Annotated in this window: 36 protein-coding genes and 1 pseudogene (2 of these 37 cut by a window edge); 20 read left to right on the forward strand and 17 right to left on the reverse strand. The window is 63.4% G+C overall.

Annotated features, from left to right (window positions below; translation table 11 throughout):
• Both AC2T3R_RS10025 and AC2T3R_RS10030 read right to left on the reverse strand, forming a co-directional pair.
• Positions 1-300, reverse strand: partial view of a hypothetical protein gene (locus AC2T3R_RS10025; protein WP_023662326.1) — the 5' portion only. The gene continues 96 nt to the left of window position 1, outside the view; the window shows 300 of its 396 coding nt (coding positions 1-300); the start codon lies at positions 298-300; its stop codon lies beyond the left edge, outside the window.
• 88 nt (positions 301-388) lie between these two features.
• A complete protein-coding gene (locus AC2T3R_RS10030) occupies positions 389-1,297 on the reverse strand; it encodes a LysR family transcriptional regulator (RefSeq protein WP_013972045.1) in 909 nt (302 codons plus the stop codon).
• Between the two features lie 291 nt (positions 1,298-1,588).
• On the opposite strand from AC2T3R_RS10030, the gene AC2T3R_RS10035 reads away from it, so the two are divergent.
• From AC2T3R_RS10035 to AC2T3R_RS10045, 3 genes are read left to right on the forward strand one after another with little or no spacing between them, the layout of a single operon-like run.
• Complete coding sequence (locus AC2T3R_RS10035; protein WP_486745021.1) at positions 1,589-2,893, forward strand: MFS transporter; 1,305 nt, start codon at positions 1,589-1,591, stop codon at positions 2,891-2,893.
• Positions 2,894-2,923: 30 nt separating this feature from the next.
• Positions 2,924-4,165 (forward strand): Zn-dependent hydrolase, encoded by a 1,242-nt coding sequence (locus AC2T3R_RS10040; protein ID WP_486745022.1) that lies wholly within the window; start codon positions 2,924-2,926, stop codon positions 4,163-4,165.
• Positions 4,165-5,184 (forward strand): histone deacetylase family protein, encoded by a 1,020-nt coding sequence (locus AC2T3R_RS10045; protein ID WP_486745023.1) that lies wholly within the window; start codon positions 4,165-4,167, stop codon positions 5,182-5,184. Before AC2T3R_RS10040 ends, AC2T3R_RS10045 begins: the two co-directional genes overlap by 1 nt.
• Positions 5,185-5,288: 104 nt before the next feature.
• Here the strand turns inward: AC2T3R_RS10045 and AC2T3R_RS10050 are convergent, their stop codons facing one another.
• The 3 genes from AC2T3R_RS10050 to AC2T3R_RS10060 form a co-directional block, all read right to left on the reverse strand.
• The gene (locus tag AC2T3R_RS10050; protein WP_085619215.1) at positions 5,289-5,555 is read right to left on the reverse strand and encodes a hypothetical protein; all 267 of its coding nucleotides are present in this window, start codon (positions 5,553-5,555) and stop codon (positions 5,289-5,291) included.
• Positions 5,552-7,300, reverse strand: coding sequence for an S-type pyocin domain-containing protein (locus tag AC2T3R_RS10055; protein ID WP_486745024.1), 1,749 nt, complete (start codon positions 7,298-7,300; stop codon positions 5,552-5,554). Before AC2T3R_RS10055 ends, AC2T3R_RS10050 begins: the two co-directional genes overlap by 4 nt.
• Positions 7,301-7,828: 528 nt before the next feature.
• A complete protein-coding gene (locus AC2T3R_RS10060) occupies positions 7,829-9,253 on the reverse strand; it encodes an aminotransferase-like domain-containing protein (protein ID WP_015269943.1) in 1,425 nt (474 codons plus the stop codon).
• 197 nt (positions 9,254-9,450) lie between these two features.
• On the opposite strand from AC2T3R_RS10060, the gene AC2T3R_RS10065 reads away from it, so the two are divergent.
• The 3 genes from AC2T3R_RS10065 (at position 9,451) to tam (ending at position 11,891) form a co-directional block, all read left to right on the forward strand.
• The gene (locus AC2T3R_RS10065; protein WP_023661944.1) at positions 9,451-9,576 is read left to right on the forward strand and encodes a hypothetical protein; all 126 of its coding nucleotides are present in this window, start codon (positions 9,451-9,453) and stop codon (positions 9,574-9,576) included.
• Positions 9,576-10,985, forward strand: a complete 1,410-nt coding sequence (locus tag AC2T3R_RS10070; RefSeq protein WP_025338600.1) for an amino acid permease — start codon at positions 9,576-9,578, stop codon at positions 10,983-10,985. The genes AC2T3R_RS10065 and AC2T3R_RS10070 overlap by 1 nt, the downstream gene beginning before the upstream one ends.
• A 129-nt stretch (positions 10,986-11,114) precedes the next feature.
• Positions 11,115-11,891 (forward strand): trans-aconitate 2-methyltransferase, encoded by a 777-nt coding sequence (tam, locus tag AC2T3R_RS10075; RefSeq protein WP_085663260.1) that lies wholly within the window; start codon positions 11,115-11,117, stop codon positions 11,889-11,891.
• On the opposite strand, the gene AC2T3R_RS10080 is transcribed toward tam, so the two are convergent.
• Together AC2T3R_RS10080 and AC2T3R_RS10085 are read right to left on the reverse strand one after the other, a co-directional pair.
• Positions 11,881-12,252 carry a DUF2784 domain-containing protein gene (locus AC2T3R_RS10080; RefSeq protein WP_024086770.1) on the reverse strand — a complete coding sequence of 124 codons (372 nt, stop codon included), beginning with the start codon at positions 12,250-12,252 and terminating at the stop codon, positions 11,881-11,883. The two genes, tam and AC2T3R_RS10080, sit on opposite strands and share 11 nt — an antisense overlap.
• A 156-nt stretch (positions 12,253-12,408) precedes the next feature.
• A complete protein-coding gene (locus AC2T3R_RS10085; protein ID WP_013972053.1) occupies positions 12,409-13,278 on the reverse strand; it encodes a LysR substrate-binding domain-containing protein in 870 nt (289 codons plus the stop codon).
• Between the two features lie 243 nt (positions 13,279-13,521).
• Between AC2T3R_RS10085 and AC2T3R_RS10090 the strand changes: the two genes are divergently transcribed.
• The 5 genes from AC2T3R_RS10090 to AC2T3R_RS10110 all read left to right on the forward strand — a co-directional run bounded on the left by AC2T3R_RS10090 (position 13,522) and on the right by AC2T3R_RS10110 (position 19,864).
• Positions 13,522-14,838, forward strand: a complete 1,317-nt coding sequence (locus AC2T3R_RS10090; RefSeq protein ID WP_486745025.1) for an MFS transporter — start codon at positions 13,522-13,524, stop codon at positions 14,836-14,838.
• Between the two features lie 15 nt (positions 14,839-14,853).
• Complete coding sequence (locus AC2T3R_RS10095) at positions 14,854-16,245, forward strand: FAD-dependent oxidoreductase (RefSeq protein WP_411959470.1); 1,392 nt, start codon at positions 14,854-14,856, stop codon at positions 16,243-16,245.
• A 225-nt stretch (positions 16,246-16,470) separates the two neighbouring features.
• Positions 16,471-17,181, forward strand: coding sequence for a YebC/PmpR family DNA-binding transcriptional regulator (locus AC2T3R_RS10100; protein WP_013972055.1), 711 nt, complete (start codon positions 16,471-16,473; stop codon positions 17,179-17,181).
• A 144-nt stretch (positions 17,182-17,325) separates the two neighbouring features.
• Positions 17,326-18,270, forward strand: a complete 945-nt coding sequence (locus tag AC2T3R_RS10105) for a LysR family transcriptional regulator (RefSeq protein ID WP_085619196.1) — start codon at positions 17,326-17,328, stop codon at positions 18,268-18,270.
• Positions 18,271-18,451: 181 nt separating this feature from the next.
• The gene (locus AC2T3R_RS10110; protein ID WP_486745026.1) at positions 18,452-19,864 is read left to right on the forward strand and encodes a DOPA decarboxylase; all 1,413 of its coding nucleotides are present in this window, start codon (positions 18,452-18,454) and stop codon (positions 19,862-19,864) included.
• Positions 19,865-20,138: 274 nt separating this feature from the next.
• Here the strand turns inward: AC2T3R_RS10110 and AC2T3R_RS10115 are convergent, their stop codons facing one another.
• Positions 20,139-21,512, reverse strand: coding sequence for an MFS transporter (locus tag AC2T3R_RS10115; RefSeq protein WP_486745028.1), 1,374 nt, complete (start codon positions 21,510-21,512; stop codon positions 20,139-20,141).
• A gap of 374 nt (positions 21,513-21,886) precedes the next feature.
• Here AC2T3R_RS10115 and quiC point away from each other — a divergent pair, with 374 nt between their 5' ends.
• A complete protein-coding gene (gene quiC, locus AC2T3R_RS10120) occupies positions 21,887-23,794 on the forward strand; it encodes a 3-dehydroshikimate dehydratase QuiC (protein ID WP_038409298.1) in 1,908 nt (635 codons plus the stop codon).
• 144 nt (positions 23,795-23,938) lie between these two features.
• Here quiC and AC2T3R_RS10125 read toward each other — a convergent pair whose 3' ends face one another.
• From AC2T3R_RS10125 to AC2T3R_RS10150, 6 genes are all read right to left on the reverse strand, one after another.
• Positions 23,939-24,607: a class I SAM-dependent methyltransferase gene (locus AC2T3R_RS10125; RefSeq protein ID WP_486745029.1), complete on the reverse strand. Its 669-nt coding sequence runs from the start codon at positions 24,605-24,607 to the stop codon at positions 23,939-23,941.
• Between the two features lie 27 nt (positions 24,608-24,634).
• Complete coding sequence (gene chrA / locus AC2T3R_RS10130) at positions 24,635-25,996, reverse strand: chromate efflux transporter (protein WP_486745030.1); 1,362 nt, start codon at positions 25,994-25,996, stop codon at positions 24,635-24,637.
• Between the two features lie 17 nt (positions 25,997-26,013).
• Positions 26,014-26,877 (reverse strand): diguanylate cyclase domain-containing protein, encoded by an 864-nt coding sequence (locus tag AC2T3R_RS10135; RefSeq protein WP_367245606.1) that lies wholly within the window; start codon positions 26,875-26,877, stop codon positions 26,014-26,016.
• 166 nt (positions 26,878-27,043) lie between these two features.
• Positions 27,044-28,372: a TolC family outer membrane protein gene (locus tag AC2T3R_RS10140; RefSeq protein WP_023663258.1), complete on the reverse strand. Its 1,329-nt coding sequence runs from the start codon at positions 28,370-28,372 to the stop codon at positions 27,044-27,046.
• A 1-nt stretch (position 28,373) separates the two neighbouring features.
• Positions 28,374-29,714, reverse strand: a complete 1,341-nt coding sequence (locus tag AC2T3R_RS10145) for an HlyD family type I secretion periplasmic adaptor subunit (RefSeq protein ID WP_054572805.1) — start codon at positions 29,712-29,714, stop codon at positions 28,374-28,376.
• Positions 29,715-29,720: 6 nt separating this feature from the next.
• Positions 29,721-31,457: a type I secretion system permease/ATPase gene (locus tag AC2T3R_RS10150; protein ID WP_100413706.1), complete on the reverse strand. Its 1,737-nt coding sequence runs from the start codon at positions 31,455-31,457 to the stop codon at positions 29,721-29,723.
• Between the two features lie 547 nt (positions 31,458-32,004).
• Here AC2T3R_RS10150 and AC2T3R_RS10155 point away from each other — a divergent pair.
• The 3 genes and pseudogenes from AC2T3R_RS10155 to AC2T3R_RS10165 all read left to right on the forward strand — a co-directional run bounded on the left by AC2T3R_RS10155 (position 32,005) and on the right by AC2T3R_RS10165 (position 43,755).
• Positions 32,005-42,762, forward strand: coding sequence for a peroxidase family protein (locus AC2T3R_RS10155; RefSeq protein ID WP_486745031.1), 10,758 nt, complete (start codon positions 32,005-32,007; stop codon positions 42,760-42,762).
• Positions 42,763-42,959: 197 nt separating this feature from the next.
• A pseudogene (locus AC2T3R_RS10160) lies at positions 42,960-43,208 on the forward strand (type 2 periplasmic-binding domain-containing protein); the annotation flags it as partial.
• 61 nt (positions 43,209-43,269) lie between these two features.
• Entirely contained in the window at positions 43,270-43,755 is a 486-nt protein-coding gene (locus AC2T3R_RS10165) for a cysteine hydrolase family protein (RefSeq protein WP_085721581.1), read from the forward strand.
• Positions 43,756-44,275: 520 nt separating this feature from the next.
• On the opposite strand, the gene AC2T3R_RS10170 is transcribed toward AC2T3R_RS10165, so the two are convergent.
• Positions 44,276-44,974 carry a pirin family protein gene (locus tag AC2T3R_RS10170; RefSeq protein WP_486745032.1) on the reverse strand — a complete coding sequence of 233 codons (699 nt, stop codon included), beginning with the start codon at positions 44,972-44,974 and terminating at the stop codon, positions 44,276-44,278.
• A gap of 175 nt (positions 44,975-45,149) precedes the next feature.
• Here AC2T3R_RS10170 and AC2T3R_RS10175 point away from each other — a divergent pair, with 175 nt between their 5' ends.
• Positions 45,150-47,666 carry a UvrD-helicase domain-containing protein gene (locus AC2T3R_RS10175; RefSeq protein WP_486745033.1) on the forward strand — a complete coding sequence of 839 codons (2,517 nt, stop codon included), beginning with the start codon at positions 45,150-45,152 and terminating at the stop codon, positions 47,664-47,666.
• A 7-nt stretch (positions 47,667-47,673) separates the two neighbouring features.
• Here AC2T3R_RS10175 and AC2T3R_RS10180 read toward each other — a convergent pair whose 3' ends face one another.
• Entirely contained in the window at positions 47,674-52,545 is a 4,872-nt protein-coding gene (locus tag AC2T3R_RS10180) for an NEL-type E3 ubiquitin ligase domain-containing protein (RefSeq protein ID WP_486745034.1), read from the reverse strand.
• Positions 52,546-52,799: 254 nt separating this feature from the next.
• Between AC2T3R_RS10180 and AC2T3R_RS10185 the strand changes: the two genes are divergently transcribed.
• The 3 genes from AC2T3R_RS10185 (at position 52,800) to AC2T3R_RS10195 (ending at position 56,352) form a co-directional block, all read left to right on the forward strand.
• Positions 52,800-53,726, forward strand: coding sequence for an alpha/beta fold hydrolase (locus AC2T3R_RS10185; RefSeq protein WP_061550948.1), 927 nt, complete (start codon positions 52,800-52,802; stop codon positions 53,724-53,726).
• A gap of 310 nt (positions 53,727-54,036) precedes the next feature.
• Positions 54,037-54,462, forward strand: coding sequence for a VOC family protein (locus tag AC2T3R_RS10190; RefSeq protein WP_486745035.1), 426 nt, complete (start codon positions 54,037-54,039; stop codon positions 54,460-54,462).
• Positions 54,463-54,675: 213 nt separating this feature from the next.
• Positions 54,676-56,352, forward strand: coding sequence for an MFS transporter (locus AC2T3R_RS10195; RefSeq protein ID WP_013972077.1), 1,677 nt, complete (start codon positions 54,676-54,678; stop codon positions 56,350-56,352).
• 112 nt (positions 56,353-56,464) lie between these two features.
• On the opposite strand, the gene AC2T3R_RS10200 is transcribed toward AC2T3R_RS10195, so the two are convergent.
• Positions 56,465-57,034, reverse strand: a complete 570-nt coding sequence (locus tag AC2T3R_RS10200; RefSeq protein ID WP_013972078.1) for a hypothetical protein — start codon at positions 57,032-57,034, stop codon at positions 56,465-56,467.
• Between the two features lie 111 nt (positions 57,035-57,145).
• Between AC2T3R_RS10200 and AC2T3R_RS10205 the strand changes: the two genes are divergently transcribed.
• Positions 57,146-57,671, forward strand: the 5' portion of a protein-coding gene (locus AC2T3R_RS10205) for a thermostable hemolysin (RefSeq protein ID WP_003259304.1). The gene runs 152 nt beyond the window's last position; 526 of the gene's 678 nt are visible here — the first part of the coding sequence; the start codon lies at positions 57,146-57,148; the stop codon falls past the right edge of the window.

The following is a 57,671-nucleotide window of genomic DNA, read 5'->3' on the forward strand; positions in this document are numbered from 1 at the left end:
TCGCGTATCGATGAACAGATCCTCGCCGCGAAGGCCCTGCCATTGCGCCAGGTACTTGAACGAACCGTACTTCATCGGTTTCTTCAATGCGCGATCATGGCCACCTTTCCAACCTAGCACCGGGAGCGCGCCATCGGCGCAGTGCCGGGCAAGTTCTGGCTGGGCCAGAGCCCGCTCACGGCCAATCTCCCAGCAGCGGATCAAGCCCTCGTCGGGCCCCTTCCATGCTTCTTCCCAAGTGATCAAGGGGCGGATGGGGTGATGAATAGGGCGTCGAATGACCCCGGTAGCTCGATCCATGACTGAGATTGTCCGTAATGTTCAGTTGGTCTGGATGCTACTAATTGGCCACTATCGTGTCCAGTGCTCGTCGACCCCAGCTCTGCGTTCAGTCAAGGCTGTGCTGCAACGCCTCGATAAACACCTCTTCCGCGCGGCTGAAGCGCTGCTCCCTGTTCCACAACAGGTGGATATCCACATCGGCAATCCCTTCCTGCGGCGGCAGCTTCCACAGCAACCCGGCGTCTACATCCGGCGCTACCACATGCTCGGGCAGGCAACCTATGCCAAACCCGGCAATCACCAGCCGGCGTACCTCCTCAAGGCTTGGTGACGAGGCCACGATCCGCCCGGCAAACCCCTGCTGGTCGCGGAAAATGGTCAGTGGCGACAGCATGCCGCCAATCTGGTCACTGGTGAAACTGACGAAATTCTCCCGCTGCAGGTCGCCTTCGTCCTGGCCGAACAGGGCATGGTGCTTGCCACAGAAGAACGCATAGCGCTGGCGCAGGAACAACCGTTGCTCCAGCCGTGGCTGCGCACGCCGGTTAAGGCTGAGGCCCGCCGTGGCGGTTTTCTCCTGCAGGGCGGCAACGATGTCGGAGCTGCGCATCACGTCGATCTCCAGCTCCACCCGCGGGTGCTGGCGGTGGAAGTCGGCGAGGAAGTCGTCGAAGTGTTCGTTGACGATACGGCTGATCATCAGCAGGCGTACCTTGCCCACCAGTTCGTCCGCCGGCTGCTCCAGCAAGCCGCCGATCTGCGACATCTGCCCATAGACCTCGCCAGCCAGCTGGAACAGCTGCTCGCCCATTTCCGTCAGCACGAAGCGCGGCCCGCGGCGGGCGATGAGCTGGCGGCCAAGCTGTTCTTCAAGGCGCTTGAGCGCCTGGCTCACTGCCGGCTGGGTGAGGTGCAGGCGGGCGGCCGCACGGCTGATGGACAGCTCCTGGCCGATGACCCGGAAGGTGCGCAGCAGGTTCCAGTCGAGGCGGTCGTTGAGCAGACGGTCGGGCATGGCAGGGCTCAATAATAAGCAAGGCTAATATTTCGAATAATAAATAGAAAATTGACTAATCATAGCCCCGGGCCGATAAATCGCAGGTATCGAGGCCTGCCGAGTCGGTGTTGGATTCTTCGCGGGCTTGCCCGCTCCCACAGGGTTACCACAAGTTTCGAATGCTGCGCAGTACCTGTGGGAGCGGGCGAGCCCGCGAAGAATCCAACACCGATTCAACAGGCCAAGCGCCACAAGAGCGCCCCCGTGCCCCTGACAACTCCTGCCAGAACAACAAGCAAAGGAGCCCCCATGAAGCCCACCGCTTCCCCCCAGCCACGCCGTGCCGCCGCCGCCGCGTTCATCGGTACCATGATCGAGTGGTACGACTTCTACATCTACGCCACCGCCGCCGCCCTGGTGTTCGGCGCGCTGTTCTTCCCCTCCGACAACAGCCTGTTCAGCACCATGGCCGCGTTCGGTACCTTCGCCGTCGGCTTCTTCGCCCGGCCGCTGGGTGGCATCGTCTTCGGCCACGTGGGCGACCGAATCGGCCGCAAGAAGTCGCTGGTCATCACCTTGCTGATGATGGGCATCGTCACCGTGGGCATCGGCCTGCTGCCGACCTACGCACAAATCGGCGCCACCGCGCCGGTACTGCTGATCCTGCTGCGCATCGTCCAGGGCATTGCCGTGGGCGGCGAGTGGGGCGGGGCGGTGCTGATGGCCGGTGAGCATGCACCCAAGGGCCGGCGCAACTTCTTCGCTTCGTTCGCCCAGCTGGGCAGCCCGGCGGGCCTGATCCTGTCGCTGCTGGCCTTTGGCGCGGTCACCCGCCTGCCGGAAGAAGACCTGATGAGCTGGGGCTGGCGCGTGCCATTCCTGGCCAGCGCACTGTTGCTGCTGGTGGGCCTTGCGATTCGCCTGGGGGTGAATGAGTCGCCCGAGTTCATCGCCAGCCGCGAGCAGGCGGAAAAGGCCCGGCGCAAGGAGCAGGCCCCGGTATTCGAAGTGCTGCGCACGGCCTGGCGCCCGCTGTTGCTGTGCATCGGTGCCAATACCCTGGGCATTGCCGGGGTCTACTTCACCAACACCTTCATGATCAGCTACACCACCCAGCAGCTGCACCTGGAGCGTTCGTTGATCCTGGAGTGCCTGTTCTTTGTGGCGATCATCCAGTTCTGCGTACAGCCGTTGGCTGCCTGGCTATCGGAAAAGATCGGCGCCACCCGCTTCCTGGCCCTGGTCGCGCTGCTGGCGATGGCCTCGCCTTACCCGATGTTCGTGCTGGTCAGCTCGGGCCAGGGCCCATTGATCGTACTCGGCATCGCCCTGGCCGCAGCGTGCATGGCGTCGTTCTACGCGGTGATCGCCGGCTACGTCAGCGGCATGTTCGACACCCGCGTGCGCTACACCGCCATTTCCCTGGCCTACCAGATCTGCGGCGCCATCGCGGGCGGCCTGACTCCGCTGATCGGTACCTGGCTGGCCCACACCTTCACCGGCCAATGGTGGCCGATGGCGGTGTTCTACACCCTGATCGCAACCATTTCGCTGGTCTGCGTGCTCGCCCTGGCGCGCCAGTACGCCCGCAGCCAGCGCCTGGAACTGGCCTGATCGAACCGCTTTTTTCTGGAGTACCCGCACATGTTGAAAAGCAATGGCGAACGCCTGTGGGCGAGCCTGATGGCCATGGCCGAAATCGGTGCCACTGCCCGTGGCGGCAGCTGCCGCCTGGCCCTGAGCAACGAGGACAAGGCTGGCCGTGAACTGTTCAGCCACTGGTGCCGCGAAGCCGGCCTGACGCTGACTGTGGATGCCATCGGCAACCTGTTCGCCCGCCGCGCTGGCAGCGACCCCGATGCAGCGCCGGTGATGATGGGCAGCCACCTCGACACCCAACCTGAGGGCGGCCGTTTCGATGGCGTCTACGGTGTGCTGGCAGGCCTTGAAGTGGTGCGCCGGCTCAATGACCTGAACATCCAGACGCGCAAGCCGCTGGAAATCGCCGTATGGACCAACGAGGAGGGCGCCCGCTTCACCCCGGCCATGTTCGGTTCGGCGGTGTTCACCGGTACCCTGGCGCTGGACGAAGCGCTGGCCATTCGCGACGCCGATGGCATCAGCGTCGCCGACGAACTGCAGCGCACCGGTTACGCCGGCCGGCGCTCGCTGGGCGGCCAGGTCGATGCCTATTTCGAGGCGCATATCGAGCAAGGTCCGATCCTTGAAGACAACGCCAAGGCCATTGGCGTGGTCAGCGGTGGGCAGGCTATCCGATGGCTCGACGTCACGGTCGAAGGCATGGCCGCACATGCCGGCACCACGCCGATGCCGCTGCGCAAGGATGCCCTGTTCGGCACCGCACGGATGATCCGGGCGGTCGAGCAACTGGCTGCCGATTTTGCCCCTGAAGGCCTGACCACGGTGGGTGAACTGTCCATCGCCAAGTCCTCGCGCAACACCATTCCGGGGCTGCTGCAGTTCACCGTCGACCTGCGTCATCACCGGGATGAAGCCATCGAGGCGATGGAACGCGACCTGACGTTGAAGCTGCAAGCCATCGCCAATCAGCGCGGGTTGCAGGTGCGTATCGAGCGCCACTGGATAAGCCCGGCCACGCCATTCGATGCCGATTGCGTAGCCGCCGTGCAGCAGGCGGTGGATGGCCTCGGCTATGCCCAGCAGTCGATCGTCAGCGGCGCCGGCCACGACGCCATCCTGCTGGCCCGCTACTGCCCGACCGCCATGGTGTTCATCCCCTGTGTCGGCGGCTTGAGCCACAACGAAGCCGAAGACGTGTTGCCCGACGACGCCCGCCAGGGTGCCGATGTACTGCTCAATGCCGTGCTGGCCCGCGCGGGCCGTATCGAACAAGGAGATGCCTGATGCGTTGTTACTTCCACCCCGAACAGCTGCTGCACCACCCACGCAGCTACTACTCGCGCGGCGCCATGCGCACCCCGCAGGAAGTCCCCGAACGCGCCCAGCGCCTGCTGCAGGCGGCCAAGGATCTGGGCTTCGACATCCGCCAGCCTGAGGACGCCGGCCTCGAACCGCTCAAGGCAGTGCATGGCGAGGCCTACCTGGCCTTCCTCGAAGAGGCCCATGCGCGCTGGAAGGAAGTGCCCGAGGACTGGGGCGACGAGGTCATGTCCAACATCTTCGTGCGTGAACCCAACGCCCTGCGCGGCATCCTCGCCCAGGCCGGGCGCTATCTGGCTGACGGCAGCTGCCCTGTAGGCGAACACACCTGGCGCTCGGCCTATTGGTCTGCGCAAAGCGCAGTGGCCGGTGCCAAGGCCATTCTCGACGGCGAGCCGGCGGCCTATGCCCTGTGCCGGCCGCCAGGCCACCATGCGCGCTTCGATGCGGCCGGTGGTTTCTGCTACCTCAACAACGCCGCTGTCGCTGCCCAGGCCTTGCGCAGCCGCTACAGCCGCGTGGCCATCCTCGATACCGACATGCACCACGGGCAGGGGATTCAGGAAATCTTCTACGACCGCCGGGATGTGCTGTATGTGTCGGTGCATGGCGACCCCACCAATTTCTACCCAGGTGTGGCCGGGTTCGCGGACGAGCGTGGCAGCGGTGCGGGGGAGGGGTACAACCTCAACTTGCCGATGGCGCATGGGGCTAGCGAAGCGGACTTCATGGGCCAGCTGGAGATCGCGCTGGCGGCGGTGAAGGACTTTGGCGCCGAGGTGCTGGTGTTGTCGCTGGGGTTCGATATCTACGAACTCGACCCGCAGAGCAAGGTGGCGGTGACGACTGAAGGGTTTGCGGTATTGGGCGAGCGGATTCGGGCGATGCGCTTGCCGTGCCTGATCGTGCAGGAAGGGGGGTATCACCTGGAGAGCCTGGAGGCGAATGTGCTGGGGTTCTTTGCTGATAAAGCAGATTGGTGATAAGTGCTATATGCCGGCAGCTGTGTTGTCGCTGCCGGCGTCTGTGATGATACTCGGTCTCGGTGAACGAGGATGTACGTGCTGGGCTCTGGAATCAGTTCTGCTTATAGCTCATATCTTTTTTGGGTCAAGAATTCAGGCTCTCGCCAGTTTGGACCTTTGATATAGCCATTTCCACCACGCTGTATCAAACCTTCGTCACTCATTTTCTTAATCAGGTTAATGAGTTGTAGGCAGTCGCCAATGTTCACCCATCCATTTCGATTGTATAGATTGTCGAGTCGTGGATGAGAAATGCCATTTTGCCTGACAAGCCACAGAATTATATCGGTGGGGCTTTCGTTGGTGATTATTTCGCTAATAGTGTTCATTTGTTCTCTCGTGCGATCTGCTGGTCATCTGCTTCAATTGCTTCTGGTGTGTAAAGCAGTTCGAGCTCCGAGGTGAGTTGGTAGTCTTCCAGTGTTGCAGCGTGTGTATTGTTCCATGCTTCACCATCATCGTTCGGCCTGATTTTATCTGGTATTTCAAGGGTGCGAAAGCGCTCCAACTCCCTTATCTCATGTGTGTAAAAGCGCTTGTCGGTGTCCGTTTCTTGCAACTTGCCCTGTAGGATTTTTTCCAGCCTGTTGATCATGATGTCATTTGCATCGGACGGGCCGAAGCGGCTTGTGTATAATTTGACTAATTCGATGCCTGTCGCTGTGATTTTGACCTCGCGCCAATCCAGTCGCTCGATAGGTCCACCTGCTTTGTCTGGATTATAAGCTCGCCCGCTATAAGTGCCTATGGTTGTTGCGTCGGGATAGGGAGAATTGAAAACTACGTACAGTGGTGGCAGACCAGATTCTGGCGGGAAGCAGTAAATACAGTCTTTATAATTCGGTGGTTCATAGGCAGGGAGCGGTGTCGCTTCTATCCATGCGGGTCTGAGATTGACCCCCTCATAGGGGTCCGACAGTATCGGGTCACTGGGGGTTGTAGTTGACGACCCGTTCTCGGTATGAATGGGGAAGCTGAGCCTGATTGGAAAATCACTCGATGGAATCGATGTGTAGCTATTGCCTTCTTTATCCATTACTAAGGGGCGTACAGGCACCTTTTTTTCAGCACTTGTGGAGTTTGCGCGGTTCGTAAGTGTATACGTGTCCAGATTGGCATTTATTCGTAGCGGTGATTCAATTGTCCCGTGCTTAAGCGCAATGTCATGAATATTCGTAGGCAAATCAGGAATGAGTAGTTCAGCAGGCATGCTCAGGGCTGAGTCATGGTACAAATCAGCGTTTCCTAATTCTGATGAATAAAAAAATAAACCTATGCCCAGCCTGAAGATTGGGGTTGCAGTAATGCCCAGTGTCTTAACTTTCTCTATTCCTCTAAGGATATGGCTCTGAAGGCTGCCAAATCTGATTGGGTTAGTTGATATTGTGGTTAATGTTGAGCTTAGCACTATTCCGGAGTTGGGTTTTAAGGTGATGGAATTGCCTTGACTGTCTTTGTTGTGGTTGTTTCTTAATACTATTATGGTTTTCTGCTGGAGGTTTTTGTATTCCTTTTTTATTTTTTCAAGGCAGCGATTTAGTACTATTTCAATTTGCGCGGCAGTAATGCTGCTCATTAAAAAGTACAAATCTTCCTCGATCATATAGAAATCTTGGTCGTGCCAGCGGTTAAAGTGAACGACGTTTTCGAAATGCAGTGCTGCTTCGTCAATGCCTATTGTATATATGTGTTCTGCTAAGTATAGGTTGATATTGCGGATGGCTTGTTTGTGGGTTTTGTTATAAAGGAGCAGGAGGAATTTCTTTTGGGCGTAAAGTTGGCTTGCCTGGTCTGGGTAGGATTGTCTTATGTCTGAATAATGTTTATTCAAATAGTTCTCAAATCCAGGAGTGCTCACTGGGCAGGTAGCCTCGATTTCCTGTATCACATTTTTCGCAATGGTCGTTGCGTTGTCGCTGAGCGCATCATATGAAAGCGATGCTATGTTCGGCGGTGTTATAGGTAGTGTGAACGGGCTGTCCCAAGAAAGGATGTCCTCAAAGTCATATGTAAAAGGCGCGGCTGAGTATATTTCTTGCAGTTCCTGGCTTGTTAGTGTTCTGCGTGAGGTCACGTCTATTTCCCTTGAAGAAGCCTTGAGGTACTAAACCTTGAGGCTTTCGCAAGAAGGGCGGCAGGTGGAATAGATGCACTGCTATTGAGTAGCGAGCGCGACACCAACAGAAATCGTAGATGCCGATGGCTGGTGGGTGTAAGAAGATGGGTTAAGCTGTTGGATCAAGGGAGTTAGACATCTAGTTTTTGTTATAGGCACTCGTTGGCTGAAGTATCCCTGAGGTTTATGGAATAGGTGACGCAGACTGCGGAGGGAGTTGGCCTGCACCTGTGGCAGCGGGCATGTCCGTGAAGAAGCCAGCGTGGCTCAAGCGTGGAGTGTGCAGCTATCGGTGGCAGGCGTAGGCTGGGGGAACCAGAATCTTCGCATCAGGCGCCATCCCTTGGGCAATCCCTGCACAGACTGCAAGCACCAGAGAATCCCCCAGTTCCCCTGTTCCCCTGTTCCCCCCCCACTGCACGCCTAGGCCTAGTTGATGTGCAGAGCGGCGCTCGATCTCACAGGTGCTGAAAAGGTTGCGGCGAACTACACCCCACCCCGCCGCACATGCTTCACCAACACCTTCTCCAGCAACTCCCACATCGCCGGCTCGGTACTGAACGCCACGTTGAACCGCATCCACCCGGTCGCTTTGGCATCGACCATGAACAACTGCCCAGGCCCCAACATGATGCCTTTCTCCAACGCATCATCCAGCAACGCCGCGCTGTCTGGAATCGCCGGGTGGCGGGTCCAGATATACATCCCTTCATCCGACTCGATGAACAGCTCGAAGCCCAGCCGATGCAGATGCCGGCCAACTTCCTGGTGCGCCTCGGCCAGCCGCTGGCGCAGGCGCTTGAGGTGCTTGCGCCAACGCCCGTCGATGATCGCGGCATACACCACGCGCTCCATCACCTGCGAAGTGGTCAGGCCAGAGCGCATCTTCAGGTGCAGCAGCTTCTGCATCAGCTCGGGGTTGGCCAGCATGTAGCCGACCCGCACATTGGGCGAAATGCTCTTGGAGTAGCTGCCCACGTACACCACCTGCTGCAGGTGGTCGAGGCTGGCCAGGCACGGCTGCGGTTCGGCGACCATGTCGGCGTACAGGTTGTTCTCCACCAGGCGGAAGCCGTGCTGGCTGGCCAGTTGCAGCAGGCGGTGCAGCTGCGGTAGCGGCGTGCGCGAGCAGGTCGGGCTGTGCAGGTGCGGCTGGGTGAAGAACGCAGTGGGGCGGTGATGGGTGAGCAACTGTTCCAGCTGGTTCAGGTCGTAGCCGGCCGGTGTGCGCGGCACGCCGACCAGGGTCGCGCCCTGGGTACGCAGGATGCTCATCAGGTTGGGGTAGCCGGGGTCGTCCACCAGCACCACGTCGCCCGGGCGCACCAGGGTGCGCGCGGCCAGGTCCAGGGCCTGGCTGGCGCCATGGGTAAGCATCAGCTGCGCCGGGTTGGCAACGATCGACAGTTCCTGCTGCAGGTTCTGTGCGGTCAGTGCACGCAGCTCCATCAGGCCCATGGGGTCGCCGTAGCCCGACAGCTCCAGCGGGCTGCCGGCCACCTGGCGCAGGCCACGGCGCAGGCCGTCTTCATACATCCAGTCGTTGGGCAGCCAGCCGCACCCGGGCTTGAACGGCAATTGGCGGATTTCGAAGATCTGCTGCAGGTACCACTCGGAGTTGAACGTTGGTCGACTGGTGTCGGCCTCGGCGTTGTGCGGGTCGAGCAATTCGCCCGCCGCGCGGTTGACGAAGAACCCCGCATTGCCCCGGCTCACCAGCAGGCCCTGGGCGACCAGACGGTCGTAGGCCTCGACCACGGTGAAGGTGCTCACCGAATAGCTCGCGGCAAAGGCGCGGATCGAGGGGACCTTGGCGCCTGGCTTGAGGGTCTGGTTGTCGATCAGCTCGCGCAGCCCGTCGATGATCTGGTTCACCAGCGGGGTCGAGGAGTCTGGATGTAATTCGAACATTTGGGCCTTCAGGTTGCGTATCGCCCGGCGTTTGCAAGGTGTATTGCAAGGGCGACCTGTACAGTGCAGTGCGAGTTTCATGCCACTGTGCATGGCTCTCTGCGTCGGACATTTTTACATTAGGTGTCAGATATCGCCACCTAAAGCATGTTCAGTTCGCTCCAGGCGCCTGCCCTGGGGCGCGTCAGCAGGCCGCCATGGAAGGCCTGCGTGTGTTCGCTCACACCATCCTGCGCGCATTAGCACTGATGTACGTGAAACCGCCAGCCATCGGGGTTTCACAGTTTTCCTTGGATAAAAAGAAGCACGGGGTACACAACTGATGGACGCAACATCCACAACCACCACCGCGAAAAGCGGGCATGAGAGCAAGCTCAGTGCCTCGCTCAAGTCGCGCCACCTGACGATGATGTCGATCGCCGGGGTTATCGGCGGCGCCTTGTTCGTCGGTTCCGGCAGCGTGATTCACAGCGCCGGCCCAGCTGCTGTGCTGGCCTACCTGGCAGGCGGCATCCTGGTGGTACTGATCATGCGCATGCTGGGTGAAATGGCGACTTCCTCGCCAGACACCGGTTCGTTCTCCACCTACGCCGATCGCGCCATCGGCCGTTGGGCCGGTTTCACCATCGGCTGGCTGTACTGGTGGTACTGGGTCATCCTCATGGCCTGGGAAGCTTATGTGGCGGGCAAGATCCTGCATGGTTTCTTCCCCGACGTCAGCGTCAACGTGTTCGTGCTGGCCACGACCCTGTTGCTGATCACCGTCAACTTCTTCAACGTCAAGCACTACGGTGAGTTCGAGTTCTGGTTCGCCTTGATCAAGGTGATCGCGATTGTCTGCTTCCTGATCGTGTGTACCGCTGCCGTGCTGAACATCTGGCAGTTCGGTGAAGTGCGTGGCATCAGCCACCTCACCGCCGAAGGCTTCATGCCCAATGGCATCACTACAGTGATCGGTGCCTTGCTCGGGGTGATGTTCGCCTTCCTCGGTGCGGAAATCGTCACCATCGCCGCTTCCGAAGCCAAGGACCCGGCCGCGCAGATCGTCAAGGCGACCAACTCGGTGGTCTGGCGTGTGTGCCTGTTCTACGTGGGGTCGATCTTCCTGATCGTCTGCCTGGTACCGTGGAACGACCCGCACCTGGGCGTTTCCGGCTATGGCGCCTACCGCCGCACCCTGGAGCTGCTGGGCGTGCCGTATGCCGAGCTGCTGATGAACTTCGTGGTGCTGACCTCGGTGAGCAGCTGCCTGATCTCGGGCCACTACACCGCTTCGCGCATGCTGTTCTCCCTGGCCCAGCGTGGCGACGCGCCGTCGTTCTTCAAGATCACCCGCGCCGGCACCGGTGTACCGGTGTACGCGATCATGGGTTCGTGCGCCGTGGCCGTGGTGTGTGCGCTGATCAACTTCAGCGAGACCCTGCGCCCGAAAGACGTGCTGGAAACCCTGATGAATACCACCGGCATGATTGCCCTGCTGGTGTACCTGGTGATTGCCTTCTCGCAGCTGCGCATGCGCCGCAAGCTGATTGCCGAAGGCAAGGAAGTACGCCTGAAGATGTGGCTGTTCCCATGGCTGACCTACCTGGTGATCGCGTTCATCGTGGCCGCCCTGGTAACCATGGCCTTCATGCCTGACTACCAGATCCTGGTGATCTCCACCGGTATCGCCGCGGCAATCGTGGTGGCGATGGGTGTAGTGCACCAGATCCGTACTGGCAAGCAGCACTAAGCGTCACTCGCTTCTCGAAACGGCCGGCTCCCTGGGGGACCCGGCCGTTTTGCGTTATTGGGCCAGGGGTATATGGCCGCCTGTTACATGGCATATGCTGAACACATTGCCCGCCCAAAGGAGCTTCACATGGCCTGGTCCGCCACCCAGTATTCGCAATTCGAAGACGAGCGTACCCGCGCGGTGCGTGACCTGCTGGCCGCTGTACCGGCACGCCCGGTACGCCACGCCACCGACCTGGGCTGTGGCCCTGGCAATTCCACCGAGGTGCTGCTGCAACGTTACCCGGATGCCCAGGTGACGGCCCTGGACAGCGACCCGGACATGATCGACAAGGCCCGCGAGCGCAAACGGCTGTGCATCCCCCGCGTGCGCACAGTCATCGCTGACATTGCCGGCTGGTCCGCCCCCGAGCCGCAGGACCTGATCCTGGCCAATGCCTCGCTGCAATGGGTACCCGACCACGCCTCGCTGTACCCGCACCTGGTGCGCCAGCTGAGCGAAGGTGCCAGCCTGGCCGTGCAGACCCCGGACAACCTCGATGAGCCGGCCCACCGGCAACTGCGCGAAATCGCCAGCCAGGGACCTTGGGCGGCGAAGTTCGCTGATTTCCAGCTGCCGCCACGGCACAGCGCGGCGTTCTACTACGACCTGCTCAGCCCGCTGTGTGCACGGGTGGATGTGTGGCGCACCACTTACCACCACCCGTTGGCCGGCGGTGCCGAAGCCGTGGTGGAATGGTTCAAGGGTTCGGCCTTGCGACCGTATCTGGGGCGGTTGGATGCCCAGGAGCAGGTGGATTTCCTGCAGATGTACCTGCAAGCGATGCAGCGCGACTACCCGCCGGCCACCGATGGCAAGGTGCTGTTGCCGTTCCCGCGGCTGTTCGTGATCGCTACCCGCTAGGGCGGCGCCAGCGCCAGGCCACGTAGCTGTAGATGCCGAGGTTGAGCAGCAGCACGAAAGTGCCCAGCAGCAGCTGGATGTGCGGTGTCAGCCCGGCGGGGTAGATCAACGGCCAGATATAGTGCTCGACGAAGCCGCCCTGATAGCCCGCGTCACCAGCCGCGCTGCGCATGCGGTTTTCCCAGGTGGTCAGCGGGCAGCCCAGGTGCAGGCATTCCACCGCCAGGCCCCAGGCCATCGCCGGCAGGTGCAGCAGCAGGGCAGGGCGCCAGCGCAGTACCAGCAGGCCGCCGAACAGCACCAGCAGGATGAAGAGCAGGTGCAGCAGGACCAGGGTGTCGGCGGCAAGGCGGTAGAGCATGGGTTGTGTGCCGAGGGTTGAGGTTATCCCAGCATAGTTGGGTTGCCTGTGCTGGCCTTTTCGCGGGCTTGCCCGCTCCCACAGGATCACCACAGGTTTTGAATTCTGTGCAGTGCCTGTGGGAGCGGGCGAGCCCGCGAAGAGGCCGGCACAGGCTTACAACCCTTCCTCCACCATCTGCAGGAAGGTCGCCACCACCCGCCGCGTGCGCTGCTCGCTCAGGCACACCAGTGTCTCGGTCAGGTGCCGCTGGCAATCGACGATCGGCAACGCGCACACCCGCGCATCCGCACCAAACTCAGCCGCCGACACCACCCCCACACCAATCCCCACCACCACCGCCTCCCGCGCCGCTTCCCGGCCTTCCACCTGGATCGCCGGGCGAATCCGCAGCCCGGCCCGTTGCATTTCTTCTTCCAGCGTCTGCCGCGTCACCGACCCGGGCTCGCGCAGTACCAGCGGCGTATCGTCCAGATCCGCCAGGCTGATCGCGCCGCGGCTGGCCCAGGGGTGCTGGTGCGAGACAAACGCCACCATCGGGTCGCGGCGCAGCGGCAGGCAGTGCAGCCGCTCATCGTCGACGTCCCGCCCCAGCAGGGCCAGGTCGGCTTGGTAGCTGAACAGCCGGGCCAGCGACTCGTCGGTGTTGCCGGTCTCGATCTTTACCTGGATGCCCGGGTAGCGCTGGCAGAAGCGGGCGATCTGCGGCAGCACGTGCACCGGCGCGTCCACCGCCAGCACCAGGCTGCCGGTGTGCAGCGCACGCGAATCCTGCAGCAGTTCATGGGCCTCGGCCTCGCAGGCGAAAAGGCGCTGGCTGATGCCCAGCAGGCGTTCGCCGAGGTCGGTGAGCTGCACCGAACGCTTGTTGCGGTGGAACAGCAAGACGCCGAAGCGCTCCTCCAGTTTGCGCACCTGGTCCGACACCGCGGGCTGGGTAAGAAACAGCTTTTCGGCGGCGCGGGTAAAGCTGCCGTGCACCGCCACGGCGTGGAAGGCCTTGAGTTGTGCGTGGGAAACCGACATGACGACCTCAGTAACAAGCTGGGCTTATGTGTGAAATACGATAAATCGATTTTATTTATCTTAGCGCAACTGTTTCCATGCATGTCAGCCCGACGCTGGCACCACAAGTGCCGCCAGGGCCATGGCACCCAAACGGCGCCATCTGACCCGATGACAGCCTCGTCATCGCTGTGCGTAACACAAGAACAAGACAGGCGTTTCTTCACATTCTGCCGGCACACTCAAGCAAGAGGTCAGACTTACATGAACCAATCCCTAGCCGCGTTCAAACGCTGGCGTATCCAGATTTTCGCCATTACCTGGCTGGCCTACGCCGCCTTCTACTTCACCCGCAAGGCCTTCTCGGTGGCCAAGCTGGGCATCGGTGAAGACCCCGACTTCATGCTCGACAAGGCCGCCATGGCCAACCTCGACGCCATCTACCTGGCCGCCTACGCCGTGGGCCAGTTCACCTGGGGCATGCTTGCCGACCGCTTTGGCCCACGCGTGGTGGTGCTCGGCGGCCTGCTGATTTCTGCTGTTGCGGCGGTGGTGATGGGCAGTTACGCCACATTCCCGATCTTCGCCACCTGCATGCTGGTGCAGGGCCTGGCGCAATCCACCGGCTGGGCCGGGTTGTGCAAGAACATCGGCAGCTTCTTCCCGGCGTCGCAGCGTGGGCGGGTGCTGGGCCTGTGGAGTTCCTGCTATGCCTTCGGCGGCCTGGTGGCCTCGCCGTTCGCCGGCTGGTGGGCCTATACCCTGGTCGGTACCTGGCACGCGGCGTTCTTCTCCAGTGCCGCGGTGGTGGCACTGGTGGCCGTGCTGTTCTTCTTCCTGCAGCGCAACAAGCCTGAAGACGTCGGCCTGCCGGCGGTGGAGCCCGAGCCGCAGAGCATGGCCCCGGCCGGCAACCTGTGCAGTGTGTGGGCGCCCCTGAAGGAGATCATGCGCAACCGCACGGTGCTGACCCTGGGGCTGGCGTACTTCCTGTTGAAACCGGCGCGCTACGCCATCCTGCTGTGGGGGCCGGTGATCGTCTTCGAGCAGATGCCCTCGGTGGGCAAGGTGGGGGCAGCGATCATCCCGACAGCCTTCGAACTGGCCGGGCTGCTCGGCCCGATCATCATCGGCCTGGCCTCCGACAAGCTGTTCGGCGCCCGGCGCATGCCGGCCTGTGTCATCAGCCTGATGTTGCTGACCGTGGCGTTGGCGGCGTTCATGGCGGCCATGCACACCGGCAGCGTGATCCTGGTGGTGGCCCTGCTGTTCGTCATGGGCCTGACCCTGTACGGGCCGGATTCGATGATCAGCGGTGCCGCGGCCATCGACTTCGGCACCGCCAAGGCCGGTGCCACCGCAGCAGGCTTCGTCAACGGCTGCGGCTCGGTGGGGGCGGTGCTGGGCGGGCTGCTGCCGGGGTACTTCGATGGCGTCACGGTGTTCATCGTGTTTGCCGGCTGCGCGCTGTTCTCGGCGCTGGTGCTGCTGCCGCACTGGAACAGCCGCCCGGCCAGCGCTGCGCAAAGCACCGACGTGGCACCGAATACCAGCATGGCAATCAAGCCACTGCGTACCTGAAAGGAAAGCGAGCGAATGAGACCCTTCTGGCTGCAACAGGCCCTGGATTCGGCGCAAGAGGCGGTGTGCCCGCCGCTGCAAGGCGATGCCCGTTGCGATGTATGCATCGTCGGCGGCGGCTATACCGGCCTGTGGACCGCACTGATGCTCAAGGAAGCGGTGCCGGCCCTGGATATCGTGCTGATCGAGGCCGATATCTGCGGTGCCGGTGCCAGTGGCCGCAATGGTGGCTGTGCGTTGTCGTGGTCGGCGAAGTACTTCACCCTCGAGCGGCTGTTCGGGGTGGCCGAGGCGGTGCGCCTGGTGCGTGAGTCGGAGCGCAGCATCGGTGAGATCGGCGCGTTCTGCTCGGCCAATGGCATCGACTGCGACTACCGCCTGGATGGCACGCTGTACACCGCCACCAACGCCGCGCAGGTCGGCGCCACCGACGCGGTGATCGCCGCGCTGGAGCAAAAGGGGATCAATTCGTTTCGCCGCCTGCCGCTGCCGCAGGTGCAGCGCCTGGCGGGTTCGGCGCGGCACCTGGAAGGCTGGTTCTCGCCGGCCGCGGCCACGGTGCAGCCGGGCAAGCTGGTGCGCGGCCTGCGCCGGGTGGCCTTGCAGCGTGGCGTGCGCATCCATGAGGGCACCGCCATGACCGGCCTGGAGCACGGCGCCCCGGTGCAGGTGCGCACGGCCCATGGCACGGTGCGCGCCGACCGCGTGGTATTGGGCCTGAATGCCTGGATGGCGCGGGCTTTCCCGCAGTTCGAGCGCAGTGTGGCGATTGTTTCCAGCGACATGGTGATCACCGAACCTTGCCCCGAGCTGCTGCACCAGGTCGGCCTGGACAGCGGCATCAGCGTGCTCGATTCGCGGATTTTCGTGCATTACTACCACAACACCTCCGATGGTCGGCTGATGCTCGGCAAGGGCGGCAATACCTTCGCCTATGGCGGGCGCATGCTGCCGGTGTTCGACCAGCCGTCGCCGTACCGGCCGCTGCTGCGTGAAAGCCTGGGCGGCTTTTTCCCGGCGCTGGCCGAGGTGCCGCTGGCGGCCAGCTGGAACGGGCCGTCCGATCGCTCGGTAACCGGTTTGCCGTTCTTTGGCCGGCTGGACGGGCAGGGCAACGTGTTCTACGGCTTTGGTTACTCCGGCAGCGGCGTCGGGCCGTGCCACATGGGCGGGCAGATTCTGTCGTCGCTGGCACTGGGGCTGGACAACCCATGGACCCGTTCGCCGCTGGTCAAGGGGCCGCTGGGGCTGTTCCCGCCCGAGCCGATCCGCTATCTGGGCTCGCTGATGGTGCGCAATGCCATCCGCCGCAAGGAGCGGGCAGAGGACCGCGGGCTGCGGCCGCGCAGGCTGGATGTGCGCCTGGCGCGGTTTGCCGCGGCGGCGGGCAAGGCCGATAAAGGCTGATATTTTGGGGGCGCTTCGCACCCCTGTCGCGACACAAGGCCGCTCCTACAGGGGACGCGTAAGCCCAGATTGGCGCGCTTCTTCTGTAGGAGCGGCCTTGTGTCGCGATAGGGTCGCGAAGCGGCCCCAGCGATTTCTTGTCGAACACAGGCCAGAGGGCGTATAAACTGCACCCACTTTTGGCCGGTCGCTTCCTGAACCGGCCGCTGAAACAAGAGAGTCGACATGGGCGCACAGTGGAAAGCCAAACATAAAGAAGCCGCGGCCAACGCCAAAGGCAAGATCATGGGCAAGCTGTCCAAAGAGATCCAGATCGCCGCCAAGTCCGGCGCCGACCCGGACATGAACCCACGCCTGCGCCTGGCCATCGAGCAGGCCAAGAAGGCCTCGATGACCCGCGAGACCCTGGAGCGCGCAATCCGCAAGGGCGCGGGCCTGGACGGCGATGCCGTGCAGTACTCGGCGGTAAGCTACGAAGGTTTCGCCCCGCACCAGGTGCCGCTGATCGTCGAGTGCCTGACCGACAACGTCAACCGCACCGTCGCGCAAATCCGCGTGCTGTTCCGCAAGGGCCAGCTGGGTGCCAGCGGTTCGGTGGCCTGGGACTTCAACCATGTCGGCCTGATCGAAGCCACCCCGAACGGCGACGCCGACCCGGAAATGGCGGCCATCGAAGCCGGCGCCCAGGACTTCGAGGAAGGCGACGAAGAGGGTTCGACCCTGTTCATCACCGACACCACCGACCTGGACGCCGTGCAGAAGGCCCTGCCGGAGCACGGCTTCACCGTGACCTCGGCGAAGATCGGCTACACCCCGAAGAACCCGGTGAGCGCGGCCAGCCTGAGTGCCGAAGCGCTGGCCGAGGTGGAAGCGTTCCTCGAAGCCATCGACGAGAACGATGACGTGCAGAACGTTTATGTTGGCCTGACTGACTGATCTGCTTCTCTGGGGCCGCTTTGCGGCCCAATCGCCGGCAAGCCAGCTCCCACAGGTACAGCACAAGCCCCGATGGTTGTGGTGACCCTGTGGGAGCTGGCTTGCCGGCGATTGGGCCGGTCGATCCTTTAGAAGGGAGCCTGTATGAACCCCGCTTTCGCCTCCCTCAGCCTCGCCCACCTGCGCACCCTCGACCACCTGCTGCAGCTGAAGAACCTCAGCCACGCCGCCGAGCGCCTCGGCGTCAGCCAGTCCGCCCTCAGCCGCCAGCTGGCCCACCTGCGCGAAGCCTTCGACGACCCGTTGCTGGTACGCCAGGGCCGCGGTTACGTACTCAGCGAACACGCCGAAGCCCTGGTCGAACCCCTGCGCCAGGTTCTCGAGGAGCTGCACGCCCTGCGCCAGCCCGCGGTGTTCGACCCGGCGCGTTGCGAGCGGCGCTTCTGTCTGGCCGCGTCGGACTATGTGGCCGAGCACATGCTGCCGCTGCTGGTGGCGGCGCTGGAGCGCGAAGCGCCGGGTGTATCGCTGGAGTACCGCACCTGGCAGGCCGGCCAGTACGCCTTGCTGGCCAGCGGCGAGATCGACCTGGCCACCACCTTGTTCGACGAGTCGCCACCCAACCTGCACGGTCGTCTGTTGGGCGAGGACCGGGCAGTGTGCCTGATGCGCCACGACCACCCACTGGCTGCCCACGGTGCGCTCAGCCAGGCCGACTACCTGGCGCACAAGCATGTGCGTATTTCCGGTGGAGGCGACAAGGACAGCTTCATCGACCGCCACTTGCGCGCCCAGGGCCTGCAACGGCGGGTCAGCCTGGAAGTGCCGTTCTTCTCGGCCACCGTGCAGGTGATTGCCAATAGCCAGGCGCTGGCCACCGTGCCCGAGCACATCGCCCGGCAGCTGTGCCGCCTGCATGACCTGGCCTGGCGGCCGCTGGGTTTCATCGACCACAGCCAGCGCTACTGGGTGGTGTGGCACCAGCGCCTGCAGGCCTCGGCCGAACACCGCTGGTTGCGCAACCGGGTGTTCGAGTTGTGGCGCCAGTCGCAGTTTGGCGTGCAGGGTGGGCATGCGGGTTTGCCATAGCAGGTATGCGCGAGGCGGGGTTATTCACTTCGGGATAGGTGCCTAGACTGGGGCATTGTGTTGCCTGTACCGGCCTCTTCGCGGGTAAACCCGCTCCTACAAACGATGCAATACCTGTGGGAGCGGGCGTGCCCGCGAAGAGGCCAGCACAGGCAGCGAAAAAACCCACAGGAGACCCCAGGTGACCCCCGAACAATTCCGCCAGTACGGCCACCAACTGATCGACCTGATCGCCGACTACCGCCAATCCGTCGGCGAGCGCCCGGTCATGGCCCAGGTCGAGCCCGGCTATCTCAAGGCTGCGTTGCCTGCACAGGCCCCCCGGCAAGGCGAGCCTTTCGCAGCGATCCTCGACGACGTCAACCAGTTGGTCATGCCCGGCCTGTCCCATTGGCAGCACCCGGACTTCTACGGCTACTTCCCCTCCAATGGCACCCTGTCGTCGGTCCTCGGTGACTTCCTCAGCACTGGCCTGGGCGTGCTGGGCCTTTCGTGGCAGTCCAGCCCGGCCCTGAGCGAGCTGGAGGAAACCACCCTCGACTGGCTGCGTCAGCTGCTCGGCCTTTCTGGCCAATGGAGCGGGGTGATCCAGGACACCGCATCCACCAGCACCCTGGTGGCGCTGATCTGCGCACGGGAACGCGCCAGCGACTACGCACTGGTACGCGGCGGCCTGCAAGCCCAGGCCAAGCCGCTGATCGTCTATGTCAGCGCCCATGCCCACAGCTCGGTGGACAAAGCCGCATTGCTGGCCGGTTTTGGCCGCGACAACATACGCCTGATCCCGACCGACGAACGCTACGCTCTGCGCCCGGAGGCCCTGCAGGCTGCGATCGAGCAGGACCTGGCCGCTGGCAACCAGCCTTGCGCGGTGGTCGCGACCACCGGCACCACCGCCACCACGGCCCTCGACCCACTGCGGCCGATCGGCGAGATCGCCCAGGCCCATGGCCTGTGGCTGCATGTGGACTCGGCCATGGCCGGCTCGGCGATGATCCTGCCGGAATGCCGCTGGATGTGGGACGGCATCGAGCTGGCCGATTCGCTGGTGGTCAACGCGCACAAGTGGCTGGGCGTGGCCTTCGATTGCTCGATCTACTACGTGCGCGACCCGCAGCACCTGATCCGGGTCATGAGCACCAACCCCAGCTACCTGCAGTCGGCGGTGGATGGCGAGGTGAAGAACCTGCGTGACTGGGGTATCCCGCTGGGCCGCCGGTTCCGCGCATTGAAGCTGTGGTTCATGCTGCGCAGCGAGGGGGTCGAGGCGTTGCAGGCACGGCTGCGGCGTGACCTGGACAATGCCCAGTGGCTGGCCGGGCAAATCGGCGCGGCGACGGAGTGGGAGGTGCTGGCGCCGGTGCAGTTGCAGACGTTGTGCATTCGCCATCGGCCGGCGGGGCTGGAAGGGGAGGCGCTGGATGCGCATACCAAGGGCTGGGCCGAACGGCTGAATGCGTCTGGGGATGCCTATGTGACGCCGGCGACGCTGGATGGGCGGTGGATGGTGCGGGTGTCGATTGGCGCATTGCCGACCGAGCGGGAGCATGTCGAACAGCTTTGGGCGCGCTTGCAGGAAGTGGTCAAGGGCTGAAACTGCCGGGGCCGCGTTGCGGCCCATTCGCGGGCAAGCCCGCTCCCACAGAATCGCATCAAGGCTCAAGCTGACACGGTACCTGTAGGAGCGGGCTTGCCCGCGAAAGGGCTCCCACAGGGACCGCACAAGACTTGAAGCCTGTGCGGTCAAGGTAGGAGCGGGCTTGCCCGCGAAAGGGCTCCCACAGGGACCGCACAAGGCTTGAAGCCTATGCGGTCAAGGTGGGAGCTGGCTTGCCGGCGAAAGGGCTGCAGAGCAGCCCCCTGCAATCTCAGTGGCTCACCGCCTGAAAGCTCCCTTTACGGCTAGCCTCATACGCGGTCTTGTCCATCGGCTTGGCATCGGGGTTACCCAGGTCTTCCATCGCCAGGCGATGGGTTTCCGGTGCAATGTAGGCTGCCAAAGCACACACGCAGGTGATGAAGAACGCCAGGCTACCAACCACCAACGGGATGTTGTCCGAACCGGGCGGGGCTACCAAGGCGAACAGTGCCGGCAGCATGGCGGTCAGCATGGTGCCGATGTTCTGCGCGATGGCCATGGCCGAAACGCGGTAGCGAGTGTGGAACAGCTCTGGGTAGAAGCTTGGGAACACCGCGTTGTAACCCTGGTACACCATGCCCCACATCACGATCGACGAGGCGAACGCCAGCGGTACGTTCTGGATGCTGATCGCATACAGGTAGACGAAGGCTAGCAGGCCAGAGCCCAGGCAACCGGCGATCATGGTCGGGCGACGGCCGATCTTGTCGGACAGGTTGCCGACAAACGGAATCACCAGCACCGCGACGATGTTGCCGACTACCGGAATCCACAGGTACACGCTCTTGTCGAAGCCGATGCCATAGGCCGGCTGCACCGCGTAGGCCGCACCGAAGATGGTGGCGACCACCGGGATCACGTTCATCAAGGCCATGAACATCACCAGCACCATGTGCTTCCAGCTGTGGCGGAAGGCCTCGCTGATCGGCGACTTGGCGACCTTGTCCTGCTTCTCTTCCTTCACGAACGCCGGGGTTTCGTGCACTTCCTTACGGATGATGAAGCCGGCGATCAGCACGAAGGCGCTCAGCAGGAACGGAATGCGCCAGCCCCAGTCGTTGAAGGCTTCGCTGGGCATGGAGTAGGCCAGCGGCAGGAACACAGCCGCCGCCAGCACCTGGCCAGCCTGCACGCCTTGCAAGGTGAAGCTGGCGTAGTAGCCCCGTCGACCGAACGGTGCGTGCTCCATGATCATGGAACTGGCTCCGGAGATTTCCCCGGCCACGGCAAAGCCCTGGACCAGGCGCAGCACCACCAGCAACGCCGGGGCGAGCAGGCCGATGTCGTGGTAGGTGGGCAGCAGGCCAACGGCCATGGTCGACAGGCCCATCAGGAACATGCACAGCAGCAGTACGTTCTTGCGGCCGCGGGTGTCACCCCAGTGGCCCAGCACGAAGGCGCCGACCGGGCGCGCCAGGTAACCCACGCCGTAGGTGGCCAGCGAGGCGATGATGGCCATTTTCGGGTCGGTGTTGGGGAAGAAGATCTGCGGGAAAATCAGCGCAGCAGCCTGGGCGTAGATGAAGAAGTCGTAGTACTCGAGTGCCGAGCCTATCCATCCACTGGCAGTCGCTTTCTTGGCTTGAGAGCTGGAGTGAGCCATCGTTGTCTCCGTTGTTATTGTTGTTTGCACAGGTTCCGCCGGAGATTCGCCAAGGCAGGAGGCGAGGGTCGGTGTGCCTGCGTCTGTGGTTCATGTTGACCACGGGCCAGTGGGCTGGCAATTCGCTAAAACCGGTTTTGTTCGATAATCGAACGCAAAACTAACCATTCCGTACAAAGAGATTGAAGCGACGACTTTACCTGCGAATAATCGATCGTGCCAGGAACTGTGGTCCTGATTTTCCAGGTCTGGCCCTATCGCCGGCAAGCCAGCTCCCACAAGGTATGCGCCAATCCTGTGGGAGCTGGCTTGCCGGCGATAGGGCCGGTACAGGCAGCCCTGGCCTCAACCTCCAACAACAAGGAACTCCCGCCATGCAGCGTTCGATCGCTACCGTGTCCTTGAGCGGCACCCTGCCGGAAAAGCTCGAAGCCATCGCCGCCGCCGGTTTTGACGGCGTCGAGATCTTCGAAAACGACCTGCTCTATTACGCCGGCAGCCCGCGCCAGGTACGGCAGATGTGCGCCGACCTGGGTATTGCCATCACCCTGTTCCAGCCGTTCCGCGATTTCGAGGGTTGCCGCCGCGACCGCCTGCAGAAAAACCTCGACCGCGCCGAGCGCAAGTTCGACCTGATGCAGGAACTGGGCACCGACCTGGTGCTGGTATGCAGCAACGTCCAGGCCGATGCCCTGGGCGAAGAACAATTGCTGGTTGATGACTTGCGCCTGCTGGCCGAGCACGCTGGCAAACGCGGCCTGCGCATTGGCTACGAAGCCCTGGCCTGGGGCCGCCACGTCAATACCTACCAGCAGGTCTGGAACTTGGTGCGCCAGGCCGACCACCCGGCCCTCGGGGTGATCCTCGACAGCTTCCACACCTTGTCGCTCAAGGGCGACCCGAGCGCGATCCGCGATATCCCCGGCGACAAGATCTTCTTCGTGCAAATGGCCGACGCGCCGATCCTGGCCATGGATGTGCTGGAGTGGAGCCGCCACTTCCGCTGCTTCCCGGGGCAGGGCGAGATGGACATGGCCGGTTTCCTGGCGCCGATCCTTGCCACCGGCTACCGCGGGCCGCTGTCGCTGGAAATCTTCAACGACGGCTTCCGCGCCGCACCGCCCCGGCAGAATGCCGCCGACGGCCTGCGTTCGCTGCTGTATCTCGAAGAGCACACCCGCCTGCGCCTGGAGCAGGAAGGTACCTCGATCGAGCCCGGTGTGCTGTTCACCCCACCGGCGGCCAGTGCTTATGACGGCGTGGAGTTCCTCGAGTTTGCAGTCGACGAAGCCGTCGGCGCGCGCCTGGGCAGCTGGCTGAAGCGCCTGGGCTTTGCCGATGCCGGCAAGCACCGCAGCAAAGAGGTGCAGTTGCTGCGCCAGGGCGATATCAACATTGTGCTGAACGCTGAACCCTATTCCTTCGGCCACAACTTCTTCGAGGCCCACGGGCCGTCGCTGTGTGCCACCGCGCTGCGGGTCAAGGACCAGCAAGCCGCCCTGAAGCGCGCCACCGCCTTCCGTGGCCAGCCATTCCGTGGCCTGGTCGGGCCCAACGAGTGCGAAGTGCCGGCGGTACGTGCGCCAGATGGCAGCCTGCTGTACCTGGTGGAGCAGGGTACTGCCGGCCAGACCCTGTACGACACCGACTTCAGCCTGGACAAGAACGCCACCGCCACCGGCGGCCTGCGCCGTATCGACCACATGGCCCTGGCCCTGCCGGCCGAGTCGCTGGACAGCTGGGTGCTGTTCTACAAGAGCCTGTTCGATTTCGAAGCCGATGACGAAGTGGTGCTGCCGGACCCGTACGGCCTGGTCAAGAGCCGCGCGCTGCGTAGCCAATGCGGCACCCTGCGCCTGCCGCTGAACATCTCGGAAAACCGCAACACCGCCATCGCCCATGCGCTGTCCAGCTATCGTGGTTCGGGCGTGCACCACATCGCTTTCGATTGCGACGACATCTTCCGCGAAGTGGCGCGGGCCAAACTGGCCGGGGTACCGTTGCTGGAGATCCCGCTGAACTACTACGACGACCTGGCGGCGCGTTTCGATTTCGACGACGAGTTCCTCAGCGAACTGGCCTACTACAACGTGCTGTACGACCGCGATGCCCAGGGCGGCGAGCTGTTCCACGTGTATACCGAGCCGTTCGAAGAGCGTTTCTTCTTCGAGATCATCCAGCGCAAGGGGGGTTATGCCGGTTACGGTGCGGCCAACGTTGCGGTGCGCCTGGCGGCCATGGCCAAGGCCCGCAGCGGGGCGGCGCGCAAGCCAGTCCTCTGAGCCCGGCGCGGTCCCTGTAGGAGCGGCCTTGTGTCGCGATGGGCCGCAAGGCGGCCCCAGGATTTCAGCAGCACCGCATGAATCCTGGGGCCGCTTTGCGGCCCATCGCGACACAAGGCCGCTCCTACACCGACCGCGTGTGCTTCAAGGGCGTTCGGCCACCAACAGCAGCGACTGTGGCAGCGCACTCTGGGGGTGCTGTGGCTCCTGCAGGCTGACCAGCCGCAACCCCGCCATGTCCAGCGCGTTCAACCAGCTGGCCAGGGTGCGGAAGTACCACGGCATCACCTGCCAATCCCCGGCGAACCCGGCAAACGACTCTTCCCGCCAGCCATCCTGGTAATCGCCATCCGCCACGCTCCACGGGTGCAGGGTCTGGATCACCAGTGCACCGCCAGGCGCCAGTAACGCATTCATCGCTGCCAGCAGCGGGATGATGTCCTGCTGCAACAGGGCGAAGTTGGCACAGATCAGGTCATAGTCCTTGCCAACATAGACTTGGGCCGCGGCCAGCTGTGCGTAGCTGGCCAGGTGCACCTCGGCGGAACCTGCAGCGCGCGCGGCATCCACCAGCGCCCGGTCACCGTCCACACCTACCGCCTCGACACCCCGGTCGCCCAGCGCGCGCAGCAGCCAACCTTCACCACAGCCCAGGTCGAGCACCCGTTCGGGCTGGCGGCCAAGAATGGCCAGCAGGATGGCCTGGTCGGTGACCTGGCGACGGCTGTCGATACTGCCGCTGCGCACCGCATCGATCCATGCCTGGGCGTTGTGCTGCCAGCTGTCGAGCAAGGCGTCTTCAGGGTTGCGCATGTTCATCTCCGTTGGGCGGGCGATGCTTCACTGTGCCCCGGTCAACAAATGGGTGGCAAGCCCCGCCAGGGCACAGGCTATCAACACCTGGATCACCCCACGCTTGTAACGGAACAGCGCCACCGCCGCCGCCAGCGCAATCAGCGCCGAAGGCCAGTCGAACCGCCCGTCGAAACCGGCCGGCCACAATACGTGGTAGCCGAAGAACAGCGCGAGGTTGAGGATCACGCCCACTACCGCCGCGGTTATCCCGGTCAGCGGGGCGGTGAATTTGAGTTCGTTGTGGGTCGATTCCACCAGCGGGCCACCGGCCAGGATGAACAGGAACGAGGGCAGGAAGGTGAACCAGGTCACCAGGCTCGCCGCTACCGCGCCGGCCATGAACGCCTGGTCGGTGCCGAACATGGGGTGCAGGTAGCCACCGACGAAGCCGACGAAGGCCACCACCATGATCAGCGGCCCGGGGGTGGTTTCCCCCAACGCCAGGCCATCGATCATCTGCGTCGGCGACAGCCAGCCGTAATGGCCGACGGCCCCCTGGTAGACGTAGGGCAGCACCGCGTAGGCGCCGCCGAAGGTCAGCAATGCCGCCTTGGTGAAGAACCAGCCCATTTGCGTCAAGGTGCCTTGCCAGCCAAAGGTAGCCATCAGTACACCCATGGGCAGCAGCCACAGCGCGGCACCCACCAGCAGCAGGCCCAGCAGGCGCCCCCAGCTGAAGCGGGCGTGCTCTGGCGCCGGTGTGTCGTCGTCGATCACGGCCGGGCCATGGCTGGCCCTGGTTGCGCCGTGGCCACGACCAGGCGCGAACTGCCCCGGTAGCAGCCGCCCGCCGATATGGCCCAGCAGCGCGGCCGCCAGCACGATCAGCGGGAAGGGAACGTCGAGCGCGAAAATGGCCACGAACGAGGCCGCGGCAATGGCCCACAACCAGCCGTTTTTCAGGGCGCGCGTGCCAATGCGATGTGCGGCATGCACGACGATCGCGGTCACGGCCGGCTTGATCCCGTAGAAAATACCAGCCACCACCGGCACTTCGCCCCAGGCCAGATAGACCCACGACAGGCCGATCAGGATGAACAGCGACGGCAGTACGAACAGGGTGCCGGCAATCACCCCGCCCCAGGTGCGGTGCATCAGCCAGCCAATGTAGGTGGCCAGTTGCTGGGCCTCGGGGCCAGGCAGCAGCATGCAGTAGTTGAGGGCATGCAGAAAGCGCCGCTCGCTGATCCAGCGGCGCCGCTCCACCAGTTCCTGATGCATGATCGCTATCTGCCCCGCCGGGCCGCCGAAGCTGATGAAGCCCAGCTTCAGCCAGAACAGCAAGGCCTCGATCCGGCTGATGTGACCACGCGTTTGCTCGGCGGCGCCTTGCAGGTGTTCCGTCATTTTCTTCCCTTTGGTATTCAGCTGGCCGCAGCGCGCTGTCGCTTGATCCGGTACATATCGCCATCAGCATGGCGCAGCAGCATGTCGGCATCATTGCCGTCTTCGGGGAAACGGGCCACGCCAATGCTGCAGGACGGCGCTCCGATGCCTGCAAACTCGGCGCCGAGTGGCTCGGCCATGGCTGCCAGGATACGTGCCACCTGCTCGACAATGGCCTCTGGCGAGGCGTAGTCGGTCAACAGCACGGTGAACTCGTCACCGCCCATCCGCGCCACTGTATCGGTCGCCCCAACGCAGCCTTCCAGGCGCCGCGCAAGGGTGCACAGCACCCGGTCACCCACGCTGTGGCCGTGGTTGTCGTTGATATCCTTGAAGTCATTGATATCGATGAACAGCAACGCCAGCGGATGGTTGTGGTGCCGGGCCGCGACAAGTGCGGTGCCCAGCCGCTCATTGAACATGGCCCGGTTGGCCAGGCGAGTCAGCGGGTCATGGTGGGCCAGGAAACGCAATTCTTCCTCGGCCTGGTGTTGGGCGGTGATATCCCGCGCTACACCAATGCGGGCATTGGCCTCATCGGACCAGGAGGCCGACCACAGGATATGCACGATACTGCCATCCTTGCGGATGTAGCGGTTACGGAAGTCGTAATGGGGTTGGCCGTTCATCACCCGTACGATCGACGCGCGGGTAATCGCCAGGTCGTCAGGGTGCATGTAGTCGGTGATCGGGGTGCCGATCAGCTCGCAGGCCTGGTAGCCCAGCAGCGCCTCGCAGGCATCGCTGACGAAAATGATCTGGTTGCCCCTGTCAACCACGAACACCGTGTCCAGCATCAGGTGGATCAGCCTGGGGTATAACGCTTGCAGGTCTACGGGCATGGGGCATGGCGTCCGCGGCGGGGTCACCGATCATAGCCTGAAATGGAACAAAATGCGGTAGGCGCCGCTGTGGGAGCGGGCATGCCCGCGAACACCGGCGCAGCCGGTGCCATACACCGCGTCGCCTGCTTCGCGGGCATGCCCGCTCCCACAGGGCCGCCGATAGTCAGTTGCTTACTACCAGTTCCGGCCCGAGGTAATCGTTGATTTGCTGGATATCGTCATCTCCCAGGCTGCCCACCGACGATGCCAGGCGCAGCCGCGACATCAGGTAGTTCAGCTTCGCCTCGAACAGGTCATGCCGGGCGTCAAAAAGCAATTCCTCGGCATTGAGCACATCCGAGTTGGTGCTGGTGCCGCCCTCCCTGAAGCCCTTGCGGGCCGAAAGCAGCGAGCGTTCGTTGGATGCCACGGCCTTTTCCAGCGCCTGGATGCGCAAGGCGCCACTCTGCACGCCGCGGTACTCGCGGGTGGTGTCGGAGATCACTTCCTGGCGCGTGGCATCCAGTTCATCCAGTGCCTTGGAACTGTTGGCGCTGGCCTGGCGGGTGAGGGCGCTGGTGCTGCCGCCGCTGTATAGCGGAATGTTCAGCTCCAGCCCGATCGAGCTGTAGTGGTTGCGCTGGTTCAGTTCGGAGATCGACTGGCTGCTGCCGGCGGTATAGCCCGCCACGAAATCCAGGGTCGGCCAGTGCCCGGCGCGGGCGCGTTTCACTTCTTCTTCGGCCAGCTCGTAGTTGTGCCGGCGCGCATGGATCAACGGGCTGTCGGCCTGAGCCTTGACCAGCCAGTCCTGCAGGTTGCCCGGCATCAGCGGCGGTGTGTTGAAGCCCGGCTGCAAGGTGGTCAGCGACTCCGGCGTTTCACCAATGTATTCCTCCAGCTTGCGGCGGGCGTTGACCAGGTTGTCCTGAGCCTCGATCAGGTCGGCCTCGGCCAGGTCGCGACGGGCTATCGACTCGTCGATGTCGGTGATGGTGCCGGCGCCCAGCTCCATGCGCCGCTTTGCCGACGCCAGCTGCTCTTCGAAGGCATTCAGCTTGGCCTTGGCCAGGGTGATGGTTTCGCTGGCCAGCAGCACGTCGAAGTAGGCATCGGCCAGGCGCACCGCAGCGTCCTGGGTCTTGGCATCGAACACCGCCACGCTGTAGTCGGCACGTTGCTGGCCCTGATGGTATTCGGCCATCTTCTGCTTGTTGAACAGCGGTTGGCGCAACCGCACGTTGGCACCCTTGGAGTCATAGTCCAGGTCGTTGTCCCGGCCACTCTGACGCTGGCTGCCATTGACCTTGTTGAAGTAACCCACAGCGTTGATCTGCGGCAGCAGGCCGGCCTGGCCGATGGCGCGGTTCTCGCTGCCGGCTTCTTTCTCGTGCACCGCGGCGCGGTAGATCGGGCCCTGGTACTGCAGCAGGTCCCAGGCTTGCTTCAGGTCCATGGCACTGGCCTGTACGGACAACCCCAACAGGCACAACATCAGGCACGGGCGATTCATGTCATTGCTCCTTGAACGAGGCGTCCACGCGTTCGAGCATCGGCTTGAGCAGGTAGCTGAGCAGGTTGCGCTCGCCGGTCTTGATGGTGACGGTGGCCGGCATCCCGGGGCGGATATGGTTGCTGCCCAGCAGGGCCATGCCGTCCTGCGTCACTTCCACCTGGGCCAGGTAGTACGGCTGCTTGCTTTCTTCGTCCATCAGGCGGTCGGCGGAGATGGTCTTGACCCGCCCCGGGATATTCGGTGTCTTCGCATGGTTGAAGGCCGGGAAGGCCAGGTCCACGTCCAGGCCCGGCACCATCTTGTCGATGGCCTGTACCGGGATCATCGCGTCCACCTGCAACGGCTGGTCCAGCGGCACCACCTCCATGATCTTGGCCCCTGGCTGGATGATGCCGCCTACCGTGGCGATGCTCAGGGCCTGGACCATGCCGTCGATCGGCGAGCGGATCACCGTATGGGTCACTTCGTAGTCCAGCGCGCGCAGGCGATCGGCCAGGGTGGTGTTCTCCTTGGCGGTATCGGTCAGCTGCGATTCCACTTCCTTGAGGTAGTCGTGCTGGCGTTGCAGGATGCGCAGCTTGATCTCGGTGGCCTGGCTGCGCGCCCGGGCAATGTTGTTGAGGTTTTCGGCCTGGCCGGCGGACAGGTCGGCATTGTTGCGCTCCAGCTCCAGCAGGCGGTTGCGTGGTACATAGCCTTCGGCGGCGAGCACGCGTGTGCCTTGCAGTTCCTGGTTGAGGAAGCCGATCTGCGAGGCGCGGGCGCCGTACACCTGCTGCAGGCCCTTGAGCTGCACCGCCGTGGCAGCCAGGTTTTCCTCGAGGATGCTCAGTTCGCCAGCCAGGCCCGCGCGGCGGGTGTCCAGCAGGCGCTGTTGCAGGTCCATGGCTGCCAGCAGGCGCGGGTCGCCGCCGTAGTGCTTGAGCAGGGCAGGGTCGAAGGTGACCTGGTCGCGGCCATCGCGCTCGGCTTCCAGGCGGTTCTCCACTGTCTTGCTGACGATGTACTGGGCACTGACCGCGCCCTGTTCGGCCACCGCGCGCAGGGCGTCCAGGCGTACCACCTCCTGGCCTTTCTTCACAACATCGCCTTCACGCACCAGGATCGCCTCGACCGTGCCACCGGTCAGGTGCTGCACGGCCTTGCGGTTGCTGCTGACCTTTACCGTACCGGTGGCGACCACACCGGCATCCAGCGGCGCCAGGCCCGACCACAGCAGGAAACCGCCAAAGCCGGCGACGACCAGCCACACGCCCCAGCGTGCCGGCCGATGAATGTCCAGGTCGATCTCGTTGCGAGCCTCGGCGGGAATCAACTCGGTGTGTTGGGTCATCTGCATGATCGGTCACTCCCGTACTTTTACCGACGCCAGCGGCGCAGCGGTCGCCGTCGGGATCACGCTGGCCTTGCGCAGCGCCGCGAACACCTCGTCGCGGCTGCCGAGCATGTGCACGGCACCGTCACGCAGCATCAGCACTTTGTCGACCGCGCACAGCACATTGGGCCGGTGGGAAATCAGGATTACCGTGGCCCCGCGTGCCTTGAGTTCGGCCAGCGCATCGACCAGGGCCTTTTCGCCAACGTCGTCGAGGTTGGCGTTGGGCTCGTCCAGCACCACCAGGTTCGGCTCGCCATACAGCGCGCGGGCCAGTGCGATGCGTTGCTTCTGGCCACCGGACAGCGGGCTGCCGTCGGCTGCCAGACGGGTGTCGTAGCCCTGCGGGAAGCGCAGGATCATGTCGTGCACACCGCTGCTGCGGGCAGCGCGGATCACCGCTTCGCTGTCCACTTCGGCAAAGCGTGCGATGTTTTCGGCGATGGTGCCCTCGAACAACTCCACGTCCTGCGGCAGGTAGCCGAGCCACGGGCCGAGTTCGGCCTTGTTCCAGGTGAAGATGTCGGCGCCGTCCAGGCGCACCTTGCCGGCCTGGGTCGGCCACACGCCTACCAGCAGGCGGGCGAGGGTGGATTTGCCCGAAGCCGACGGGCCGATGATGCCCAGGCTTTCACCCGGGACCAGGCTGAAGCTGACCCCGCGCACGATGCTGTTGCTGGTGCCGGGAGCACCGGCGACCACGTTTTCCACGGCCAGCATGCCCATTGGCCGTTGCAGCGACATGCTTGGTGGCCGCTGCGGGTAGTCGTGCAGCAGATCGTTGAGCCGGCCCCAGGCGGAGCGGCTGCCTTGTAGTTGCTTCCACGCGGCGATCACCTGTTCTACCGGGGCCAGGGCGCGGCCGGTGAGGATCGAGCAGGCGATCATCATGCCGGGTGTGATCTTGCCCTCAATCGCCAGCAGTGCGCCGGCGCCGAGGATCACCGATTGCAAGGTAATGCGCACGAAGCGCCCGGTGCTACTGATGATCGCCGCGCGGTCGGAGGCCAGGGTCTGCATCTGCAGGATGCGCAAATGGCCCTGAAACCAGCGCTTGCCGATCGCTGGCAGCATGCCCATGGCTTCGATCACTTCGGCGTTGCGCAGATTGTTGTTGGCGTAGCTGGCCGAGGACAGGGCCGCCTGGTTGGCTTCGGCCAAGGGTTTTTGCGTGGCCTTCTCGGTGATGTAGGCCAGGCCCACCAGGATCAGCGAACCGATCAACGTCACCAGCCCCAGCAGTGGGTGGATCAGGTAGCAGACCAGCAGGTAGATCGGCGTCCACGGGGCATCGAAGAAGGCGAACAGGCCGTTGCCGGTGAGAAACTGCCGTACCTGGGCCAGGTCCTGCAAGGCCTGGGCCGGGTTGCCGCCGGCGCGGCTCAGGTTGCGTTCGAAGGCAGCGCTGAAGATGCGTCGGTTCAGATCCATGTCGAGGAAGTTACCGACCCGGATCAGTACGCGGGTGCGGACCATCTCCAGGGCCGACATCAGCATGAACAAGCCGATCACCAGCAAGGTGAGCATGGTCAGGGTGGTGACGTTGCGGCTGACCAGGGCGCGGTCGTACACCTGCAACATATAAATAGCTGGCGTCAACATCATGACGTTAATGACGCCGCTGAAGGCGGCCAGGGCAAAAAAGCTGCGGCGCAGGCGGAACAGCACGTCGGCCAACTCGGAACGAGTGCGTGGTGGCTTGTGCATCGGAGGCCTCCCTTTATCACAAACGGGAAGCCCTTGCGGCGGCCCGTACAGCGGTAGTTGTGGCTTCTGGTCGGCTCGCAGGCGGGTCGCTCTGAGGGCGAATGGTCCAAAACGCTGCGTTGCTCCCACATGCTGGAGCGTAGGTTGCAGTGAAACACTCGGTAATATCTTTTCGCTCTATAAAATCGTTGAACTTTTCATAAGTCTCAGAAAAACAGTAAGTTGAGTCGCATTATCGATGCTGAACGAATTTTTTGACGGGATATTGACAAGGTTTTCTTCTGCGACTTTAGTCTGATGTATTCGGACCCTGTGCGAGCTGGGGTCGATGTGTGTGCGGTGCCAACCTGTATCGCACCATTTACAAGGTTCCCGCCGTTCCTGTGGGAGCCGGCTTGCCGGCGATGAGGCCAGTGGCGATAACGCAGCACCGTAGTGCCCAACTGCCCCAGAACCCAGAATCAGAAACTGCGCACGTCACACTGACTGGGCGCGGGAAGGACCCTGCTGCCCTGAGTCATCTCCCGACAGATCGAGGGCAATTGAAATGGCAGATTTCAGCAAGTCGGACCTGGAGTTCATCCTTCAGCAGATCTTCATAGCCGAAGCGCATGCCGATGGCGCCAGCCTGATCGACCTGCTGCCCAACAGCCAGGTGCCGTTCGGCCTGCGTACCGTCGACGGCAGCTACAACAACCTGGTGACCGGGCAGAGCGAGTTCGGCGCCGCCGACAATTCGTTCCTGCGCCTGCTCAGCCCATCCTTCACCGGCGACTATGCCGGCACCGGCACGGTCATCGACTCGCAACCACGCACCATCAGCAACCTGATCGTCGACCAGACGGCGAACAACCCGGCAGCGGTCGAAGCCAATGGCGGCGCCGCCCCGGTGATCAGCCCCGGCATCGACGGGGTATTCGGCACCGCTGACGACACGGAGGTGTTCTTCATCCCCAACGTGTCGCCCGACGTCGGCCTGACCGCCGGCTTCAACGCCTGGATGACCTTCTTCGGCCAGTTCTTCGACCACGGCCTGGACCTGGTCACCAAGAGCAGCACCGACGTCGTGTTCATCCCGCTGCAGCCGGACGACCCGCTGTACGTCGAAGGCAGCCCGACCAACTTCATGGTGCTGCCGCGCGCCGTGCGTACTGCAGGCGCCGATGGTGTGGTGGGTACTGCCGACGATGGCCAGACCAACACTACCTCGCCGTTCGTCGACCAGAGCCAGACCTACAGCTCGCACCCCTCGCACCAGGTGTTCCTGCGTGAATACACGCTCAATGCCGCAGGCGACCCGGTAGCCACCGGGCGGTTGATCACCAACCGTGACCTGGGCGCCGATGGCCGCTTCGGCACCGCCGACGATGGCAATGGTGAAAGCGGTGGCATGGCCACCTGGGCAGTGGTCAAGGCCCAGGCCCGCGACCTGCTCGGCATAAACCTGACCGACGCCGATGTGCACAGCGTGCCACTGCTGGCCACCGACCCCTACGGCAACTTCCTGCGTGGGCCCAACGGCATGCCACAGGTGGTGATGCGCGTGAACAATGGCGCTGACGGCATCGCCGGCACCGCCGACGACGTCACCACGCTGGTCGAAGGCAACCGCGACGCGCCGATCAGCCTGGCCAATGCCGTGAGCACCGGGCATGGCTTCCTTGACGACATCGCCCACAACGCCGCGCCGGTGATCGTGAACGGTGTGCTGCAGGCCGACGCCGATATTGCCGTCGGCAACGCGCAACCAACCGGGCCTGGCGGCAACAACCTGACCTATGACAACGAACTGCTCGACGCCCACTACATCGCCGGCGACGGCCGGGTGAACGAGAACATCGGCCTGACTGCCGTGCACCATGTGTTCCACTCCGAGCACAACCGCCTGGTGCAGCAGACCAAGGACACCCTGCTGGCCGCCGGTGACCTGGCGTTTCTCAACCAGTGGCTGATCGATGATGTCGCTGCCATCCCCACCACGCCCGCCGAAATCGCCGCGCTGGTATGGGACGGCGAGCGGCTGTTCCAGGCTGCCAAGTTCGGCACCGAAATGCAGTACCAGCACCTGGTGTTCGAGGAGTTCGCCCGCACCATTCAGCCGCAGATCGACGAGTTTCTCGCCCCCAACGGCTATGACACCTCGATCGACCCGGCCATCCTCGCCGAGTTCGCCCACGTGGTTTACCGCTTCGGCCACTCGATGCTGACCGAAACCGTCGACCGCTACGACCCGACGTTCGCCACGGTGAATGACGACCCGCAGCTGGGCCTGATCGCTGCCTTCCTCAACCCGCTGGCATTCGCCGGCAGTGGCGCCACTGCCGATGAAGCGGCCGGTGCGATCATCCGCGGTGTCACCCGCCAGTTGGGCAACGAAATCGACGAGTTCGTCACCGAAGCGCTGCGCAACAACCTGCTCGGCCTGCCGCTGGACCTGCCTGCGCTGAACATCGCGCGTGGCCGTGACACCGGCATCCCCACCCTGAACGAGGCGCGCCGCGAGTTCTACGCCATGACTGGCGACAGCCAGCTCAAGCCCTACATCAGCTGGGCCGACTTTGCCGACCACCTCAAGCACCCGGCGTCGCTGATCAACTTCATCGCCGCCTACGGTACCCACGCCACCATCACCGGGGCGGACACCGAAGCGGCCAAGCGCGCCGCCGCCGTGGCGCTGGTGCTTGGCGGTGACGGCGCGCCAGCAGACCGCCTGGACTTCCTCAACGGCACCGGCGCCTATGCCAACGTGACACTGGCCGGTGCCGACGGCATCGCCGGCACCGCCGATGACATCACCGGGGTGACCGTGACCGGTGTCGATGCCATCGACTTCTGGGTCGGCGGCCTGGCCGAGAAGAAAATGCCATTCGGCGGCATGCTCGGCTCCAGCTTCAACTTCGTCTTCGAAACCCAGCTGGAAGCCCTGCAGAACGGCGATCGGTTCTACTACCTGTCGCGTACGGCGGGCATGAACTTCGGCACCGAACTGGAGAACAACTCCTTCGCCAAGCTGATCATGCTCAACTCCGATGTCACCCACCTGTCGAACACCGTGTTCCTCACGCCCACTTTCACCCTGGAAGTGGACCAGACCAAGCAGTTCACCGGCCTGGGCGCCGACGGCCGGGCCGACCCGACGGGCGGCATCATGATCAACGGTGTCGAAGTGGTGCCGCTGGTGATTCGCGACAACCCCGATACCGTGGGTACCGACACCAACTTCCTGCATTACACCGGCGAAGACCACGTGGTACTGGGCGGTACCTCCGGCAACGACATCATCATTTCCAGTGAGGGCGACGATACGCTCTACGGCGACGCCGGCAACGACACCCTGGAAGGCGGTGCGGGCAACGATGCGGTGCTGGGCGGTGCCGGTGATGACATCATCACCGACTCCTTCGGCGACAACCGCCTGGAAGGCAACGACGGCAACGATGTGATCGTCGCTGGCAGCATGCTGGTGGGCGGCAACCTGATCCTGGGCGGCAACGGCCAGGACTTCATCATCACTACCGAAGACATCAGCACCACCTTCGGCGGCCAGGGCGACGACTTTATTCTCGGCGCCAAGACCAACCTGCCACCGACCGGCAACGAGGGTGACGACTGGATCGAGAAGGGCACCCAGGACGGTGCGCCCGGCGACAACTTTGCGCCGCTGCTGGGTGACGAAGTGGTCGGCAACGACATCTTCGTCGGTGGTGGCGGCTTCGACGAAATGATCGGCGAGGGTGGCGATGACATCTTTGTCGGCAGCGATGCCCAGGACAAGATGGATGGCATGTCCGGTTTCGACTGGATTACCAACAAGAATGACCAGGTCGGCGTCACCGTCGACCTGACCCTGGCCGCCCTGGCTCAGCCTCATGGCAACGCACCGAACCAGAACACCGGTATTTTCAACCCGGTCGGCGCCTCGCCGGCCTCAATCCTCGACCGCTTCGCCGAGGTCGAGGGCGTGTCCGGTTCGAACTTCGCCGATGTGCTCAAGGGCGATAATGTCGATGCCGTGACCATCCTCAACCATGGTGGTGCTACCGGTAGTGCGCTGACCAACGTGGCGCTGATCCGTGGCCTGCAGCAGTTCCTGGCCGATGCCGGGTTGCCGACCACCGGCTTTGCCACCGGCAACATCATGCTCGGCGGCAACGGCAGCGACCTGATCGAAGGCCGTGGCGGTGATGACCTGATCGACGGCGACAAGTGGCTCAACGTGCGCATCGCCGTGTACGCGCCGGAAGACGTCAACCACACCGGCCCTGAAATCGCCAGCTTCGACAGCATGGTCGACATGATTCCGTTCATGCTCGACCGCACCTACAACCCTGGCCAGTTGAAGGCCGTGCGGGAAATCCTGCCCGGCACCTCGACCGGTGGCGCAGCCTTCGACACGGCGGTGTTCTCGGGGTTGCAGAGCGAGTACACGGTGACGCAGAACACCAAAGGTACGCTGGACACTTCCGATGATGTCTGGACGGTGACCGACAACGTGGCCGGCCGCGATGGCGTCGATACCCTGCTGCACATCGAGCGCCTGCAGTTCGCCGACAGCCAGCGGGTGCTGGTGGAAGGGCTGAATGCGCAGCCTGTCGGCAGCCCGGCCGTTACTGATAACAACGGCGGCGCGATTACCGTGGGCGACCTCCTTACGGTAAACGTGGCCGGCGTGCGGGATGCCGACAACATCAGCGCCGGCAACCCGCTTGGCACGCTCGCCGACCGTTCGGTGTCGTACTACTGGCAGTTCGAGGCCACCCCGGGCAGCGGTGTGTTCGAAGACATCATCCTGCTGCCGGCAGGCGACCTGGCGTTCCAGAGCGCCGACGGCACCACGTTCAAGGTGTCGCCGGACCTGGCCGGGTTGTCGTTGCGGGTCAAGGCGATCTACCAGGACGCCCATGGCACCACCGAAGTGCTGTTCTCCCAGCCCACCACCGTGGTGCAACCGGGCGCGCCTGTGGTACCGACGCCAGTCACGCCGGTGGTGGATGCCACCGCAGGCGGTGCCGGGCTGCACATGGTGCGCTCCGACCTCAACTTCATCCTCGAGCAGATCAAGATCGCCGAGGCCGACGCCAACGGGGCAGACATCCTCTCGCTGCTGCCCAACATTCGTGCGCCACTCGGCCTGCGGGCGGTGGATGGTTCGAACAACAACCTGATGAACCTCAACGGCATCAACAACACCGAATTCGGTGCGGCCGACAACGTCTTCCCGCGCGTGACCGACCCGGTGTTCAACCCGGCCGAAGGTGCACCGGCCGGCTTCTTCGGCCCTGGCTCGCCGGCCATTCCGGGCTCGTCGTACGAGCAGACCAGTGGCCCGGTATTCGACTCGCAGCCGCGCACCATCAGTAACCTGATCGTCGACCAGACCTCCAACAACCCGGCGGCCTATGCCACCGCGTATGATCCGGGTGCGGACGGCGTGCTCAACTTCGGCGTCGAGGGCAATGACGACGTGCTCAAGGACGGCGTGCGCATTGTCGCCAGCCCGGGCCTGGACGGCCAGTTCGGCACCGACGACGATCACGACGTATACCTGTTCGAGAACACCGCCGCCGATGCCGGCCTGTCCGCGCCGTTCAACGCCTGGATGACCTTCTTCGGGCAGTTCTTCGACCATGGCCTGGACCTGGTCACCAAGGGGGGCTCGGGCACCATCTACATCCCGCTGCAACCGGATGACCCGCTGTACGTGGAGGGCGGTTTCACCAACTTCATGGTGGTGACACGTGCGACCAACCAGCCTGGGCCGGACGGCGTACTTGGCACGGCCGACGATATCCACGAGCACACCAATACCACCTCGCCGTTCGTGGACCAGAACCAGACCTACAGCTCGCACCCCTCACACCAGGTGTTTCTGCGTGCCTATGTGACGGTCGACGGTGCCCCCGTCGCCACCGGCCGCCTGATCACCAACCGTGACCTGGGGGCAGATGGCAAATACGGCACCGCGGACGACACCGAAATCGGCGGCATGGCGACATGGAAGGTGGTCAAGGCCCAGGCTCGTGACGTACTGGGTATCAACCTGACCGATGCCGACGTCGACAACGTACCGCTGCTGGCAACCGATGCCTACGGCAACTTCATCAAGGGGCCCAACGGCTTCCCGATGGTGATCATGAAAGGCGCCGACGGCATTGCCGGCACGGCCGACGACCAGCAGGTCGAAGGCAACCCGCTGGCGCCGATCGACCTGACCAATGCCGTGCGTACCGGTCACCAGTTCCTTGCCGACATCGCCCACAATGCCGTGCCGGTGTTCAGCAATGGCGCGCTGGTGCCTGATGCAGATACCGATGTCGGCAACGCCGTGCCGGTGAACCCGCAGACCGGCGCCAACCTGGCCTACGACAACGAGCTGCTCGATGCGCACTACATCGCCGGCGACGGCAGGGTCAACGAGAACATCGGCCTGACCGCCGTGCATGCGATCTTCCACTCCGAGCACAACCGGCTGGTGGCGCAGACCATGGACACCGTGCTCGACTCGGGTGACCTGGCCTTCATCAACGAGTGGCTGCTCAACCCGTTGAGCGCGCTGCCGGCCAACCAGGCCGAGATCGACGCACTGGTGTGGAATGGCGAGCGGCTGTTCCAGGCCGCCAAGTTCGGTACCGAGATGCAGTACCAGCACCTGGTGTTCGAGGAGTTCGCCCGTACCGTGCAGCCGCGGGTAGACTTGTTCTTCGCCCCGACCCAGGTGTATGACGTCGACCTCGATGCGTCGATCGTGGCCGAATTCGCCCACACCGTGTACCGCTTTGGCCACTCGATGCTGACCGAAACCGTCGACCGCTTCGACGTCGACTTCACCGTCATCAGCGACCCGGCCAGCGCCAACCCCGACCAGCAACTGGGCCTGATCGCGGCGTTCCTCAACCCGCTGGCGTATGCCGCCAGTGGCGTCACCCCCGAGGATGCCACCAGCGCCATCGTGCGCGGGGTAACCCGCCAGGCCGGTAACGAAATCGATGAGTTCGTCACCGAGGCGCTGCGCAACAACCTGCTCGGCCTGCCGCTGGACCTGCCGGCGATCAACATCGCTCGGGGCCGCGACGTCGGTATCCCTTCGCTGAACGCCGTGCGCCGCGACATCTACGCGCAAACCGGCGATACCCAGCTCAAGCCGTACACCAGCTGGGTCGACCTGGTGCAGCACCTGAAGCATCCGGAGTCGTTGATCAACTTCATCGCCGCCTACGGCACCCACAGCACCATCACCGGGGCCACCACGTTGCTGGAGAAACGCGCGGCGGCCATGGCCCTGGTGTTCGGCGGCGACGGCGCGCCAGCTGATCGCCTGGAGTTCCTCAACAGCACCGGCGCCTACGCCAACGTCACCCTGCCTGGCAAGGATGGCGTGCTCGGCACCGTCGATGACCTGCGGGCAGTGACCGTGACTGGTGTCGATGCCATCGACCTGTGGATCGGTGGCCTGGCGGAGGCGAAAACCCCGTTCGGCGGCATGCTGGGCAGCACGTTCAACTTCGTGTTCGAAAACCAGATGGAGAAACTGCAGGACGGCGACCGTTTCTACTACCTGGAGCGCACCGCCGGCCTGTCGATGAACGCCGAGCTGGAAAGCAACTCGTTCGCCAAGCTGATCATGGCCAACACTTCGGCCACCCACTTGCCGGGCCTGGTGTTCTCCGACGTTGGCTTCTACCTGGAAGTGGACCAGAGCAAGCAGTTCAACGAAGGCTTGGGCAATGCCGACCCACTGGGCGAAAACGGCGAGCAGGTGGTGTTCCGCGACAGCCCGCTGACAGTAGGCCCTGACACCAACTACATCCGCTACGCCGGTGACCAGCACATTGTGCTGGGTGGCACCAACGGTGACGACATCCTGGTTTCCAGCGAGGGTGACGACACTGTCTGGGGCGATGGCGGCAACGACCGCATCGAGGGTGGCGACGGCAACGACCAGCTGCGTGGTGGGGCCGGCGACGACATCATCAGCGACATGGGTGGTGACGACAACATCCAGGGCGGCGACGGCAACGATGTGCTGCACGGCGGTAATGGCGTCAACCTGATCATCGGCGGTTTCGGCAACGACTTCATCGTCACCGGTGAGGACGCCTCCGAAGCCATTGGCGGCCAGGGCAACGACTTCATCCTGGGCAGCAAGGCCAACGAGCAGGACATGGGCAACGAAGGTGACGACTGGATCGAGAAGGGCACCTCGGACGGTGCGCCTGGCGACAACTTCGACCCGCTCGGCAACGACCCGGTCATCGGCAACGACGTGTTCATCGGTGGCAACGAGAACGACAAGTTCAACGGTGAAGGCGGTGACGACATCATGGTCGGCAGCCTGGGCTTCGGTGACCGCTACATCGGTGGTTCCGGCTACGACTGGGCGACCTTCAAGGGGCTGGCCCAGGGCGTGACTGTCGACTTCAGCGACCGCTTCTTCAATGTGCCGCCGGTACCGGGCTCGGGCGCGTCTGCGCTGGTGCGTTTCGACATCATGGAAGGCCTGTCGGGGTCGGCTCATGGCGACTTCCTGCGTGGTGACAGCGAAACCTCTGCCACCTTGCCGACCAATGGCGCCAACGGCAGCGTACTGACCAACATCAGCCTGATCAACGGCCTGTCCAGCCTGCTGGCCGCCGGTGCAACGTTCTACGATGGTGGCAACATCATCCTCGGTGGCAGTGGTAGCGACCTGATCGAAGGCCGCGGCGGCGACGACATCCTCGACGGTGACAAGTGGCTGAACGTGCGCATCAGCGTGCGGACCAACAGCGACGGCACCGGCCCGGAAATCGCCAGCTTCGACAGCATGGAGCCGATGGTGCCGCTGATGCTCAATGGCACCTACAACCCGGGCCAGCTGGTGATCGTTCGCGAAATCCTCAACGGCACCGACAGCTACGACACGGCGGTGTACTCCGGGGTGGCCAGCGACTACAGCGTGGTGGTCGATGGCAACTCGGTGATCGTCACCGACTCGGTGGCCGGGCGTGATGGTGTCGACCGCCTGACCGGCATCGAGCGCCTGCAGTTCTCGGATAGCTCGCAAGCATCCGGTGTGGGTACCGCCGTCAACGCCGGCCCCACCGGCAGCCTGGTGATCCTTGACGCTGCCACCGGCGTGCGTGACGACACACCGGTAAGCGGCCAGCTGCTGCGGGTTACCCCGCTGGCGGTACATGACGCGGACAATGTCAGCGCAACCAACCTGACCGGTGCGATCACCGGCCCGGTGGCGTACTACTGGCAAGTAGAGACCCTGCCAGGTTCGGGGGTCTATGAAGACATCACCTTCGTTGCTGCCGGCGAGGTTTCGCGAGCTGTCGGTACCACCTACCGGGTCACGGACGATGTGGCGGGGCTGAACATCCGCGTACGCGCGGTGTACCAGGACACCAAGGGCACGCTGGAAATCGTCGATTCGGCGCCGAACAACGCGCCGACTGCCGGGCCTACCGTGACCGGGCTGCTGGTGCAGAACCAGACGCTCACCGCCAACCCGGCAACCATTGTCGATGCCGACGGCCTGAGCAACCCGCGGTTCACCTTCCAGTGGCAGTCCAACCGGGGTACCGGCTGGGTCGACATTGCTGGCGCCATCAACAGCACCTTCCTCCTTACCCAGAACCAGGTGGGGCAGAACATGCGGGTGGTGGTCAGCTACGTGGATGACTTCGGTGTACAGGAAAGCATCGCCTCCGACATCCTCGACCCGGTGGCCAACGTCAACGATGCGCCCACCGGTGCCGTGCTGATCAGCGACACCACGCCAGACCAGGGCCAGACGCTGACCGCGCTCACCGGCAGTATCGCCGACCTGGATGGGCTGGGCGCGTTCAGCTTCCAGTGGCAGCAGAACATTGGCGGCACCTTCAGCAACATCGCGGGTGCCACTGCTGCAACCTTCACTCCGGGCTTCGAACAGGGTAACCGGCAGTTGCGGGTGGTCGTGAGCTACACCGACGCCTTCGGCACCCTGGAATCGCTGACCTCGGCAGCGACTGCGGCGGTGGTGCCGCCGGCAGGCGTGGTGCTGGTCGGTACTGCCGGGGCCAACACCCTGACCGGTGGTGCGGGCAATGACACGCTCTCGGGGCTGGGCGGCAACGATGTGCTCAACGGCCTTGGCGGCGCCGACCAACTGTTCGGCGGTGATGGTAACGACATCCTCAACGGGGGTAACGACCCCGACAGCCTCGACGGCGGTGCCGGCAACGACACCCTCAACGGCGGGCTTGGTGCGGATGCCATGGTTGGCGGTGCAGGCAACGATACCTTCGTGGTCGACAACCTCGGCGATACCGTGAGCGAGGCGTTGAACGGCGGTGTCGACCTGGTGCAGACCACCCTTGCCAGCTACACCCTGGGTGCCAACGTCGAAAACCTGACCTTTACCGGGGCAGGCAACTTCACGGGTACCGGCAACACGCTGGCCAACACCATCACCGGTGGTGCTGGCAATGACCTGCTCGATGGCGGTGCCGGTATCGACCGCCTGGTCGGTGGCCTGGGCGACGACACCTATGTGGTGGACAACGCCGGGGATGTAGTGGTCGAGGCTACGGCTGGTGGTACGGATACCGTGCGTGCCACGGCGGCCAGCTACACGCTGGGTGCCAACGTCGAGAACCTGACCTACATCGGGGCGGGCAACTTCACCGGTACCGGCAATGGCTTGGCGAACATCATTACCGGCGCGGCGGGTAACGACACCCTCAACGGCGATGGCGGCAACGACCAGTTGCTCGGTGGCCTGGGCAGCGACACCCTGAACGGTGGTGCTGGCAACGACACCCTCGACGGCGGCGCCGGTAACGACTCGCTGTTCGGGGACGCCGGCAACGATAACCTGCTGGGTGGTGCCGGCGATGACAACCTTGACGGCGGCAACGGCGTCGATGTGCTGCAGGGTGGCGATGGCAACGACACGCTGTTTGGTGACGTTGGCAATGACACCTTGCAGGGCGGTGCCGGCAATGACTTCCTCAACGGTGCGGCGGGTAACGATACCGTCGTGGGCGGTGCCGGCAACGACACGATGATGGCCACCGATGGCAATGATGTCTTCCAGTTCGCTGCTGGCTTCGGCAATGACCTGATCATCAACTTCGACGCAGTCCCGCAGGGTGGCCAGGACCGGCTGGATATCTCTGCCCTCAACATTACCGCGGCCACCTTTGCCGCCAACGTCACCATCGCCGATGTCGGCAATGACACGCTGGTCAGCATCGGTGCTACCGACTCCATCCGCCTGGTGGGGGTGGCGGATGCAACCACGGTGACCGTAGCGGACTTCAACCTGGCAGGTTGAGGGCCTGGGAGGACGCAGCAAGGGCCGCTCTGCGGCCCATTCGCGGGCAAGCCCGCTCCCACAGGGATATCACTGCCCTCAGGCTTGGTGATACCCCTGTAGGAGCGGGCTTGCCCGCGAAGAGGTTGGTTCAGGCAACAGATAACTCACAGATACCCCACAATACTCAGCCCTGTGGAGAACCTGTGGGAGTAACCTGCATCGTGTTACGCCAGAATGACGCCGCGTTCGGTATCTGGCGGCTGAGCCGCGGCAAGCAGAGCGAGTCGGTGAAGGTGCATGGCAGCCTCAGCACCAATGATGGCGAGGTCGCCCTGAACTGGGCGCTGGACGGGCAGGGTATCCTGTTGCGGGCCGAGTGGAGCCTGGCCGATCACCTGCGCAGCGGGCGCCTGGTGGAAGTGCTTGGCGATCGCCAGGGGGACAACCTGGCAGCGTGGCATTGAGGCCTTTCCCACAGGCGATCGCGTTATACTCCGCGCCTTTGCCCATGCCCGGAATCCGCCCATGCGCCAGGTTTTGCTCATTGTCGATGTCCAGTCCACCTTCAGCCCGCCCGAGTGGCTGGTCGATGGCCTGCGTCGGTTGTCGGCCAACATCCCCACCATTGCCTCGGTCGAGTTGCACGATGAACAGGTCACGCCGTTCGAGCGCCAGCTTGGCTGGCACCCGGCGGCGGAGGACGAGAGCCTGGTCGAAGCTGACCAGGTGTTCGTCAAGCATGGCTACGGGCAGAGCGCAGAGGCCATCGAGTACATCCGGCAACTGGGCGTGGAGAGGGTGCTGGTATGTGGGTTGCAGACCGAAACTTGCGTGCTGGCCGCCGGTTTTGCCCTGTTCGATGCGGGGCTGATGCCCACCCTGGTCACGGACATGACTGTAGGGTCTTCGCTGGACAGGTCGGGCAAGCTGGGCACCGACCTGTGGAAGCATCACTTCCGCCAGGTCACCACCTCGGCCGAGGTGCTCGCTGAACTGGCCGCACGAGGCTAGTGCATGTCGTCATGATGCGGGGTAGCTTTAGCCGCGAAGAATCCAACGCGGAGCATGGCACCGGCTGCGCCGATGTTCGCGGCTTCAGCCGCTCCCACAGAGTCCCTGCTAATTCAATGAGTCGTGTGCAGTTCTGTGGAAGAGTGCCCAGCCCTTTGGGCTGCGCTGTTGCATAGGGAACAATGTTCGAGAGCGTGTCACATTCCCTTGTGGGAGCGGGCGCGCCCGCGAAGCAGGCGACGCGGAGGATGGCACCGGCTCCGCCGGTGTTCGCGGGCTTGCCCGCTCCCACAGGGTCCCTGCTAATTCAATTAGGCATGTGCAGTTCTGTGGGAGCGGCCTTGTGTCGCGAAAGGGCTGCAAAGCAGCCCCGGCAATCTCAAGCCGTTTGCAAGGCCCGCGGCCGCTGGCCTGAAGTCGAACACCACCCGCGCCACACCGCCCTCGAGCCGTTCCACCTCGCCCACCAACCCGTCGCGGGTAGCATGGGCAAAGTCATCCCACAGGTACGCGTCACCCGTCAGGCCACATCCACCAGCACGATCTCGCTGTCCTCGATGGCGGTCACCCGCAGCACCTCCTCCTGCTCGATCGCCACGCCATCGCGCGCCTTGGCACGCAGCCCGTTGACCTCCACCAGCCCCTTGGCCGGCACCAGGTAACCCCGGCGAGCGGTATCGAAGCGGTACTCGGCAGTTTCACCGGCCCGCAAGGTGGCAGCCACCAACCGCGCATCGGTGCGGATCTGCAAGCTGTCCTCATCGCCCGCACGGCCGCTGGCCAGGGTCACGAAGCCTTCGCCACGCTCACCTTTGGGGAACGGTCGGGTACCCCATTGCGGTGCTTCGCCAGTGCGCTCCGGCACGATCCAGATCTGGAAAATACGCGTGTCGACGTCTTCCAGGTTGTACTCGCTGTGCACGATGCCAGTGCCGGCGCTCATCACCTGCACGTCACCGGCTTCGGTACGGCCTTTGTTACCCAGGCTGTCCTGGTGACTGATCGCGCCTTCACGCACATAGGTGATGATTTCCATGTCGCGGTGCGGGTGCGGCGGGAAGCCGCTGCCGGCAGCGATCAGGTCGTCGTTCCACACCCGCAGGTTGCCCCAGTGCATGCGCGCCGGGTCGTAGTACTCGGCAAACGAGAAATGGTGGTGGGCGTCGAGCCAGCCGTGGTTGGCGTGGCCGAGGCTTTCTAACGGTCGCAGTTGCAGCATGGTCGTGCTCCTTGAATCAGTGGAATGAGGCCATGATGCGTCAAAGAAGCATCGAAAATAAGCGTAAATATCGGCTTAAAACAATCAGTAAAATTGATTTAATGCGATAGAGTGTTTTATTCGCTTCATCGCCTAATCCACTGATCTGCAAGCATTCGCTGGCGATTTTTTGTCGATGCGGCGAACATGCCCGCTGATTTTGTTTTTCAACGGAGTGACCGTGGCCCACGAGCAACCCCAGGCCCCCGCCGACCTTACCCCTCCTGCACAACTGCCTTGGTTTCGCCGCCTGGCGGCCCGCCTGCTGGGGCGTGGCCTGACCCGCCTGCAGGCCCAGCACCGCGACTCCTGGTTCCTCGGCCACGCCAGCGGCCAGCGCAGTGGCCATGCCGATGGCGTGCGTGAAGGGTTTGAACGCGGGCGGGTGGAAGGTTACGAGGCCGGACGCCAGGTGCTGGTGATCCGCGACACCCGGCCAGACACCGCCGCCGTACCGGGCCGGGATGACAACCTGTTCGATGACTGGCGCCTGCCGCTGACTGCTGAGCTGAAAAAGCGTTTCAAGGCCGATGTCGCCCAGCGTCTGCCCGCCGAGGCGCAACCCAGTGCCGCGCAATGGAAGCTGATTTTCAGTGACACACCGTCCACCTGCGTGGTGGCAGGGGCCGGGGCGGGCAAGTCCACCTCGCTGGTGCTGCGCATCCTGCTGTTGCGCCACTACCTGGGCTACGAGCTGGATGCGATGACCGTGGTCACCTTCACCCGTGAGTCGCGCAAGGACTTCATCAAGCGCCTGCTGCAGGTTTTCGCCCTGTGGCAGATCAACCTGCAACCGCCGCAGGCCCGCGAGCTGGTGCGCACGTTCCATTCGCGCATCCTGCCGCTGGTGCGCAGCCTGCCGGGCTTTGGCCAGGTGCGCGCATTCGAAACGCTGGGCAACGAGATGCCGGCCGGGCGTGAGGCCGAGGCCGAGAGCAACCCGTTCGACCTGCGCCTGAACGATGCCCAGCGCCAGCAGCTGAACCAGTGCTACAGCACCCTGCTGGGCGAGAGCCCGCGCTTTGCCGAGCTGGTCGGCCTGTTGCGCAGCGAAGCCCTGCAGCTGAAGCCGCTGGACCCGAACAACCCCGATGTGCAGAAGCGCGCCCAGGTAACCCAGCTGGCTGCCCAGCGCGACGAAGAACTGTGTGACGTGATCGAGGACCTGTGGTTCGCCGCCGGCGCCTGGCCGATCAAGGGCATCGAACCCTGCCGCGAGACCATCCAGATCCGTGGCAGCCGCTTCCATGTGCATGGCCGTCTGGCCGGCCAGGGGCCTTTGCTCGTGCTGGGCTTCGACCCGGCGGAAAGCGCGCAGTACCAGCGCCCCGGCGCCAAGCTGGCAGTGCGTGCCGAGTGGGCGGTCAAGCGCACCCTGTTGCAGGCCTTCTGCGACCAGCCGCTGATCTGGCTCGACAACTACGCCATGGCCCGGCGCCTGGCAGCCTCGCTGGCCGGTGATGCCGTGGCCGGCCCCGGCTTCGAATACAAGGTCAAGGGCGAACTGGCCCCGGCGCCGCTGCTCGATGCCTTTGTCGGTGCGGCGAATTTCATCGAGAACCTCGGCCTGGAGGTGAACACTGCCGTGGCGGCGATGAGCTTCCCGTCCGGCGACAGCGATGCGCTGTTCTTCGAGGCCCTGGCCCTGTACTGGAAGGCCCTGGAGGCGCACCTGCTGGACCAGTCGCCGCCGGTGATGAGCTACAACCGCATGTTCGCCTTGTTCGGCGAGAACAACCCGGAAAACCTGCAACTGCTGCCCGACCCGTTGCTGCGGCCGCTGGCGCACCTGATGATCGACGAGTTCCAGGATGTGTCGCCGCAGATCGTCAGCTGGTTGCGGGCCAGCCTCGCCGAGATCCGTCGTCGCGGCCCGGCGATGCACATCGGGCGCCATGCGCAGCATTCGTCGCTGCTGTGTGTGGGCGACGACTGGCAGTCGATCTACGGCTGGCGTGGCAGTTCGCCCAAGTACTTCATGGAGTTCACCAAGGCCTTCCCGTCGCCGGCCAACACCCGGGTGATGCTGGTCGACAACTACCGTTGCCAGCAGCAGGTGATCGACGCGGCCGAGCACCTGGTCAAGGGCACCCCGGCGATAGCCGGCAAGAAAGCCCGGGCCAGTGGCCCGGCGGCCGAGTTGCCAGGCTCGCCGGTCAAGGTATTCGACCGTGACGAGGCAGCCCTGGGTGAAACGCTGATCGAGCACTACCAGCGTGGCGAGACGGTGATGATGCTTTACCGCAAGGGCAGCGACAGGGCGCTGATGAACGAGCACCTGCAGGGCGTGCTGCACGCCGAAGCGGCGTTGCCGGCCGAGCAGCGCCGTTTGCGCCAGTTGACCTACCACAGTGCCAAAGGCTTGCAGGCCGATGCAGTGTTCATGCTGGGCGATTGCCAGTACCTGACCAGCTCGCCCTACAAGAACCAGGTGTATCGCCAGGCCGGGCTGGGCAAGGCCGGTGATGCCCAGCCGTTCGATACCGCGCAGAAGGAAGAGGTGCAGCGCCTGGCCTACGTGGCGGTAACCCGCGCGGTCAGGCACTGCTACTGGCATGTGGAGGCGGCCAACGCAGAGGCGGCGGCAGCGCCGCGTGCGTCGAGCCAGGTGGATGGGCGGCAGGCCTTCTTCGAAGACCTGCGTGGTCATTGATCAGTGTTCAGGCATCGAGGATGTCTGCTTGCCGGGTAAGGCTCAACAGTAGCCCGGCTTCTACCTCCTGCCGGGCCTGGGTCAAGGCGTTCGTAGCCTTTACATACGCTTCCTCTTTGAGAGGCACACGACGTAGTGCGCCGTTTTCGTCCAGGGCTGGGGTAGGCAATTCCGGGGCCAATGCACGAATTATCGCCTCGTCCAGGTAGGTGATCGGCTCCTGGCTTTCGTCCAGGCAATAAAAGAGGTAATCGAGGCCTGGGCGCCAGAAGTCGGTAATGGCTTCGAACTGACTGGCATATTGGCGCTTGAGGTAGTCAACCCAGACCGGCTGTTCGCTCATCCACTGCTGTCTGGCGGTGGTGTCAGCATCGAGTTCCAGGACGGCAGCGCGAACATTGTCGATGATTTGCTGATTGATCCTTGCGGCATTGCGATAGAGCATGCCGCTGCTGGGTTCGGGGAAATCGAGTTTTCCGCTCAAGGACTGGCGCAGTGCCAGGCGGACCTCGATATCGTCTACCAGGCCTGTGGCCAGGTCCGCATCGGGGAACGCCGCCGCGACATCCAGCACGTCACGGTCCGGTAACTGACCGGCATGCTCCTGCAGCGCCCGCTTGCGCGAACTGCGTTGCAGGCTGATGCGATCGGCCATTTCGTTGACTTTCTCGCGACGGTACAGCTTGCGGTAAAGGTCGAGCAGCGGCTTGGCCGTGTCCTGTGCCCACCCAGACACTTGGTTGGCCAGCAATTCCACCTCCAGAGCGCTGAATGCTTCGGCGCCGGCATCACCGCAAGTTGGCGGGAAGGATTGCGCAACCTCGTTCAAACGCTCGCGCAGCGCCGTGTCCCCATGGGCGTGCTCCAACAGTTCCCACACTCGCGCACGCAGGCCATCCGGATCCCTTCGCGCTTCCACTGAGTTGGTCAGGCGCTCCAACACCGCTTGCAGGTCGCCATTGTCGTTCTGATCGAACAGATCGGACCACAACTGCAGCTGATGGTCGGTCGCGGAATCGCGCCAGAGCCCTTGCCACTCTGGCCTTTCCGGCGTGTGCTCGAAAATATTGACGCCGCTGGCTCGTAGCCGCCTGGCCGACTCGGCCTCCAGGTTGTTGTAGTTGAACAGCCAGCGGCGCTCGGGCAAGCGGGCGGCGACGTCTCGCGCATACGGACTGCGCAGGATGCTTGCCAGGTCCGGAACATGGTGAATGCGGTTGGATGAAAGGTCCAGGTAGCGCAACTGGTACTGTGACTGGTTCATCAGGGTGCTCAAGCCCTGGGGAAATGCCTGCAAATGAGCGTCGGAGAGGTTCAGGTGCTGCAACCGCGCCATGTAGCGCACATCAGGTGCGTGCTGCAGCGGGTTGAAGTCCAGCTCCAGTTGCTGCGGATGGATCATGTCCTGAAAGCGCGTGGCGAGGTTTTCATCGAGCGTGATGCGATTGTGCCCCAGCCTCAGGACATCCAGTGGTCGGCCGCAAAGGAAAGTCAATGTCGCTTCATCCAGTGTCAACTGGTTGCGCCGCAGGTTCAGCTGGCGCAGGTCTGGCATCGCTGCCAGCACTCGCTGTGCGGTGGGCGAGAGGGTAGCAAGGGTGTTGTTGGTCAGGTCCAGCGTGCGCAGCCTGGGCACCGATTCAAGTGCCTGAAACAGCGTTTCCCCGTCGATTTCTCGGTTGTTGGTGACTTCCAGTACTTCCAGATTGGGGAAACGTGACAGGAACGTGCTGTCCAGTCGTTGCAGCTGCAGCTCGTTCAGCTTGAGCTCACGGATGTGGGGCAGGCTGGCTGTGATCGCTGGCAACTCGGGTAAGCGAATTTGCTCCAGCACGAGCGTGCCCAGCTTGCTGCGACCCTCCCGCCGCCAGGCATCGATGAGGCGATCAGTGCATCTTTGTCGATCGAGGCGCTCGAAGATGTCGTTTGGGCTCTTGTACCACGCCTCCAGGTAGCTATTCAGATCTCTCCACTCTGTTTCCAGTTGCCGAATTGCCGAGCCGAGATCACCGGTCTGCCTCAGTTCGCCCCTCAGGGCGTTGATCTCGTTGCTGCTCAGCGAGGGGAAAAGTGAGTTGAGCCGACGTGTTGCGGCGTATGCGCCGATCGGGCCTGTTCCTCGGCCACTGAGTGGGTAACCGAATCGTCCATGTGCCAGGCGCATGGGCGAGCGAAAGCCTGGCTTGATTGGCTGCTGGCCCAGCAGTGCGGCGCAGCCCGAGCGGTCGGCGACGGCGCTGGCGAACACTTCGGCCTCAGGCGCCTGCGGCTTTTCGGCTACCAATGTATCGCGCAGCAGTTGGCTGTCATCATTGGCCAGGTCTGGTCGGTACAGGCCGGTCAAGGCACGATCGAGGCGGGCGCGGGCCTGCAGGTAGCGGGCTTCTTCAGCCACGCGCAAGGGCACACGTCCGCTTTTCAGGCGATCGCGTTCGGCGCGGTCGGCATGCGCGACGAGCTCTTCCAGGGCATTGTCAGGCAAACCGGGGAACTGGCGGCCCAAGGTCTTCGCTTCGTCGCCAAGCGGTACCCGATGGCTTTTCAACATGCTCGCGAAGACTTCGCGACGGCGTGCTGACAGGCGGTTGGCCAACAGCTCGTCAAGGGCGCTCGGACGCTGCTCTGCTGGCGTATCGGGTAGTAACTGCTCTATGACATCTTCATCCATCCCCGCCAGGACAACCTTGCTCAGTTCGCCATTGTCAAGCTCTTCGCGGCCGATCTCTATCTGCAACGTGTCGGCTTTTGGCTCCGCTCCGAAGTAGACCGCCTCTCCCCATTTTTCGGCACCGGTGAAGACCTTCAGTCTGTAATGCGCAGGCCAACCAGGCATCTGTACCAGTTCGGGCAGCGCGAAGTTCATATGTGCAGCCAAAGGCTGGCCATGACGTACCCGGGTGATGATGCCCTCCACGTCGTCAGCCAGTCGCAGGCGCAGCAAGGTGTCGGCCAACAGAGCCGGCGGCCGCGAGCCGGTGACCTGGCTGCGACGCAAGGTGTCTGCGTCGACTTCGGTAATGCGCAATGCGGCAAGTTGCTCCGATGCATCCAGCCCCTGGCCGAACCGGCCCAGCCCCTCGAGTAACTGCGCATCGTCCCATTCGAGCGGGTTGTCGTGGGCCAACTGCCAGCGCTGGTCGCCTAGGTAGCGCAAGGCCGGAGTGTAGGCATCGGGGGCGTTCGGGTGGCGCACATGCCACTGTCCGTCGGTTTCGAATACCTCATACAGTTTGCCTTGAAGCCAAACGTGGGTTTTGCCACCGATGATGTACAGCCCTTGGGCATTTGTCTGCACACCCACCGGCAACGAGCTCGAGGTGCTGTAAGGGCCCATGTCAGGGTGCCAAAGCCGTTCGCGGCCACCTTTCCAGACGCTTTCCAGCGCATCGACGAACCCTGATGCCTTGACTGCGCTGCTGCCGACGGCGAAACCGGCGATCACGGCGGCATTGATGGCCAGTGACTCGAGTTGTTGCAGCGCTTCCTGGGTATCGCCTTCTTCCCAGGCTTCGAACCCGGTGAACACCGAGTCCATGAGGTCGTAGGCAAATACCCCAAGCATCGCGGCATCCAGCCCGGGCACGAAGAAGGCGGCCACGTTGAGTATGTTCATGCCTGCGTCCAGCCAGTGCTGCAGCCGCTCCTTGCGTGCCTTGGCGTCGGCATCCGCGGTCGGTACCGCGATCGTTCTGGCATTCGCCTTGACCCGGCGCTTGTGGTCTCTGTAAAGCACCTGCCAGATAGGAAGGGTCAGGCGCGTTCGTTTGAAGTGCAGCTCAGGTTTGTTCTTGAGTTTGCGTGTGGAGGCGTCGTGCTCGAACAAGGCATTTTCGAGCTTGCGGCTGAGCTCGATCTGGTTGTCCTGGTCAGCGAAGCTGATCAAGTGCTGGCGAAACGTGGTTTGCACCAGGCGTTGACGCATGAGTGAGCCGGCCTTTTGCAAAGAAGCAAACTCCCTCACCGGGTGTTCGGAATCGTGGGGAATGTAGAGCATGCAGGGGTTGGTCTGGTCGGCTTCATCGGGGCCTATCAGCAGTACGCCATGAAGCGGGATGCCGAACAGGCTGAAGCGCCAGCAGCGAAGCTTGTGTTCGCCGTAGCGCGGCGTGCTTTCGTTGTCGCATAGCTGTACCAGAGCATCGTGGCCTTTGAGCGTCAACAGGCCCTTGAGGTAGGCGATCATTGCCTCGGTTTTCAGTGCCTGCTGGCTTGCATCGATCCACTGCTGTTCGATCGCGGCCTTTCTGGCGCCTTCATAAATGCCCTGCAGGTGGTCTTGATACTGCTGGCCGAGGTCCAGGCTTCGGCAAAGGTTCACGAACGCTTCGGGCTCGAGCCCTGGAAGTGAGGCGACGTTGTCCGGGCCAAGGGTCAGGGTGTCGAACGGGCCCACTTCGTCGGGCCCTTTGAAATTGTGCAGTGCGGCCTCCAGCAGCGTGCGCTTCTGTGGTGGCCCTTCGGGGCGATTGATGTACGTATCGTCACCGCCGAGTGAGAAATCGAGGCCGGGGACATTCACCAGCGTGGTGTACACCTTGAACGGCTGGTGCAGGTACTGGGCCTTGTCCGCTTTGACATCCGGGCCCAACCGGCTCTCGAGCAAAGGCTTGCAGAATTCGCTGATCTGCCTGAAGTCCTCGAGCAAGGCCCGCAGAGCTTTGAACTCGGCATTGCGGGCGCTGATCAGCTGCCGTAAACGCGCCTTGTCTTCATCGCTGGCTGCGGTGTACCAGGCGTAAGGCGAACCGTTTTCGTCGAGGTAGTCCTTGCGGATGCTCTGTACGACGCGGCGGGTATGGTCAGGGTGCATCGTTCGGCACCAGTCAGGCAGGTTACGGACAATCTGGGCCTGATGGAAAGGCATGGGTGTGCTGGACATGCTGAAGTCTCCGTGGTCGATGGAGGGGCCAGTCGACAGGTTTCGCCTCGGCATGCGGTGGTATTTAGTTGAATGCACAGGTCGGTCCTGTGCACGAGAGCGTCGGTAGGGGAGCAGCGCGGGCAGGGTTGTTGGGAGATGGTGAAGCAAGGCATGGGGTAGGCATGTCGTGTGGATGACGCCGGCACGTGGGGTATGGGCCGGCGTCATGTGATGCCTGGCCATGGGCCGGCGTTCTATCAGGGAGAACTACGATGCATTCGCTGTGCAGTCCCAAGGATCACCTGCTGGACCTCGACGGTATTGAAATAGCGGTACGCACCTGGGGGGCGGAGGACGGCATCCCGGTGCTGGCTCTGCATGGCTGGCTGGACAACGCCGCCTCGTTCGAACGCCTGGCACCGATGCTCGACGGCTGCTTCGTGGTCGCCCCCGACCTGGTTGGCCACGGCCGCTCGGACCATCGCCGCCACGACAGTGGCTACTACCTGTGGGAACATGCCGAGGACATGCTGGCAGTGACCGACAGCCTGGGCCTGTCGCAATTCCATGTGCTGGCCCATGGCATGGGTACCGGGGTGGCATCGCTGCTGGCGGCCATGACCAGCGGTATTGCCAGCATGACCTTCCTCGACGGCATGGGCGCACCGTTCACGGTGGCCGAGGATGACCGCGTGCAGCACCTGGCCCGGGCCTACCGGCTCAAGCGCATGGTGCAGCGCAGCCAGCTGCAGGGTTTTGCCGAGCCGGACGTCGACCGTTTCGAGGACCTGGACACGGCGTTGGAACAACGCCGCGAGCGCCTGGACACCGAGCTGTCGGAAGAGGCGGCACGGCTGCTGGCGCTGCGTGACCTGCTGCAACTGGGCGAGGGCTATTGCTGGCGCCACGACCCACGCCTGGTGCTGCCCGAACCCATGCCGCTGACCGAGCGCGAAGCCTGCGACCTGCTCAGCCAGATCCGTTGCCCGTTGTACCTGCTGTTCGGGCGCCAGGGGGCATTCACCGGCGAAGCCTTTACCCGGCGCCAGGCGGCCTTGCCCAGCCAGGCGAAGATCTCCTGGCATCCGGGCGGGCACCACTTCCACCTGGATGCGCCGGACCGGGCGCTGGTCGATCAACTGCTGCGCATCCTCACCCGCCATGAAGGGGGCGTTCTGCAACGGTTGGTAAACGAATAACTGCATATGGTCATGCCATGCGCGCTTGGGCTATGGTGGTGAATCTCATCGGGCTTGCGTGATCCCTTGTGGGAGGTTGTCCAGCTCTTTGGGCTGCGCTGTCGCGCAGATAACAGATATCGCTCGCTTGGTGCGTCCTTTGTAGGAGCAGCCTTGTGCTGCGAAGAGGCCGGTAAAGTCAACAGACAAGCATTGTCAGTACCGACCTCTTCGCAGCACAAGGCTGCTCCTACAGGCCCCTGGCAAACCAATGAGCCAAAGCGGGAACGCCCGCTCCCACAGGAATCCAGCGGCCACAAGGAGCCTTGGCATGCGACCATTCGTCATCAAGCACATCGACCACCTCGTCCTGCGGGTCAGCGACCTGGAGCGCAGCGTCGCCTTCTACACCGAGCTGCTCGGCTGCACGGTCAGCCGCGTGCGCGACGACCTGGGCATGGTCCACCTGGCCACGGGCACGGCGATGATCGACCTGGTGACCCTGGATGGTCCCCTGGGCCAGCCAGGTGGTGCGGCGCCGGGGGCCGAGGGGCGCAACCTGCATCATTTCTGCCTGCGCATCGAGCCGTTCGACGAGGCGGCACTTACGGCCTACCTGCAAGCTGCAGGGGTTGAAGTCGAACCTGCCGAAAAACGCTATGGCGCCGAAGGCGAGGGGCTGTCGCTGTACTGCTACGACCCCGATGGCAACCAGGTCGAGCTGAAAGGGCCGGTACCGGCAACGGAGGCTCCATGAGCAACCTGCACACCCGCGAGAGGTAGGGATCGCGCAAGGTTCAGGTGGATATCCCGGCAAAGCCTATTATGCTTCATTTACCTTGCTGCGATCCGAGGCGGCCTGCCTCGTCGTGCTTCGCATATCCAAAGCAAGCCCCCCAGGGCCTGGGTGCGACGGTGAAAAAAATATGAGGTGCTCCCGGCCTGCATGACGACAAGACGGAGGCACCCCATGGCGGTTCTCGACAGCACATCCACGGGCAGCGCGCCCCAACGCGGTATCACCCGGGAGGAGCGCAAGGTCATCTTCGCCTCGTCCCTGGGCACGGTATTCGAATGGTACGACTTCTACCTTTACGGCTCTCTGGCGGCGATCATCGCCAAGCACTTCTTTGCCGGGGTCAATGAAACCACCTCGTTCATCTTCGCCTTGCTGGCCTTTGCCGCCGGCTTTGCCGTGCGGCCATTCGGCGCCATCGTGTTCGGTCGCCTGGGCGACATGATCGGGCGCAAGTACACCTTCCTCATCACCATCGTCATCATGGGCTTGTCCACCGCTGTGGTGGGCCTGTTGCCCAGCTATGCCACGATCGGCGTGGCAGCACCAATCATCCTCATCAGCCTGCGCCTGCTGCAGGGCCTGGCACTGGGTGGCGAGTACGGCGGTGCGGCCACCTACGTGGCCGAACATGCACCCAAGGGCCGGCGCGGCTTTTTCACTGCCTGGATCCAGACCACGGCCACCCTGGGGCTGTTCCTCTCGCTGCTGGTGATCATGGCCTGCCGCACGGCCATGGGTAACGAGGTGTTCGAGGCCTGGGGCTGGCGAGTGCCATTCCTGCTGTCGATACTGCTGCTGGCGATTTCGGTGTACATCCGCATGCAGCTCAACGAGTCGCCGGTGTTCATGAAGATGAAGGCCGAGGGCAAGGCGTCCAAGGCGCCACTGACCGAGTCGTTCGCCCGCTGGGACAACCTCAAGGTGGTGGTCATGGCGCTGCTCGGTGGCACCGCCGGCCAGGCCGTGGTGTGGTACACCGGGCAGTTCTATGCGCTGTTCTTCCTGTTGCAGATGCTCAAGATCGAGCCGCAGACCGCCAACCTGCTGATTGCCGGTTCGCTATTGATCGGCACACCGTTCTTCATCTTCTTCGGCAGCCTGTCCGACCGCATCGGCCGCAAGAAAATCATCATGGCCGGTTGCATCATCGCCGCGCTGACCTACTTCCCGATCTTCAAGGCACTGACCCAGTACGGCAACCCGGACGTGTTCGTCGCCCAGGAGCAGAACCCGGTGGTGGTGATGGCAGACCCTGCCCAGTGCGCGTTCCAGTTCGACCCGGTGGGCAAGGCCAAATTCACCAGTTCGTGCGATATCGCCAAGAGCCTGCTGGCCAAGCGGGCCATCCCCTATACCAACGAAGCGGCAGAACCTGGCAGCGTGGCGCAGATCCGCATTGGTGAACGGGTGCTGCCAAGCTTTGATGGACGCAGCCTGGCGGCAGCGGACTTCAAGGCACAGAGCGATGCCTTTACCGCGACCTTGACCGGGGCGTTGAAGGAAGCCGGCTACCCGGAAAAGGCCGACCCGGCGAAGATCCACTACCCGATGGTGCTGTTGCTGCTGACCATTCTGGTGATCTACGTGACCATGGTCTACGGGCCGATCGCGGCCTGGCTGGTGGAGCTGTTCCCGGCACGCATCCGCTACACCTCGATGTCGCTGCCTTACCACATCGGCAACGGCTGGTTCGGCGGCTTCCTGCCGACCGTGGCGTTTGCCATGGTGGCGGCGACCGGGGATATCTATTACGGCTTGTGGTACCCGATCGTGATTGCAGTGATGACGGCGGTGCTAGGGATCTTCTTCCTGCCGGAGACCAAGGACCGCGATATCAACCACACTTGAAGGTGAGGCTGCCTGTACCGGCCTTTTTCGCGGGCTTGCCCGCTCCCACAGGGATACCACTGTGCCCTGTGGGAGCGGGCAAGCCCGCGAAGAGGCCGGCACAGTCAACCCATCAGTCGAAATACCCACGCAACCCAAAGGCATACCCGGTATCCACCCCAGCAGCCTCGCCGCGGCTCCAGCGCTTCTTCAACACGAACTCGAACGCTGGCTCGTACAGCCCGTCCCGCACCAGTGCACCCGCCAGCACCTCCACGTCATACCAGCCATTGTCCAGCTCGATGATCGGCCGCCCCGGCACCTGGTAACGCGCCATCAGGTCACCCAGTGTCTTGGGCGTGAAGTGCTGCAGGATGCGCCAGGTGTAAAGCATCAGCGCACCGTGCTCGACCTGCAGCACATAGCCATTGCGGCGGTGCTTCAGGCGGCTGCCGGGTTCGCGCAGGGCCGGGGTATGGTTGTCCAGGGTGAACAGGATGCGGTAGGGCAGGTTATCGACCCCGGCCAGTGGCAGCACGACCCCTTCGCGCACGGCCTGGTCGCCGCTGTCGCCATGGGTGAAGGCATGGGCAAGGTCGTCGGGCAATTCATGTTGTTGCTTGAAGCGCTCGAGCAACTGGATATCGCCGAGCAGAAAGTAGTCGACCAGGTCGTTGAGCACTTCGCTGAATTCGTGGCGCATCTGTTTTCCTTGTTGGTGCGCGTGAGGGCAATGGCAAATGTAGCACTTCAGATTGGCTTCAGATTGCCCCCTGATACTGCCCCCAACACCTGACTTGAAAGGGGGACCGCCATGACTCAGGCAGACAGCGCCAGCCTGTTTCCACTGGCTATCGGCAGCCACGGCGAGCGGCTTGCCCGCATGACGCTGAAACGCCCGGGGGAGCCCGGGCGCGACGAGCTGGAACAGTTCATTCACGCCCGCTTTGCCTGCGCGCACCACGCCGACGTGCAGCACTACCTGCCCGAACTGCTCGGCCTGCATGACAGCCACGGGCGCCTGATGGCCGCCGCCGGCATACGCCTGGCCAGCAGTGGGCCGACCTTCCTCGAGCGTTACCTGGATGAGCCGCTGGAAGCGGCCGTGACCCGGCTGTCTGGCAGCTCGGTGAGCCGTGCACAGCTGGTCGAAGTGGGCAACCTGGCCGCGCTCAGCGCCGGCAGCGCGCGGATCATGATCATTGCCGTGACCTGGTTGCTGGCCGCCCGCGGTTTGCAGTGGGTGGCCTTCACCGGTGCCGCGACCCTGGTCAACAGCTTTCATCGCCTGGGCCTGGTGCCGACGGCGCTGGCTGTGGCCGACCCTGGCCGGCTGAACG

The sequence above is a fragment of the Pseudomonas sp. PVC-5-1 genome, assembly GCF_057444345.1.

What these genes read in the sequence shown, in the direction of transcription:
- AC2T3R_RS10030 (WP_013972045.1), bottom strand. Translation starts at nt 1,297, where the DNA reads ATGCCCGACCGTCTGCTCAACGACCGCCTCGACTGGAACCTGCTGCGC.
- AC2T3R_RS10035 (WP_486745021.1), top strand. Translation starts at nt 1,589, where the DNA reads ATGAAGCCCACCGCTTCCCCCCAGCCACGCCGTGCCGCCGCCGCCGCG.
- AC2T3R_RS10040 (WP_486745022.1), top strand. Translation starts at nt 2,924, where the DNA reads ATGTTGAAAAGCAATGGCGAACGCCTGTGGGCGAGCCTGATGGCCATG.
- AC2T3R_RS10045 (WP_486745023.1), top strand. Translation starts at nt 4,165, where the DNA reads ATGCGTTGTTACTTCCACCCCGAACAGCTGCTGCACCACCCACGCAGC.
- AC2T3R_RS10050 (WP_085619215.1), bottom strand. Translation starts at nt 5,555, where the DNA reads ATGAACACTATTAGCGAAATAATCACCAACGAAAGCCCCACCGATATA.
- AC2T3R_RS10060 (WP_015269943.1), bottom strand. Translation starts at nt 9,253, where the DNA reads ATGTTCGAATTACATCCAGACTCCTCGACCCCGCTGGTGAACCAGATC.
- AC2T3R_RS10065 (WP_023661944.1), top strand. Translation starts at nt 9,451, where the DNA reads ATGGAAGGCCTGCGTGTGTTCGCTCACACCATCCTGCGCGCATTAGCA.
- AC2T3R_RS10070 (WP_025338600.1), top strand. Translation starts at nt 9,576, where the DNA reads ATGGACGCAACATCCACAACCACCACCGCGAAAAGCGGGCATGAGAGC.
- tam (WP_085663260.1), top strand. Translation starts at nt 11,115, where the DNA reads ATGGCCTGGTCCGCCACCCAGTATTCGCAATTCGAAGACGAGCGTACC.
- AC2T3R_RS10080 (WP_024086770.1), bottom strand. Translation starts at nt 12,252, where the DNA reads ATGCTCTACCGCCTTGCCGCCGACACCCTGGTCCTGCTGCACCTGCTC.
- AC2T3R_RS10085 (WP_013972053.1), bottom strand. Translation starts at nt 13,278, where the DNA reads ATGTCGGTTTCCCACGCACAACTCAAGGCCTTCCACGCCGTGGCGGTG.
- AC2T3R_RS10090 (WP_486745025.1), top strand. Translation starts at nt 13,522, where the DNA reads ATGAACCAATCCCTAGCCGCGTTCAAACGCTGGCGTATCCAGATTTTC.
- AC2T3R_RS10095 (WP_411959470.1), top strand. Translation starts at nt 14,854, where the DNA reads ATGAGACCCTTCTGGCTGCAACAGGCCCTGGATTCGGCGCAAGAGGCG.
- AC2T3R_RS10100 (WP_013972055.1), top strand. Translation starts at nt 16,471, where the DNA reads ATGGGCGCACAGTGGAAAGCCAAACATAAAGAAGCCGCGGCCAACGCC.
- AC2T3R_RS10105 (WP_085619196.1), top strand. Translation starts at nt 17,326, where the DNA reads ATGAACCCCGCTTTCGCCTCCCTCAGCCTCGCCCACCTGCGCACCCTC.
- AC2T3R_RS10115 (WP_486745028.1), bottom strand. Translation starts at nt 21,512, where the DNA reads ATGGCTCACTCCAGCTCTCAAGCCAAGAAAGCGACTGCCAGTGGATGG.
- quiC (WP_038409298.1), top strand. Translation starts at nt 21,887, where the DNA reads ATGCAGCGTTCGATCGCTACCGTGTCCTTGAGCGGCACCCTGCCGGAA.
- AC2T3R_RS10125 (WP_486745029.1), bottom strand. Translation starts at nt 24,607, where the DNA reads ATGCGCAACCCTGAAGACGCCTTGCTCGACAGCTGGCAGCACAACGCC.
- chrA (WP_486745030.1), bottom strand. Translation starts at nt 25,996, where the DNA reads ATGACGGAACACCTGCAAGGCGCCGCCGAGCAAACGCGTGGTCACATC.
- AC2T3R_RS10135 (WP_367245606.1), bottom strand. Translation starts at nt 26,877, where the DNA reads ATGCCCGTAGACCTGCAAGCGTTATACCCCAGGCTGATCCACCTGATG.
- AC2T3R_RS10140 (WP_023663258.1), bottom strand. Translation starts at nt 28,372, where the DNA reads ATGAATCGCCCGTGCCTGATGTTGTGCCTGTTGGGGTTGTCCGTACAG.
- AC2T3R_RS10145 (WP_054572805.1), bottom strand. Translation starts at nt 29,714, where the DNA reads ATGCAGATGACCCAACACACCGAGTTGATTCCCGCCGAGGCTCGCAAC.
- AC2T3R_RS10150 (WP_100413706.1), bottom strand. Translation starts at nt 31,457, where the DNA reads ATGCACAAGCCACCACGCACTCGTTCCGAGTTGGCCGACGTGCTGTTC.
- AC2T3R_RS10155 (WP_486745031.1), top strand. Translation starts at nt 32,005, where the DNA reads ATGGCAGATTTCAGCAAGTCGGACCTGGAGTTCATCCTTCAGCAGATC.
- AC2T3R_RS10165 (WP_085721581.1), top strand. Translation starts at nt 43,270, where the DNA reads ATGCGCCAGGTTTTGCTCATTGTCGATGTCCAGTCCACCTTCAGCCCG.
- AC2T3R_RS10170 (WP_486745032.1), bottom strand. Translation starts at nt 44,974, where the DNA reads ATGCTGCAACTGCGACCGTTAGAAAGCCTCGGCCACGCCAACCACGGC.
- AC2T3R_RS10175 (WP_486745033.1), top strand. Translation starts at nt 45,150, where the DNA reads ATGCGGCGAACATGCCCGCTGATTTTGTTTTTCAACGGAGTGACCGTG.
- AC2T3R_RS10180 (WP_486745034.1), bottom strand. Translation starts at nt 52,545, where the DNA reads ATGTCCAGCACACCCATGCCTTTCCATCAGGCCCAGATTGTCCGTAAC.
- AC2T3R_RS10185 (WP_061550948.1), top strand. Translation starts at nt 52,800, where the DNA reads ATGCATTCGCTGTGCAGTCCCAAGGATCACCTGCTGGACCTCGACGGT.
- AC2T3R_RS10190 (WP_486745035.1), top strand. Translation starts at nt 54,037, where the DNA reads ATGCGACCATTCGTCATCAAGCACATCGACCACCTCGTCCTGCGGGTC.
- AC2T3R_RS10195 (WP_013972077.1), top strand. Translation starts at nt 54,676, where the DNA reads ATGGCGGTTCTCGACAGCACATCCACGGGCAGCGCGCCCCAACGCGGT.
- AC2T3R_RS10200 (WP_013972078.1), bottom strand. Translation starts at nt 57,034, where the DNA reads ATGCGCCACGAATTCAGCGAAGTGCTCAACGACCTGGTCGACTACTTT.